54 protein-coding genes and 1 other RNA gene are annotated in these 56,981 nt (G+C 71.0%); 40 read left to right on the top strand and 15 right to left on the bottom strand.

What is annotated here, in order from left to right:
- Nucleotides 1–113 precede the first annotated feature (113 nt).
- Nucleotides 114–809: a bifunctional DNA primase/polymerase gene (locus tag BJ971_RS30950; RefSeq protein ID WP_184996683.1), complete on the bottom strand. Its 696-nt coding sequence runs from the start codon at nt 807–809 to the stop codon at nt 114–116.
- Nucleotides 810–1,055: 246 nt separating this feature from the next.
- Here BJ971_RS30950 and BJ971_RS30945 point away from each other — a divergent pair, with 246 nt between their 5' ends.
- From BJ971_RS30945 to mctP, 8 genes are all read left to right on the top strand, one after another.
- Nucleotides 1,056–2,285, top strand: a complete 1,230-nt coding sequence (locus tag BJ971_RS30945; RefSeq protein WP_184996682.1) for a helix-turn-helix domain-containing protein — start codon at nt 1,056–1,058, stop codon at nt 2,283–2,285.
- A 16-nt stretch (nt 2,286–2,301) separates the two neighbouring features.
- Nucleotides 2,302–2,886 (top strand): flavoprotein, encoded by a 585-nt coding sequence (locus tag BJ971_RS30940; protein ID WP_184996681.1) that lies wholly within the window; start codon nt 2,302–2,304, stop codon nt 2,884–2,886.
- 21 nt (nt 2,887–2,907) lie between these two features.
- The gene (locus BJ971_RS30935) at nt 2,908–3,768 is read left to right on the top strand and encodes a Nif3-like dinuclear metal center hexameric protein (RefSeq protein WP_184996680.1); all 861 of its coding nucleotides are present in this window, start codon (nt 2,908–2,910) and stop codon (nt 3,766–3,768) included.
- A complete protein-coding gene (locus BJ971_RS30930) occupies nt 3,765–4,499 on the top strand; it encodes a zinc ribbon domain-containing protein (protein WP_184996679.1) in 735 nt (244 codons plus the stop codon). The genes BJ971_RS30935 and BJ971_RS30930 overlap by 4 nt, the downstream gene beginning before the upstream one ends.
- Before the next feature lie 41 nt (nt 4,500–4,540).
- Nucleotides 4,541–5,650: a bifunctional RNase H/acid phosphatase gene (locus BJ971_RS30925; protein WP_239087873.1), complete on the top strand. Its 1,110-nt coding sequence runs from the start codon at nt 4,541–4,543 to the stop codon at nt 5,648–5,650.
- Nucleotides 5,651–5,746: 96 nt separating this feature from the next.
- Nucleotides 5,747–7,045 (top strand): glycoside hydrolase family 18 protein, encoded by a 1,299-nt coding sequence (locus BJ971_RS30920; RefSeq protein WP_184996677.1) that lies wholly within the window; start codon nt 5,747–5,749, stop codon nt 7,043–7,045.
- A 162-nt stretch (nt 7,046–7,207) separates the two neighbouring features.
- Entirely contained in the window at nt 7,208–7,471 is a 264-nt protein-coding gene (locus BJ971_RS30915; protein WP_184996676.1) for a DUF3311 domain-containing protein, read from the top strand.
- Complete coding sequence (mctP, locus tag BJ971_RS30910) at nt 7,464–9,110, top strand: monocarboxylate uptake permease MctP (RefSeq protein WP_184996675.1); 1,647 nt, start codon at nt 7,464–7,466, stop codon at nt 9,108–9,110. The genes BJ971_RS30915 and mctP overlap by 8 nt, the downstream gene beginning before the upstream one ends.
- A 160-nt stretch (nt 9,111–9,270) precedes the next feature.
- On the opposite strand, the gene BJ971_RS30905 is transcribed toward mctP, so the two are convergent.
- On the bottom strand, nt 9,271–9,732 hold the full coding sequence (locus tag BJ971_RS30905; protein WP_184996674.1) for a MarR family winged helix-turn-helix transcriptional regulator: 462 nt from the start codon (nt 9,730–9,732) through the stop codon (nt 9,271–9,273).
- A 70-nt stretch (nt 9,733–9,802) separates the two neighbouring features.
- A complete protein-coding gene (locus BJ971_RS30900) occupies nt 9,803–10,555 on the bottom strand; it encodes a sulfite exporter TauE/SafE family protein (protein WP_184996673.1) in 753 nt (250 codons plus the stop codon).
- A gap of 85 nt (nt 10,556–10,640) precedes the next feature.
- Here BJ971_RS30900 and rnpB point away from each other — a divergent pair.
- The 3 genes from rnpB (at nt 10,641) to BJ971_RS30885 (ending at nt 12,262) form a co-directional block, all read left to right on the top strand.
- Nucleotides 10,641–11,041, top strand: an RNA gene (gene rnpB / locus BJ971_RS30895) — RNase P RNA component class A.
- A 202-nt stretch (nt 11,042–11,243) separates the two neighbouring features.
- Nucleotides 11,244–11,573 carry a PadR family transcriptional regulator gene (locus BJ971_RS30890; RefSeq protein ID WP_307837430.1) on the top strand — a complete coding sequence of 110 codons (330 nt, stop codon included), beginning with the start codon at nt 11,244–11,246 and terminating at the stop codon, nt 11,571–11,573.
- Nucleotides 11,570–12,262 carry a hypothetical protein gene (locus tag BJ971_RS30885; RefSeq protein ID WP_184996671.1) on the top strand — a complete coding sequence of 231 codons (693 nt, stop codon included), beginning with the start codon at nt 11,570–11,572 and terminating at the stop codon, nt 12,260–12,262. Before BJ971_RS30890 ends, BJ971_RS30885 begins: the two co-directional genes overlap by 4 nt.
- A 1,232-nt stretch (nt 12,263–13,494) precedes the next feature.
- Here the strand turns inward: BJ971_RS30885 and BJ971_RS30880 are convergent.
- Entirely contained in the window at nt 13,495–13,890 is a 396-nt protein-coding gene (locus BJ971_RS30880) for a hypothetical protein (RefSeq protein WP_184996670.1), read from the bottom strand.
- A gap of 785 nt (nt 13,891–14,675) precedes the next feature.
- Here BJ971_RS30880 and BJ971_RS30875 point away from each other — a divergent pair.
- From BJ971_RS30875 to BJ971_RS30850, 6 genes are all read left to right on the top strand, one after another.
- Nucleotides 14,676–15,035 carry a GNAT family N-acetyltransferase gene (locus BJ971_RS30875; protein ID WP_184999200.1) on the top strand — a complete coding sequence of 120 codons (360 nt, stop codon included), beginning with the start codon at nt 14,676–14,678 and terminating at the stop codon, nt 15,033–15,035.
- Between the two features lie 31 nt (nt 15,036–15,066).
- Entirely contained in the window at nt 15,067–15,714 is a 648-nt protein-coding gene (locus BJ971_RS30870) for a glycine-rich domain-containing protein (protein WP_184996669.1), read from the top strand.
- A gap of 693 nt (nt 15,715–16,407) precedes the next feature.
- A complete protein-coding gene (locus BJ971_RS30865; RefSeq protein ID WP_275411417.1) occupies nt 16,408–17,460 on the top strand; it encodes a type I glyceraldehyde-3-phosphate dehydrogenase in 1,053 nt (350 codons plus the stop codon).
- A 10-nt stretch (nt 17,461–17,470) separates the two neighbouring features.
- Entirely contained in the window at nt 17,471–18,385 is a 915-nt protein-coding gene (locus BJ971_RS30860; protein WP_184996668.1) for a serine/threonine dehydratase, read from the top strand.
- A gap of 238 nt (nt 18,386–18,623) precedes the next feature.
- A complete protein-coding gene (locus BJ971_RS30855) occupies nt 18,624–19,238 on the top strand; it encodes a GTP cyclohydrolase II (RefSeq protein ID WP_184996667.1) in 615 nt (204 codons plus the stop codon).
- Between the two features lie 75 nt (nt 19,239–19,313).
- Nucleotides 19,314–19,928, top strand: a complete 615-nt coding sequence (locus BJ971_RS30850; RefSeq protein ID WP_184996666.1) for a M15 family metallopeptidase — start codon at nt 19,314–19,316, stop codon at nt 19,926–19,928.
- An 8-nt stretch (nt 19,929–19,936) separates the two neighbouring features.
- On the opposite strand, the gene BJ971_RS30845 is transcribed toward BJ971_RS30850, so the two are convergent.
- Nucleotides 19,937–20,728, bottom strand: coding sequence for a class I SAM-dependent methyltransferase (locus BJ971_RS30845; protein WP_203709758.1), 792 nt, complete (start codon nt 20,726–20,728; stop codon nt 19,937–19,939).
- A 142-nt stretch (nt 20,729–20,870) separates the two neighbouring features.
- Between BJ971_RS30845 and BJ971_RS30840 the strand changes: the two genes are divergently transcribed.
- Both BJ971_RS30840 and BJ971_RS30835 read left to right on the top strand, forming a co-directional pair.
- Nucleotides 20,871–21,893 carry an aspartate-semialdehyde dehydrogenase gene (locus tag BJ971_RS30840; protein ID WP_184996664.1) on the top strand — a complete coding sequence of 341 codons (1,023 nt, stop codon included), beginning with the start codon at nt 20,871–20,873 and terminating at the stop codon, nt 21,891–21,893.
- A 147-nt stretch (nt 21,894–22,040) separates the two neighbouring features.
- The gene (locus BJ971_RS30835; RefSeq protein ID WP_184996663.1) at nt 22,041–22,244 is read left to right on the top strand and encodes a hypothetical protein; all 204 of its coding nucleotides are present in this window, start codon (nt 22,041–22,043) and stop codon (nt 22,242–22,244) included.
- Here the strand turns inward: BJ971_RS30835 and BJ971_RS30830 are convergent.
- A complete protein-coding gene (locus tag BJ971_RS30830; protein WP_184996662.1) occupies nt 22,241–23,836 on the bottom strand; it encodes a hypothetical protein in 1,596 nt (531 codons plus the stop codon). The two genes, BJ971_RS30835 and BJ971_RS30830, sit on opposite strands and share 4 nt — an antisense overlap.
- Between BJ971_RS30830 and BJ971_RS30825 the strand changes: the two genes are divergently transcribed.
- Together BJ971_RS30825 and BJ971_RS30820 are read left to right on the top strand one after the other, a co-directional pair.
- On the top strand, nt 23,823–24,071 hold the full coding sequence (locus BJ971_RS30825) for a hypothetical protein (protein WP_184996661.1): 249 nt from the start codon (nt 23,823–23,825) through the stop codon (nt 24,069–24,071). The two genes, BJ971_RS30830 and BJ971_RS30825, sit on opposite strands and share 14 nt — an antisense overlap.
- A 78-nt stretch (nt 24,072–24,149) precedes the next feature.
- On the top strand, nt 24,150–25,619 hold the full coding sequence (locus BJ971_RS30820) for an RNB domain-containing ribonuclease (RefSeq protein WP_184996660.1): 1,470 nt from the start codon (nt 24,150–24,152) through the stop codon (nt 25,617–25,619).
- A gap of 15 nt (nt 25,620–25,634) precedes the next feature.
- Here the strand turns inward: BJ971_RS30820 and BJ971_RS30815 are convergent, their stop codons facing one another.
- From BJ971_RS30815 to BJ971_RS30805, 3 genes are all read right to left on the bottom strand, one after another.
- The gene (locus tag BJ971_RS30815) at nt 25,635–26,084 is read right to left on the bottom strand and encodes a VOC family protein (protein ID WP_184996659.1); all 450 of its coding nucleotides are present in this window, start codon (nt 26,082–26,084) and stop codon (nt 25,635–25,637) included.
- 47 nt (nt 26,085–26,131) lie between these two features.
- Complete coding sequence (panB, locus tag BJ971_RS30810) at nt 26,132–26,962, bottom strand: 3-methyl-2-oxobutanoate hydroxymethyltransferase (protein WP_184996658.1); 831 nt, start codon at nt 26,960–26,962, stop codon at nt 26,132–26,134.
- Between the two features lie 99 nt (nt 26,963–27,061).
- On the bottom strand, nt 27,062–28,831 hold the full coding sequence (locus tag BJ971_RS30805) for an NAD+ synthase (RefSeq protein WP_184996657.1): 1,770 nt from the start codon (nt 28,829–28,831) through the stop codon (nt 27,062–27,064).
- A 165-nt stretch (nt 28,832–28,996) separates the two neighbouring features.
- On the opposite strand from BJ971_RS30805, the gene BJ971_RS30800 reads away from it, so the two are divergent.
- From BJ971_RS30800 to BJ971_RS30760, 9 genes are all read left to right on the top strand, one after another.
- Nucleotides 28,997–30,349 (top strand): glutamine synthetase family protein, encoded by a 1,353-nt coding sequence (locus BJ971_RS30800; RefSeq protein ID WP_184996656.1) that lies wholly within the window; start codon nt 28,997–28,999, stop codon nt 30,347–30,349.
- A gap of 78 nt (nt 30,350–30,427) precedes the next feature.
- Nucleotides 30,428–30,853, top strand: a complete 426-nt coding sequence (locus tag BJ971_RS30795) for a DUF350 domain-containing protein (RefSeq protein ID WP_184996655.1) — start codon at nt 30,428–30,430, stop codon at nt 30,851–30,853.
- Nucleotides 30,854–30,880: 27 nt separating this feature from the next.
- Entirely contained in the window at nt 30,881–31,318 is a 438-nt protein-coding gene (locus BJ971_RS30790) for a GNAT family N-acetyltransferase (protein ID WP_184996654.1), read from the top strand.
- 48 nt (nt 31,319–31,366) lie between these two features.
- Nucleotides 31,367–32,152, top strand: a complete 786-nt coding sequence (locus BJ971_RS30785) for a type 1 glutamine amidotransferase (RefSeq protein ID WP_184996653.1) — start codon at nt 31,367–31,369, stop codon at nt 32,150–32,152.
- Nucleotides 32,153–35,188 carry a bifunctional [glutamine synthetase] adenylyltransferase/[glutamine synthetase]-adenylyl-L-tyrosine phosphorylase gene (locus tag BJ971_RS30780; RefSeq protein WP_184996652.1) on the top strand — a complete coding sequence of 1,012 codons (3,036 nt, stop codon included), beginning with the start codon at nt 32,153–32,155 and terminating at the stop codon, nt 35,186–35,188.
- Entirely contained in the window at nt 35,181–36,599 is a 1,419-nt protein-coding gene (locus BJ971_RS30775; RefSeq protein WP_184996651.1) for a glycosyltransferase family protein, read from the top strand. The genes BJ971_RS30780 and BJ971_RS30775 overlap by 8 nt, the downstream gene beginning before the upstream one ends.
- Complete coding sequence (gene mptB / locus BJ971_RS30770; protein WP_184996650.1) at nt 36,599–38,071, top strand: polyprenol phosphomannose-dependent alpha 1,6 mannosyltransferase MptB; 1,473 nt, start codon at nt 36,599–36,601, stop codon at nt 38,069–38,071. Before BJ971_RS30775 ends, mptB (BJ971_RS30770) begins: the two co-directional genes overlap by 1 nt.
- Nucleotides 38,068–39,531 (top strand): polyprenol phosphomannose-dependent alpha 1,6 mannosyltransferase MptB, encoded by a 1,464-nt coding sequence (gene mptB / locus BJ971_RS30765; RefSeq protein WP_184996649.1) that lies wholly within the window; start codon nt 38,068–38,070, stop codon nt 39,529–39,531. Before mptB (BJ971_RS30770) ends, mptB (BJ971_RS30765) begins: the two co-directional genes overlap by 4 nt.
- Entirely contained in the window at nt 39,528–40,727 is a 1,200-nt protein-coding gene (locus BJ971_RS30760) for a glycosyltransferase 87 family protein (RefSeq protein WP_239087390.1), read from the top strand. Before mptB (BJ971_RS30765) ends, BJ971_RS30760 begins: the two co-directional genes overlap by 4 nt.
- On the opposite strand, the gene BJ971_RS30755 is transcribed toward BJ971_RS30760, so the two are convergent.
- Nucleotides 40,710–43,796 (bottom strand): ATP-binding protein, encoded by a 3,087-nt coding sequence (locus tag BJ971_RS30755; protein ID WP_184996648.1) that lies wholly within the window; start codon nt 43,794–43,796, stop codon nt 40,710–40,712. The genes BJ971_RS30760 and BJ971_RS30755 overlap by 18 nt on opposite strands.
- Nucleotides 43,797–43,837: 41 nt before the next feature.
- The gene (locus tag BJ971_RS30750; RefSeq protein WP_184999197.1) at nt 43,838–44,206 is read right to left on the bottom strand and encodes an RDD family protein; all 369 of its coding nucleotides are present in this window, start codon (nt 44,204–44,206) and stop codon (nt 43,838–43,840) included.
- A 280-nt stretch (nt 44,207–44,486) separates the two neighbouring features.
- Here BJ971_RS30750 and glnA point away from each other — a divergent pair, with 280 nt between their 5' ends.
- The 4 genes from glnA to BJ971_RS30730 all read left to right on the top strand — a co-directional run bounded on the left by glnA (nt 44,487) and on the right by BJ971_RS30730 (nt 47,867).
- On the top strand, nt 44,487–45,911 hold the full coding sequence (glnA, locus tag BJ971_RS30745; protein WP_184996647.1) for a type I glutamate--ammonia ligase: 1,425 nt from the start codon (nt 44,487–44,489) through the stop codon (nt 45,909–45,911).
- 264 nt (nt 45,912–46,175) lie between these two features.
- A complete protein-coding gene (locus BJ971_RS30740) occupies nt 46,176–46,901 on the top strand; it encodes a hypothetical protein (RefSeq protein ID WP_184996646.1) in 726 nt (241 codons plus the stop codon).
- 209 nt (nt 46,902–47,110) lie between these two features.
- Nucleotides 47,111–47,263: a hypothetical protein gene (locus BJ971_RS30735; protein WP_184996645.1), complete on the top strand. Its 153-nt coding sequence runs from the start codon at nt 47,111–47,113 to the stop codon at nt 47,261–47,263.
- Nucleotides 47,199–47,867 carry a Nif3-like dinuclear metal center hexameric protein gene (locus BJ971_RS30730; protein ID WP_260415185.1) on the top strand — a complete coding sequence of 223 codons (669 nt, stop codon included), beginning with the start codon at nt 47,199–47,201 and terminating at the stop codon, nt 47,865–47,867. The genes BJ971_RS30735 and BJ971_RS30730 overlap by 65 nt, the downstream gene beginning before the upstream one ends.
- 50 nt (nt 47,868–47,917) lie before the next feature.
- On the opposite strand, the gene BJ971_RS30725 is transcribed toward BJ971_RS30730, so the two are convergent.
- A complete protein-coding gene (locus BJ971_RS30725; protein ID WP_203709249.1) occupies nt 47,918–48,106 on the bottom strand; it encodes a hypothetical protein in 189 nt (62 codons plus the stop codon).
- Between the two features lie 287 nt (nt 48,107–48,393).
- Here BJ971_RS30725 and BJ971_RS30720 point away from each other — a divergent pair, with 287 nt between their 5' ends.
- The 4 genes from BJ971_RS30720 (at nt 48,394) to BJ971_RS30705 (ending at nt 51,039) form a co-directional block, all read left to right on the top strand.
- Nucleotides 48,394–48,858 carry a hypothetical protein gene (locus BJ971_RS30720; RefSeq protein ID WP_184996643.1) on the top strand — a complete coding sequence of 155 codons (465 nt, stop codon included), beginning with the start codon at nt 48,394–48,396 and terminating at the stop codon, nt 48,856–48,858.
- A gap of 267 nt (nt 48,859–49,125) precedes the next feature.
- Nucleotides 49,126–49,704 (top strand): hypothetical protein, encoded by a 579-nt coding sequence (locus BJ971_RS30715; protein ID WP_221478871.1) that lies wholly within the window; start codon nt 49,126–49,128, stop codon nt 49,702–49,704.
- Nucleotides 49,705–49,753: 49 nt separating this feature from the next.
- On the top strand, nt 49,754–49,999 hold the full coding sequence (locus BJ971_RS30710) for a hypothetical protein (protein ID WP_203709250.1): 246 nt from the start codon (nt 49,754–49,756) through the stop codon (nt 49,997–49,999).
- 104 nt (nt 50,000–50,103) lie between these two features.
- Nucleotides 50,104–51,039, top strand: coding sequence for a prealbumin-like fold domain-containing protein (locus BJ971_RS30705; RefSeq protein ID WP_184996641.1), 936 nt, complete (start codon nt 50,104–50,106; stop codon nt 51,037–51,039).
- A gap of 47 nt (nt 51,040–51,086) precedes the next feature.
- On the opposite strand, the gene BJ971_RS30700 is transcribed toward BJ971_RS30705, so the two are convergent.
- Together BJ971_RS30700 and BJ971_RS30695 are read right to left on the bottom strand one after the other, a co-directional pair.
- Complete coding sequence (locus BJ971_RS30700; RefSeq protein ID WP_184996640.1) at nt 51,087–52,058, bottom strand: hypothetical protein; 972 nt, start codon at nt 52,056–52,058, stop codon at nt 51,087–51,089.
- A gap of 81 nt (nt 52,059–52,139) precedes the next feature.
- Nucleotides 52,140–52,829 carry a DUF4191 domain-containing protein gene (locus tag BJ971_RS30695; protein ID WP_184996639.1) on the bottom strand — a complete coding sequence of 230 codons (690 nt, stop codon included), beginning with the start codon at nt 52,827–52,829 and terminating at the stop codon, nt 52,140–52,142.
- Nucleotides 52,830–52,985: 156 nt separating this feature from the next.
- Here BJ971_RS30695 and BJ971_RS30690 point away from each other — a divergent pair, with 156 nt between their 5' ends.
- The gene (locus BJ971_RS30690) at nt 52,986–53,171 is read left to right on the top strand and encodes a hypothetical protein (protein ID WP_184996638.1); all 186 of its coding nucleotides are present in this window, start codon (nt 52,986–52,988) and stop codon (nt 53,169–53,171) included.
- 53 nt (nt 53,172–53,224) lie between these two features.
- Nucleotides 53,225–56,083 carry a helix-turn-helix transcriptional regulator gene (locus BJ971_RS30685; protein WP_239087392.1) on the top strand — a complete coding sequence of 953 codons (2,859 nt, stop codon included), beginning with the start codon at nt 53,225–53,227 and terminating at the stop codon, nt 56,081–56,083.
- Nucleotides 56,084–56,159: 76 nt separating this feature from the next.
- Here the strand turns inward: BJ971_RS30685 and BJ971_RS30680 are convergent, their stop codons facing one another.
- The gene (locus tag BJ971_RS30680; RefSeq protein ID WP_184996637.1) at nt 56,160–56,819 is read right to left on the bottom strand and encodes a suppressor of fused domain protein; all 660 of its coding nucleotides are present in this window, start codon (nt 56,817–56,819) and stop codon (nt 56,160–56,162) included.
- Between the last annotated feature and the right edge of the window lie 162 nt (nt 56,820–56,981).

Here is a 56,981-nt window from a genome sequence, read left to right as displayed (position 1 = left end):
CAAGGTAGGCAAATACGTTGTCACCTGACATGTGCGCCGCCGAGCATGCCCGAACGCAGCACGCCAGCCGGGTCAGCGACCCGGCGGGCGATGGCCGCACGGCGCACGCAGGTTCAGGCGGCGCGGCGGGCGGTCGACATCTGCCGGGGCACGCTCACCGTGAAGGTGCGCTGTGGACGGCCGCCGACGGCGTCAAGGGCGTCGAGCAGCACCGCCTGAACGGCCGCCGACCCGGGCAGATGCCAGCCGGTCTGTTCCGGCGTGACGGCCCAGCGGACCGGGCCGTCGGGCATCCGGCTGGGTGCGGCCGGCACCCACGAGCCGCGCCCGTGCCGCAGCACGTCCAGGCAGGCGCCGAGCTCGGGCCGGAGCTCCTCGCCGGGCTGGACCAGGAACATCCAGCGCCCGGCCGGCGTCACCGCGACCGGGCCGCGGGCGTCGCCGCGCTCCGGGCCCAGCACGCCCGTCTGGAGGCGGATCGCGCCCAGCGCGCGCAGGCCGACCGCCGCCGGCACCTCCAGCACATCGAACCGCCAGCCGGTGGCCAGCAGCACCGTGTACGGCCGGCGCCGCCACCACCGCGCCACCCGGCGGGCGTCCGTGCTGGAGTTGTCCTCCCAGGACTCGATCGCGGGGTGGCACCCCGTGATCGGGCAGCCGGCCCGACCGCAGTGGAAACGGTGCCCGGACAGGTACGCACCCGGAGTCACGGCCCAGCCGCGCGCGGCGTAGCGCAGCGCCGCCCGGCGCAGACGTATCCGATCTATGTACTCCCATGGGCCGATCGGCCGTCGGTTGGTCCACTGCATGGTCGTAAAACCCCCGATTCGGGATCTGTAGCCGCAATACCAGGCACGGCCGCCGTCACCAAGCTCGACACGCTTCGTTTGTTCGGGCAGATCACGTCTTGCAACTTGCATCAGAAACTATCGAGCATCGGTGGGCAGACGATCACACAGCCTGTGCGACCTGCGCGGACGAGTGAGGTCCACACTGCAGCTGACACACCGGAATGCTCACCGGCGCTGACCGCCGGCTGAGTGGGGGAGGCACCCGTGGACGAGCTGCCGATCGGCCGCCGAGTCGCCTATTGGCGCGGCCGTCGCAAGATGTCCCAACAGGTCTTCGCGGACCGGCTGGGCAAATCCAAGAGCTGGGTCGACAAGGTGGAGCGGGGGGTCCGCCGACTCGACAAGTTCTCCGTCGTCTATGAGATCGCCGACGTGTTGCAGATCGACGTCCAGCTGCTGCTGGGCAAGGATGTCGAGCGGCGGCCCGAGACGCAGAACTGCATCGACCAGGTCGAGGTCGAGGAGATCCGCGCGGCGCTCGAGCGGTACGACCAGATGAGCGCGTTCTTCCACCCGGTGCCGCAGGCGCCGCCGCTGATGGAGATGCGCAAGGCGGTCAGCCACGCCTGGCTGACCTACCAGCACGCGAAGTACGGCGTCCTGGCCCGCAAGCTGCCGCAACTGCTGCGTGACGCGCAGGCCGCGGACAGCGCACACGCGAGCGGCGAGGAGGCCCGCGACGCGGCCCACCTGCTCGGGCAGGTGTACCAGATCGCCTCCTCGGCCCTGCGCAAGGTCGGCGAGCACGAGCTGTCCTGGCTCGCCGCCGACCGCTCGATCGCGGTCTCGCAGCGCGCCGGCGACCAGTTGCTGGCGGGGATGGCCAGCCACCGGGTCGGGCTGGCGCTGCTCTCGCTGGGCCGGATCCGCTCGGCGCTCGAGGTCAACGTCAACATCGCCAACCGGCTCGCGCCGATGACGCCGGAGGCGGCCACGCCGGAGCGGCTCTCCGTCTACGGCCTGCTGCTGCTCACCGGCGCGATGGCGGCCGCCCGGATCGGCGACAGCGCCACGGTGCGCGACCTGGTCGGCGGCGCCGAGCAGGCGGCCGGCGCGCTGGGCGGCGACTATAACTACTACTGGACCTCGTTCGGGCCGACCAACGTGGAGCTGCACCGGGCCGCGGCCGCGATCGAGCTCGGCGACGGCGGCAAGGCGATCGAGACGCACAGCAAGATCGACCCGGAGAGTTTCGCGGCGATGCTGCCGGAGCGGCGCGCGCATCACTACCTGGACATCGCCCGGGGTTACACGCAGATCGGCGACGTGGAGAAGGCCAGCGAGATGCTGCTGGAGGGCGACCGGCTCGCCCCCTCGGAGATTCGTTGCCGGCCGCTCGCCCATGAGGTCATCTCCGACGTGCTGCGACGCACGCGGGGCACACCGCCGGCACCCATCGCGGAGCTGGCTGAGCAGATGGGAGTCGGCGTATGAGGTGGGTTTTCGGGTGATGAGTGTCAACATCTCGCCCGGCGTGCTGTACGTGCTGGTGTGTGGCTCGCCGATCGCCCGCGACGTCGGGGTGCTCGTCGACCTGGCACAGCGCGACGGCTGGGAGGTCTGCGTGATCACCACGCCGGACGGGCGCAAGTTCGTCGACGCGGCCGCGTTGCAGGCACAGACCGGGCACGCGGTGCGCAGCTACTACAAGAATCCCGGCGACGACGACCTGCTGCCCCCGGCCGACGCGATGATCGTGGCTCCCGCGACGGTGAACACGATCAACAAATGGTCGGCCGGGATCACCGACACCCTCGTGCTCGGCCTGCTGGTCGAGGCGTACGGGTTTGGGGTGCCGACCGTGGTCGTGCCGTACACGAACAAGGTGATGGCCCGGCACCCGGCGCTGCACGAGAGCATGGCCAAACTCCGCAACTGGGGTGTTCAGGTGCTTTACGGCGATGACGTCGTCATTCTCGGTGGACCCGGACAGAACGACCGGTTCCGGAGCCAGTTCCCGTGGCGGCGCGCGCTTCAGGCCCTGCACAGCAGATTCGAGACCGACAACCGAGTCGAGCCCGGGGCCCGATCCTGAGCCTGGGTAGAGTTGGCGGCCGTGACCGACACCGCCGTTGCCCCACCCACCGTCCGTGACGTGGTGGCCGCCCTCGACGCGCGCTATCCGAGGGCCTGGGCCGAGCAGTGGGACAGGGTGGGCCTCGTCCTGGGGGAGTTCGACACCCCCGTCACCCGGGTGCTGTGCGTGGTCGACTGCGTGCCCGAGACCGTCGAGGAGGCGGTCTCCGAGGGCGCGAACCTGATCGTGGCTCACCACCCGCTGCTGCTCAAGGGCGTCTCCTCGGTCGCGCCGGACACCTACAAGGGCCGCATCGTGCACCGGCTGATCAAGGCCGACGTCGCGCTCTACGTCGCGCACACCAACGCCGACGTCGCGAACCCTGGCGTCTCCGACGCCCTCGCCGCCCGGCTCGACCTGGCCGACCTGCGGCCGCTGGTCCCCGCCGCACCCGGCAGCCCGGCCGCCGGCGACGGCCGGGGCGCCGGCCGGGTCGGCGAGCTGGCCACGCCGATGCCGCTGGCCGAGCTGGCCCGGTTCGCCGCCGACCGGCTGCCGCAGACCGCGGCCGGCGTGCGCGCCGCCGGCGACCCCGCACGGCTGATCCGTACGCTCGCCGTCTGCGGGGGAGCGGGCGACTCATTCCTGCGCGACGCGGCCCGGGCGGGTGCCGATGCGTACCTCTGCGCCGACCTGCGGCATCATCCCGCTAGCGAGCACCTCGCCGCCGACGGTCCGGCGCTGCTCGACGTCGCCCACTGGGCGAGCGAACGGCCGTGGCTCGACGAGGTGGCGGGCTGGCTGCGCGCCCAGTTCCCGGTCACGGCCCTCGTGTCCGATCTCGACACCGACCCCTGGACCGTGCACGCGGTCAGTGGAAATAAGGAGTACCTGACGTGAAGGCCGCCCCGGAAGCCCAGCGCCGTCTGCTCGACCTGCAGGCCATCGACACCTCCCTCGCCCAGCTCGCACACCGCCGCAAGTCGCTGCCCGAGCTGGCCGAGATCGACAAGATCTCCCGCGAGCTCTCCGCCATGGAGGACGAGCGGGTCCGCGCCCAGGTGGCCGTCGACGACCTGGACCGCGACATCGCCCGCTTCGAGAAGGACATCGAGCAGGTACGCACCCGCAAGGACCGGGACAAGGCCCGGCTCGAGGCCGGCGGCGCCCTGCGCGAGATCGAGGGCCTCCAGCACGAGCTGGCCACCCTCGACCGGCGCCAGTCGGAGCTGGAGGACGCCGAGCTCGAGCTCATGGAGCAGCGGGAGGGCGCCGAGCAGACCCTCAACGAGGTGAAGAAGCGGCTGGCCGAGGCCGGCGAGCGCCGGCGGACGGCCGAGGCCGGCCGTGACGAGGCGTACGCCGACATCGCCAAGGAGCAGGAGTTCAAGACCCAGTCGCGGGCGCCACTCGCCAGCGACCTGCCGCCGGACCTGCTCGCCCTCTACGACAAGATCCGTACGGACTCGGGCCTCGGCGCGGCGCTGGTCCGCTCCGGGCGCTGCGGCGGCTGCCGCATCGAGCTGTACGGCGCCGACCTGGCCCGGGTGAAGTCCGCGCCCGCCGACGAGGTCGTCCGCTGCGAGGAATGCCGCCGGATCATGGTCCGCACCGCCGAGTCCGGGCTGTAACCGACGTACGAGGGAGTTCGACCATCAATACAGTGACCGGCTTGCGGGTCGTGGTGGAGGCCGACGGCGGCTCGCGGGGTAACCCCGGCCCGGCCGGCTACGGTGCCGTCGTGCTCGAGGAGGCCACCGGAGAGGTGCTGCTCGAGCGGCACGGCTCGCTGGGCACCCAGACGAACAACGTCGCGGAGTACCAGGGCCTGATCGCCGGGCTGCGGGCGGCCGCCGAGCTGGGCGCCGCCCGGGTCGACGTCCGGATGGACTCGAAGCTCGTGATCGAGCAGATGTCCGGCCGCTGGCAGATCAAGAATCCCGGGCTGCGGCCGCTCGCCGCGGAGGCGGCGAAGCTCGTCGACGGCTTCGCGGCCGTGACGTTCGAATGGATACCGCGCGAGCGCAACAAGCTGGCCGACGCCCTGGCCAACCGCGCGATGGACGAGGCGGCCGGCAAGCCGGTGCGTGCCGAGTCGCCGGCCGCCGCGTCTCCGGCCTTCGAGGCGAAGGCCCCGAAGAACTGGGCGCCGCCGTCGCTCGACTCGGCCACCCGGCTCATCCTCGTGCGGCACGGCGAGACCGCGCTGACCGCGCAGGGCCGCTACTCCGGCCGCGGCGACGTCCCGCTCTCCGAGCAGGGCGAGGCGCAGGCCATGGCCGCGGCCGGGCGGGTGGCGGGCATCTCGCGCGACGTCGCGGCCGTCGTCTCGTCACCCCTGCGGAGGTGCGTGCGTACGGCGGAGTTCATCGCGGCCGAGCTGGGCAACGTGACGGTGACCGTGCTGCCGGAGCTGATCGAGTGCGACTTCGGCGACTGGGAGGGCCTGACCTTCGCCGAGGCGCGCGAGCGCTGGCCCGCCGAGCTGGACCGCTGGCTCGACTCGACCGCGGTCGCGCCGCCGAACGGCGAGTCCTTCCAGGCGGTCGCGAAGCGGGTGCGCGGCGCGCTGGAGACGCTGAAGTCGGCGTACCCGTCGGGCACGGTCGTGGTGGTTTCGCACGTCTCGCCGATCAAGTTGATCCTGCGCGACGCGCTCGCCGCCGGCGACGCCTTCCTGCACCGGCTCTTCCTGGACGCGGCCGGCGTCTCCACCGTGGACATGTGGCCGGACGGCGGCGTCGCCGTCCGATCGGTCAATGAAACGGCGCACCTGCGCTGAAGTATTGACCGCCAGGGTGCGGACGTTTAGCTTCCTCGATTAGGAAACTTTCTTCACGATTCCTCGTCGACACTTCCGTCCGCCCCTGGAGGGCTCATGCGCGGATTCTCCCGCCGCCTGCTGGCCGTCGGCGCTGCCGTACTGGTCGCAGTCACGGCCGCACCGGCCACCGCACAGGCACATCAGAGGAAGCAGTACGTCAAGGTCGGGTACTTCACCCAGTGGGGCATCTACGGCCGCGACTTCCAGCTTGCCAAGGTCCAGCAGTCCGGCGCGGCCGCCGGGCTGACCCACATCAACTACGCGTTCGGCCCGGTGACCGCGGCCGGTGTCTGCGACTCGGCCGACTCCTGGGCCGACTGGAGCGTGCCGTTCTCGGACGCGAACAGCGTCGACGGCGTCGGCGATGTCGCCGGCCAGCCGATCGCCGGCAACCTCAACCAGCTCGCCGAGCTCAAGGCGGCGAACCCGAAGCTGCGGGTGCTGATCTCGCTCGGCGGCTGGACCGGATCGGCGTACTTCTCCGACGCGGCCCTGACCGACGCCTCGCGCAAGAAGCTCGTCGGCTCCTGCGTCGACCTGTGGATCAAGGGCAACCTGCCCGGGCTCGCCGCGGGCGTCGCCGCCGGGATCTTCGACGGCATCGACCTCGACTGGGAGTGGCCCGGCTCGGAGGGCAACGCCGGCAACGTGATCCGGCCGCAGGACCGGCAGAACTTCACCCTGCTCGCCGCGGAGTTCCGCCGGCAGCTCGACTCGCTGAGCCGCACCACCAAGCGGCGCTACGAGCTGACCGCGTTCCTGCCGGCGGCCCCCGCCAAGATCGACGCCGGCTTCGAGGCGAAGAAGATCTTCAAGTACCTCGACTTCGGCACCGTGCAGGGCTACGACTTCCACGGCTCGTGGGAGTCGCGGACCAACCAGCAGTCCGCGCTGCGGGTACCGGCCGGCGCGCCCGACAACCCTGACTTCTCCGTCGAGGTCGCGATCGACACCTGGCGCCACCGCGGCGCGCCCGGCGGCAAACTCGTCCTCGGCATCCCGTACTACGGCCAGGGCTGGACCGGCGCGACCGGCGGCGGCAACGGTCTGTTCGCGACGGTCACCGGCGGCGCGCCCGGTAGGTTCGCGGTCGGCACCGAGGACTACAAGACCCTGAAGACGCTGCCGGCGCAGGGCTTCAAGCTGCACCGCGACTGGCGCTCCGGCCACTCGTGGCTCTTCGACGGCACGACCTTCTGGACGTACGACGACCCGGCGCAGGTCCTCCAGAAGACGGCGTACATCCGGGGCGAGGGCCTCGGCGGCGCGATGATGTGGTCGCTCGACGGCGACGACGAGCGCGCCTCTCTCACCCGTACGATCTCGGCGGGTCTCTGGACCCCCGGACGCTAACCGTTCGATCATGGGTGGTGCGCCGTTCGGCGCACCACCCTGGCCGTTCGGCGCAAGGTGATCTCAACCGGGCGCATCCGGCGCGAAACCTCTCGGTAACCTGCGGCCGATGGCCGTGACCACGGTCACCACCTCGTCTGCGCTCCGATGAGGAGGTACGGCATGCCCACACCACGCAGTGATCGCAGCCCATGGAACTGGCTGCTGCTGGTCCCGATCGTGATTCCGCTGCTCACGCCGCTGTACAACTTCGACTCACCGCGGCTGTTCGGGTTCCCGGCGTTCTACTGGATCCAGCTCTCGTTCATCCTCCTCGGCGTCGCCACGACCTCGGTCGTCTACCAGATGACCAGGCGCCCGGCCGCTTCCGTCTCGGAGCCGTCGGCTCCGTCCGCTTCGGAGTCCTCGGAGGCGTCGGATGAGTGAGCACATCACCGAGATCGTCATCTTCACGGTGCTGTTCCTGCTGGTCAGCGGCATGGGATTCGTGGCGGCCCGATGGCGCGCCCCCAAGGACATGGCGCACCTGGACGAGTGGGGCCTCGGCGGACGCAGCTTCGGCGGCTGGATCACCTGGTTCCTGATCGGCGGCGACCTCTACACGGCGTACACGTTCGTCGCCGTGCCGGCGCTGATGTTCGGCGCCGGGGCGGCCGGCTTCTTCGCCGTGCCGTACACCATCGTGATCTACCCGCTGTTCTTCCTGGTCCTGATCCGGCTCTGGTCGGTGTCGCACCGGCACGGCTTCGTCACCCCCGCCGACTTCGTCCGGACCCGCTTCGACTCGCCGACGCTGGCGCTGCTTATCGCCATCACCGGCATCGTCGCGACAATGCCGTACATCGCGCTCCAACTGGTCGGCATCGAGGCCGTGCTCAAGACGATGGGCGTGACCGGCGACAGCCCGCTGGCCCGGCACGCGCCGATCATCATCGCGTTCGCGATCCTGGCCGCGTACACCTATCAGTCCGGGCTGCGCGCGCCGGCGCTCATCGCGTTCGTCAAGGACACGCTGATCTACATCGTCATCATCGTGGCGATCCTCTACCTGCCCTACAAGCTGGGCGGCTGGGGCTCGATCTTCGACGCCGCGGACGCGAAGTTCCAGGCGTCACCCTCGCCGAACGACGGCATCATCCTCAACGCCAACAACCAGCTGCAATACATCACCCTGGCACTGGGCTCGGCGTTCGCCCTCTTCCTGTACCCGCACAGCATCACCGGCGTGCTGGCCAGCAAGAACCGCAACGTGATCAAGCGGAACATGTCGGCGCTGCCCGCGTACAGTCTGCTGCTCGGCCTGATCGCCCTGCTCGGCTTCATGGCGATCTCGGCCGGGGTGAAGCCGCTGCCCGGCGCCAAGGAGGGCACGGTCGACAGCAACACGGTCGTGCCGCTGCTGTTCGACCAGCAGTTCCCGTCCTGGTTCGCGGGCATCGCGTTCGCGGCCATCGGCATCGGCGCGCTGGTGCCGGCGGCGATCATGTCGATCGCGGCGGCGAACCTGTTCACCCGCAACATCTACAAGGAGTACCTCCGCAAGGACGCCACCCCGGCGCAGGAGGCCGGCGTCGCGAAGATCACGTCGCTGGTCGTGAAGATCGGCGCGGTCGCGTTCATCATCTTCCTGGACCCGCAGTTCTCCATCGACCTGCAACTCATCGGCGGCGTCATCATCCTGCAAACGGCGCCGGCCGTGGCGCTCGGCCTGTACACCCGGTGGCTGCACCGGGGCGGGCTGGTCGCCGGCTGGATCGCCGGCATGAGCATGGGCCTGTGGATGCTCTACCAGGTCCCGAACGCGGCGACGGGGCGGGCGCACTTCGGCGGCTCCGCGTTCCCGCTCAGCAAGTTCGGCTTCGACACCCCGAAGACGATCTACGTCGGCTTCATCGCGGTCGCGGTCAACCTGCTGGTCGTCGTGATCGTCACCCTGATCCTGCGGGCGGCCAAGACACCCGAGGGCGTCGACGGCACGGAGCCGGACGACTACCTCGCCGACGAGGGCGACCCGCGCCTGGAGAAGTCCCGCACCAGCCCGGACGCCATCGCCTCATCCACCTGACCCGCTACCGCGCGCACTGACCCGCTCCCGCGCGCCGGACCGCGGCCCCGGATGTCTCCGGGGCCGCGGTCTTCGGCTTTATCCGGGGCCGCGGATGTTTCCGGTCGCGGCTTTTGGTTTTATCCGGGGCCGCGGATGTTTCCGGTCGCGGTCTTTGGTGCTATCCGGGGCCGCGGCTTTTCAGGTACGCGTCCATGTCGCGGGTGAGCCGCTCGAGGGTGATGGCGAGGTCGCGGCGCTCGTCCGAGCTCCAGCCCTTCAGCACGACGTCGTACAGCTCGCGTCGGGCCACGCTGACCGCGTCGACCTGGAACAGGCCCTTGGCGGTGGCCGCGATGACGGTGCCGCGGCCGTCGTCGGGATCGGCGCTGCGCGCGACCAGCCCGTCCCGGTGCAGGGCACCGACCTGCCGGGTCACGGTGGAGCCGTCGAGGTTGAGCCGGTCGGCGACGGCGGAGACGTTCTGCGGGCCGGTCTCCTGCAACAGCCGCAGGATGACGTAGGCGGCCCGGTCCAGCGCCCGGTGCGGGCGGGGCGAGGAACGGCGAGTGGCCTCACCGAGCCGCATCAGCATGGCCACCTGGGTCTCGATAGTCCCCAGCGCCGCATCGTCGTCGGCCATGTTCCCTTCCCGGGTCGCTATGCTTTGCTGCATTTTGCCTGCCGATCCTGAAGGTTTGCTGAAAGGCGCGCTACCTGAATGCCCGCCACATCAGGATGAGCCCGACCGCCGTCCCAAACGTGACGATCAGCGCTTTCAGCACCCGGGCCGGCAGCCGCCGCGCCAGCCGCGCACCGGCGTACCCCCCGACGATCGTGGCCGGCGCCAGCGTGAGCACCGCGCTCCAGTGCACCGGCGCGAAGATCGCGAAAACCACCACGGTGACCAGCCCGACGCAGGCGGAGAGCACATTCTTGAGCGCGTTGATCCGGTTGAGGGTCTCGTCGAGCACCAGCGCGAGCGCGGCCACGTACATGACCCCGAGCGCGGCCCCGAAATACCCGCCGTAGATCGCGCCGACGAAGACGACGACCTGGAGCGTGCCCCGCTTCTCGGAGGTCGACCGCCCGACCAGCGCCTTGAGCCGATCCTGGAAGAAGAGCGTGGCGGCCGCGCCGAGCACGAGGAACGGCACGACGACCTCGAAGGCCCGCTCGGGCGTGCCGAGCAGCAACGCACACCCCAGCGCGGACCCGACCAGGCTCGCGGGGATGACCGCCCGCAGCCGCCGCCCCTGCCCGGCAAGATCGGCCCGGCTCCCGGCGACGCTGGAGACATACCCGGGAAAGACCGCGACTGAGTTCGTGACGTTGGCGTCGACCACCGGCAACCCGACCGCGATCAGGCTCGGAAACGTGATCAGCGACCCGCCGCCGGCGATCGCATTGACCACCCCGGCGGCCAGGCCGGCGGCGACGAGCAGCAGGATGTGCGCAAAATCCATGATGCCGAAGAATCTACGGGGACCGAGATCCCCCCGCCGCCCGCCGGTCCGACCCGGCACGCAAGTAAGATGACCACGCGACGGACGAGTCGACCGGGCGGTCGCGTCGGCGCTCTCACGAGCGTCACCGAGGAACGTCCGGACTCCACAGAGCAGGGTGGTTGCTAACGGCAACCCGGGGTGACCCGCGGGAAAGTGCCACAGAGAAGAGACCGCCGGCTTCGTGCCGGTAAGGGTGAAACGGTGGGGTAAGAGCCCACCAGCACCCCGGGTGACCGGGGTGGCTCGGTAAACCCCACCCGGAGCAAGGCCAAGCAAGGCCCCCGCCGCGAGGCGGTGGCCGGCGCAGGCATTCGAGGGCTGCTCGCCCGAGTCTGCGGGTAGGCCGCAAGAGCATGCCGGCAACGGCACGCCGAGATGGATGACCGCCACCGGCGACCGAGAGGCCGCCGCGTACAGAATCCGGCGTACAGGTCGACTCGTCCGTCGCCCTCAAGGTCACGACCTCACTGGCGGTCCTGGCCTGGTCTTATAGCTAGGCGTCATTGGTCAACGTTGGTGAATCTTGGGCGACCTTTAGCGCCCTGGGGACGCCCTGACGCCCTGGAGACGCCCTGCGGGCACCCGTGAAGGCTCGACCATGGCATCAGTGGAGGAGATGACAATCCTATCTCTAGGTATGTAGAGTATGGCTATGTCTAGTGGTCCACGTATGACGATGGCGACTCAGGCCGTCCTGAGGACACTGCTTGAAGACCCAACGAGACCCCGATACGGCTTCGACATCGCCGGCGAGGCTGGGATTGCGACCGGTTCGCTGTATCCGATTCTTGCCCGGCTCGAACATCTGACCTGGCTGGATTCGTATTGGGAGGACGTCGCAGACGTCCATGATGGTCGTCCCCGGCGCCGCTACTACCGACTCAGCGATACAGGCGCGGTGGCTGCGCGTGATGCCCTTGATCGAGCTAGCCGACGAGTTCCAAAGTCCTGGCGTCCGGCTGCGGGGCTGGCATGAGCATTCTGATCATGAGCAGCATCATTGGCGCGTTTTTCGGGGCAGTAGCCGCAGAGTTTCTGGATATCAGTGCCTGGTTGGCACCTCGTATCGTCCGCCGCGCAGCACGCAACTTCTCTTCGCCCGAACTCTCCGCTCGTTACGAGGAAGAGTGGCTGTCGGAGTTGGCGCACTACGACGGCCTTAAGATGATCAAGCTCGTTAAATCAATCGCTCTTTTGGCCGGAAGTTATCGGACTGCCGCGATCTATCGAGGGGAATATTTCATTGGCATCGGAATCTATACCTCACGCCTACGCGCGTTGGTTCCCATGCTTATCCGGTACGTGTGGCGTGGGGAAGGGCCGCTCTCTGCAACAATCATTCTTGAATTCGCGTTCACTCGCCTGATCGACGAGAATCCCGAATTAACGGTGTCGAGATTGATGGACGGCAGCGGTGTGGGACATATACATGTGAGTACCGACTACAGTTGGGCTGTAGCAGCACTGCACCGCGTCATCAAAAGATGCCTGAAACCGCCGCTCAATGCTGTGCACAACCTGCGTTCGAGAGGAAAAGATCCGCTGGCGTCGTCCGGAGTGCCGCGATCAGAAATTTCGATCGAGTGGCTTATCGATAACTGCAAAGCAATCAACCTTCCTCCCGATCTTGTGGAAGAAGTTAAAAGGCGGCGCAAGAAGATGTAGCCCCTGCCATCCCAGAGCGCCCGAGCGCCCCGCCGGAGGCATCATGTCACCGCGTAGTTGGAAGCCCCCCGATTGCCGGCTACTTCGGCGGGCCCGGGGGGCTTCTTTGTATGTCGCGCCTGCCGCCGGGCTGGAACCGCCGGCGCCGGGCCGAAGGTTTAGGCGCCGGGGGCGGGCCTCCGGCCCGGCCCCGCTGGGCGGCGCGACGGCCCGCGAAGCGGGCCGCTTGAACCCGTAAAGAAACTCATCACAAGGTCGACATCATCGACATCATCGGCAACCCGTCTTGTGTCTGACCTCAGGGCCGTTCGAACCAGTCGGGCACGGCTGCTGTCCTGGATAGTGCGGGCATCGATACCTTGATTTTCTTGCGGGCTAGTACGGTCAGCCGGAGGCGTACCTCGTGTGGCGCGCCTCCGGCCGCGATCAGCCCTAGATGCAGCTGTTGCTGCCGCTGCAGTTGCCGCAACCGCCAGAGGCACGACAGCCGCCACAGCCGCGACAACCCCGGCAGCCCCGACAACCCCGGCAGCCCCGGCAACCGCCGCAGCCGCCACATCCGCCGCTACCCAGCAGCGATGCGCTGACGACGGTCGGTAACTCCTCGGCGGTCAGATCATCTTCGAGCCAGAGGTCCAGTTCCTCGAAGACCTCAGGCTCGGATAGTTCACTCTGCATGCGCCCCACCTCCTCGATGTCGTGTACATGCAGACTCCGGTCGGCCGTTATGCGGCCGACCGGGGTCCGTCGCGTCGCGGACCCAGGCCGGACTCCCATGCTGTGCTGCCAGCCCGCGTCGGGGTCCGCCGCTGAACGCAACGCCCACCACTCTGTACCGACAGTTGCCAGGTCCGCTGGGGATATGTAGGAATTCGCACCTGACCGGCGTCGGTTTCGGCGACCAGGACAGGAGCGCTACGGGCCACCGGCCGCCCGGCTCGGCCGCCATCTGCGGTACAACGCGGCTGACGTGCGGGCCTGGGTCAAGCGCCAGGTGGCGTAGCGGTGGGCCATGTCGAGGACCGGTGGTACAAGGCGGTCAAGGGCGCGGATGGCAAGCCTCGGCGCGTGAAGTCCGCGCGCTACGGCCGGGGCATGCGCTACCGGGCACGATGTGAGGGCCCGGACGGCCGGGAGCGCTCCGAGTTCTGGGGGTGGTCGATAGTCATTGTTGGTCGTCTCTGGTTCACCTCAGACGCCCTGGCGACGCCCTGACACCCTGGAGGGCCTGATCAGACAACAGTCGGCGGGTCGTGGACCGGCGCGTTGAGCAGCGGCCGCAACGTCTCGTCGTACTGGTCGGCATCGAACGTGAATGGGCCGAGTTCTCCAAGGTTGCGTACCTGGCGGCCGATATCGGTCCAGTGCACCCGGCTGCCGTCCCGGATGAGCCGGGCAGACAGTACGCCGCAACCGCCGTTGGCGCAGTGCGGGCACATGAGTAGGGCGACATGATCGGGTGGGTCATCGCGGTGGAGGTCTGATGGCCCTTCGCCGAGCAGGGCCCGCGCGTGGATCCGGACGAGCCGACTGCCGACCCATAGTGGGGAGCGCAGCGAGAAGGTGGGCAGCCGCGCAAAGACCATGTCCATGAACGATGTCCCGTCGATGATCAGATCGAGCACCACGAGTTCAGGGACCGGTCGATCCTTCGGCCACCGGGAGGCGACTCGCGGTGACCGAAGGTCGTGCGCGCGTGACGCCAGGGTCAGTACGGAGACCGACTCCTCCACAGCAGCAGTCTCGCATCTGATCGAGGGCGGCGTACGGCCGAGCGGGGATTGAACCCATACACCTCTGAGCCCCGCAGAACACCCGTGATCTTGGTACGGGCGCAAGCGACGGAAACTCCCGGTGTCCGCCGCCCGATCGCCCGTCTGTGCAGCACCGGGATTGCAGCCGTCTACGACGGTAGGGCGCAGCGGGTCGGTCGCGCGTCGCCGGTTCGGCTTCCCTGGTGTCGCCCAAGTCGCTAAGCCGAGCATCGCCGTGAGGTGGCGGATGCTGCGCTTCGACCGGAGGGCAGCCTTGAAGACGTATAGAAGTTCCTGGTCCCATGACGTTGGCGACGGATCTGTCTCGGGACGTGGACGACACGTCCGGTTAGACGACCTTGTTGCTGGTGGGGTTAGCGGGCGGGGCCTGGGCTTGCCGGTGCTCTGGTGGAGTGGTTCTCACGCCGACCTGGCAGCGGTAGCAGTGGTAGAGGTTCTCGGCACTCTTGTACCACTCGTGGTCGCCGCAGTCGCGGCCGCCTTTGGCTGCGAAGTTCACGCACCAGGCGGGCAGGATTGAGCGGAGTTTGGTCCGCCATCGATATTTGCCCATGGTGCTTCTCCTGGAACTTGGGGAGGTGACAACTCCGGGCTAGAGCTGACCCGGTGATCCGAGCGGGTGGCTCACCCCGCCGGGGCTGCTGCGGGCGTGGGTCGCTGAGTGCCCTCCTGGCACCATCGCCGGTCACGTCGCGGTTCAGACCGTTCCCGATGCCCCGGACGGCCCTTACGCCGAGCTGTGCCGGCTCTATGTCATCCCGGCGGCTCGCCGCCGGGCCGTCGCCGGTGCTCTGGTACGCCGGGCGCGCTCATGGGCGGCCGAACACGGCTACCGGCTGACCCTGGCCGTCACGGACGAGCACCGCTCGGCCGCCGTCGCCTTCTACGAGGCCACCGGCTGGCAGTATTCGCGAACCACGAAGGCCGGCTGGACCACAGTCGACGGAAGGGCCGTGCGGCTGCTCCACTACCGGGACGACGGTACGCAAGCTCGTTGACGTTGCGGAGTGGAGCTCGCAGGCTGTTGTCATGGCTCTCTTCCGAACGCGCCGGGGTGAACAGCGGGTCGCCGCCGTCGACGCGTATCAGTTTCCGAGCAGCGTTCGGCATCGGCTCGCCACCAACTACCGGGATCTGACCGCCGACGACATCCAGACCGTCGAGGCGGGTGCGCGGCAGTGGTTCCGGCTCGCCGCCCGGCACCCGCGGGCCAAGCTCTCCATGCCCTCCGTCGTCGTCGACGATCTCTGGCATGAGCTCGTGCTGCACACGCGCGATTATGCGGCGTTCTGTGATGTCGCGTTCGGGCGATTCCTGCATCATGTGCCCGAGTCGGCGATGAGCGCGGACGGCGCCGCGGCGAACCAGTCGACCGCGCTGCGGGAGACCTTCCGCATGGCGCAGCAGGACGAGGGCTGTGAACCGGCGCAGCTGCCGCTGCTGTTCCGCGTCGACCGGGAGCTCGCCGTCGCGGGCGGCCGGCACTATCTGGCCGACTGCGGCGGCCGGGGGGTCTGTCACGAACTGAAGGGCGCCACCTGCCTTCAGCACGTCGCCGGGCCGGGCCGGCGGCCCGGTGGGAAATGGGATTTCTCGCGTAGATCGGGCGGGGACGGCATGGTGCAGGGCGACGCCGGTTGCGGCGGTGGTTGTGGCGGTGGTTGCGGCGGCAGCTGACACCCCGGGCGCGGCGATGACGATTCGACGGCGATCGTGGAGTTGTCGGGGCAATCCGTCCGATCACGGTTCCGGATGACGTTCGGTCCGGCCGCCGGTCCTGCATGTATGACTCGACGTGAACTACCCGTTGTGGGTGTTGACAACGGAGGCCTGGATCGTTTGTCGGCATATGTTTCGAACGGCTGAATGAATGGTCGGCGAGGCAGTGGACCATCGAAATCGCGGATGATCGGAATCGGGCCTGGGGTACTCGACTTCATGCGAGAGGCCCGGGCGCCGCCGCCGGGGCGGTGTGCCATCTTCGCAGGCCCGGCCGCGCGGGCACCGTCCGGTTCGGACGCGCGGAGCGCACGCGATGCCGGCGATGCCGGAGTGTCCCGGCCGGGCGGCGCCGAGACTACTCAGCGGTGCCACGTCAGCCCGGCCTGGGATTCTCTCGGGGTGGTGATATTCGCAGGTCGGCAGGCGTGTCCAGAAGGGAGTATCCGATTGAGTACACTGCGTGGCCGACCTGCCGTCGCCGGGGGGCAAACTGTGAGTATCCGCTCCGAGCTGTTCGGTTGACGTGCAAGTTGCACACTCATAGTGTCTGAAGAGTGACGGCTAGTGTTTACTGGGCGCGATGCCACCACGCTCGCGTCACGGTACGTCTGTCGACCATCCGGCCATAGGGAGATCTTGGTGAGTGTCGTGATCGGCATCAACGGTTTCGGTCGGATCGGGCGAAGTGTTATGCGCATCCTGGGCGCCGATTCGGATGTCGGAATCACGGTTGCCGCCATTAACGACATTGCTCCGGTGGACAGATTGGCGTACGCGCTGAAACGCGACAGTCTGCGTGGTCGATTCAGTGGAACGGTCGCCGCGGGTGCCGGTCAGTTGATTGTTAACAGCCGTCCGATATGGGCGTTCAACGAGTCGCAACCGGGTCGCATTCCATGGGCGGACGCGGGCGTCGACGTGGTCATCGAGGCCACCGGCCGGTTCCGCGACGGCGGCAGTGCGCGCGGCCACATCACCGGTGGCGGCGCCCGCAAGGTCGTCATCAGCGCCTCGGCGGACAACCCCGACGCCGTGCTGGTCTACGGCGCCAACCACGAGCGGTACGACCCGCTCCTGCATCACGTCATATCGCCGGCCTCCTGCGGGGTGAACGCGCTGTCGGTCCTGGCGAAGGTACTGCTCGAACGGTTCGGCCTGCGCTCGGTGCACACGTCGGTGGTGCTGGCGGTCCAGGGCTGGCAGAAGGCGCAGGACGCGATGATCGGCTCGTCGCGCGAGGATCCCCGGCTGGGCCGGGCCACCGCCGAGAGCATCATCCCGCACAATCACGTCGCCGGTGACCTGCTCAGCGTCGCGTTACCGGAGCTCGGGAAGGTGCGCTACAGCTACTACTGCGTGCCGACGCCGATCGGCTCGCTCGCCGAGCTGACAGGTTTCACCGACCGCGCGGTCAGCCGCGAGGAGGTCAACCGGGCGATGGCCGAGGCCGCGGCCGGCCGCCTCGCCGGGGTCCTCGACTACGACCCGGATCCCACGGTCTCGATAGACGTCCGCGACAACCCGGCGTCCTGCCTGTTCGACCCGTCCGGCACCCAGACCAGCGCCGACGGCGGCGTGCAGGTGCGCGGTTGGTTCGACAACGAGTGGGGGTTCTCGCACCGCCTGCTGGATCTGGCGCGTCTGGTGGGGGAACGTGAGGCCGTACCGGTGGGAGCCCCGTACCGGTTCGGCGTCGTGTAGAACGGAACGGGTGACACCCACCAGCGAAGTCGAGGCGGCGGCGCGACGGATCGCCGGCCGGGTCCGGCGCACACCGTTGCTCCGGGACTCGCCGACCCTCCTGAAGCTTGAGTTCCTGCAACACGCGGGCTCCTTCAAGACCCGCGGCATGTTCAACAAGATCCTCGTCGCGGCGGAGCGGGGCCTGCCGGCCGCGGGAGTGATCGCCGCGTCCGGCGGCAACGCCGGCCTCGCGGCGGCCTACGCCGCCCGGGAACTGAGCGTGCCGGCCGAGATCTACGTGCCGGTCACGGCCCCGTCGGTCAAGGTCGCGAAGCTGGGCAAGCTCGGCGCGCGGGTCGTCCAGGTCGGCGACGAGTACGCGGAGGCGTACGCGGCCGCGGTCGTGCAGGCGGAGGTCACCGGCGCGCTGTTCTGCCACGCGTACGACGATCCGGACATGGTCGCGGGCAACGGCACCCTGGGGCTGGAGCTGCTGGAGCAGGCGCCGGACGGTTTCGACACCGTGCTGGTCGCGGTCGGCGGCGGCGGCCTGATCGCCGGCCTCGCGGCCGCCCTGCGCGGGCGGGCCCGCGTCGTCGCGGTCGAGCCGTACGCCTCGTCGGCGCTGCATGCGGCGCTGGCGGCGGGCGGGCCCGTGGACGTCGGGGTCTCGGGCGTCGCGGCCGATTCGCTCGGTGCGCGGCGGGTGGGGACGATCGCGTACGAGACGGTGGTCGCCGAGCGGATCCAGTCCGTGCTCGTGGACGACCGGGCGATCGTCGAGGCTCGTCGTCAGCTGTGGGAGGAGTACCGGGTCGCCGTCGAGCACGGCACCGCCGCCGCGCAGGCCGCGCTGAACTCGGGCGCCTACGTGCCGGATGAGGGTGAGCGGGTCGTCGTGCTGCTCTGCGGTGCGAACACGGATCCCACCGATCTGGCTTGAGCGGCCGGCCCGGTCGGCCGGGTCCGCCGGTCCGGACGGCCGTTCGTGCTGGTCGCGGGCCTGTTCCGGCCCGCGCCGCCCGGGCCCGCGAGGCCGGCCCGGGCCCCGGCGGCGCCAACCGTCACGATCTTTGTCGGCTGTTCCTTGATCCGTTGTGACGTTTGGCTCGTGGTTCCTTTAACAAGGGCGGCGTATGGTGGATCACGCGCTTGAAGCGTCAAGTGCTTAGGGAGCTCTCATGTCTTTGGGTATTCGCAGCCGGGTCACCGTGCCGCTGAAGTTCGCGGACGGATACCGCACGACCGCCGAGGTCATCACCTTCGACGGCCTCACGGACGGCAAGGAGCACCTGGCGCTCGCCCTGGGTGACGCGTTCGGTGCCGAGGTGCCGCTGGTGCGCCCGCACTCCGAGTGCCTCACCGGGGACGTGCTCGGCTCCGAGCGCTGCGACTGCGGCCCTCAGCTGCGCGAGGCAGTCGAGCGGATCGCCGCCACCGGCGGCTTCCTGCTCTACCTGCGCCAGGAGGGCCGGGGGATCGGGCTCTACGCCAAGCTCGACGCGTACGCGCTCCAGGACCTCGGCATGGACACGTACGAGGCGAACCGGGCACTCGGGCACGCCGACGACGAACGGGACTACACCGCGGCCGCCCAGATGCTGGCCGCCCTCGGCGTCGGCACCGTCGACCTGCTCACCAACAACCCGGACAAGCCGGCGCAGCTGCGCGACTCCGGCGTCGACGTGCGGACCGTGGTGCCGACCAAGGTGCACGCCTCGGACGCCAACGTGCGCTACCTGCAGGCCAAGGTGTCGCACACCGCGCACACCATCGACCTGCCGTTGGCCGTCTGACTCCGGTTTCCGCTCAGTCATCTCCGCACCGGGCCGATCGGTACTTCGACAAGCCGTCGAGTACGGAGGTTGTGCGTGGGGATCGAGGCCGTCAACAGCCGGATCGCTCAGATTCAGACCCGGATCATCTCGCTTCAGACCCAGCAGGTCACAGCGCCCCGGCAGGCGTCGCCGACCACCTCCACGTCCGGCACGTCCGGCTCGGGCAGCGCCTTCGCGACGGCGCTCGCGGACGCAATGGGTACCCAGTCGTCCGCGGGCGTCGCGAAGGCGTACTCGCTGAACAGCAAGGGGATCCCGAACGAGCTCGCCGGGTACGGCAACGGCAAGATCCCGGCGAACGCCCTGGAGAAGGTCGGCAACACCGGCCACAAGCTCTGGGCGCCGGCGGCCGAGTCGCTGAACCGGATGATCACCGACGCCAAGGCTCAGGGAGTGACGATCGGGATCACCGACTCGTACCGCTCCTACGACGAGCAGGTCGACGTCGCCCGGCGCAAGGGCCTCTACTCGCAGGGCGGGCTGGCGGCCAAGCCCGGCACCAGCGAGCACGGCTGGGGCATGGCCACCGACCTGGACCTCAACAACAAGGCCCAGGCCTGGATGCGGGCCAACGGCGAGAAGTACGGCTTCGTGGAGAACACCCCGCGCGAGCCGTGGCACTGGGCCTTCAAGCCGAAGTCGCTCTAGGGTCTCGCCTACACCCGGCAGATCAGCTCGCCGTGCAGCAGGGACATCCAGCCGTCGTCCTCCTCGGCCCAGTCCCGCCAGGCCCGGGAGATCCGTTCCAGATCCTGCCTCGTCGCGGCGTTCGTCCCGAGCGCGGTGCGGGCCATGTCGGATTCGAGGATGCGCTCCGCCCACATGCCGCCCCACCATCGCCGGTCCGCAGGCGTCGCGAAGCACCAGGTGCTCGACGTGGCGGTCACGCCGGTCAGGCCGGCCGCGTGTGCCCAGGCCAGCAGGCGCCGGCCGGCGTCGGGCTCGCCGCCGTTGCCGCGCGCGACCCGCTGGTACAGGTCCAGCCACTCGTCCAGTTCCGGCCGCGGCGGGAACCAGGTGAAGGCCGCGTAGTCGCTGTCGCGTACCGCGATCAGGCCGCCGGGCCTCGTCACGCGGCGCATCTCGCGCAGCGCGGCGACCGGATCGCCGACATGTTGCAGCACCTGATGGGCGTGCACCACGTCGAAGGTGTCGTCCGGGAAGTCGAGCGTGTGCACGTCGCCGACGACGAAGTCGACGTTGCCCAGCCCGCGGCGCTCGATCTCCGCGCGGGCCAGGTCTAGGGCCGCCGCGGTGACCTCCAGCGCGGTGACGCGCCCGGGTGTGACGAGAGTCGCCAGATCCGCCGTGATGGTGCCGGGGCCGCAGCCGACGTCCAGGAGGGTGTCGCCGGATTTCAGCCGCGGCAGCAGATGCGCCGCCGAATTTTCTGCGGTCCGCCAGCGGTGTGAGCGCAGGACCGATTCGTGATGCCCGTGGGTGTACACAGCAGCCATGTCCCGACGCTACGCCCGCCTCCCGAATATCGGGAGAGAAATCTCGTTATATAAGACGCTGGGCTATCGGTGCTGGTCCGAGCCTTGGGATACCGAGTTTGTCGACTGGAAGTCAGGCCGTAGTTTTATCCGCATGAGGATCGGCATCGTAGGCGCGACGGGACAGGTCGGCGGCGTCATGCGCCGGATCCTGGCCGAGCGCCGGTTTCCCCTTGACCAGCTCCGGCTCTTCGCCTCCGCCCGTTCCGCGGGCCGCACCCTCCCCTGGGGGGACGGCGAGGTGACCGTCGAGGACGCCGCAACGGCCGACTACCGCGGACTGGACATCGTCCTGTTCTCGGCGGGCGGGGCCAGCTCCAAGGAGTACGCGCCAAGGGTCGCCGAGGCCGGCGCCGTCGTCATCGACAACTCGTCGGCGTTCCGGATGGACCCGGACGTCCCGCTGGTCGTGGCGGAGGTGAACCCGGATGCCATAGCGCGGCGCCCCAAGGGCATCATCGCCAACCCGAACTGCACGACGATGGCCGCGATGCCGGTGCTGCGCCCGCTGCACGACGAGGCCGGACTCGTCGCGCTCGTCGCCACCACCTACCAGGCGGTCTCCGGTGCCGGGCTGGCCGGCGTCGCCGAACTCGACGAGCAGGTGAAGAAGGTCGCCGACCGCGCCACCGAGCTCGTGCACGATGGCGCCGCCGTGGAGTTCCCCGCGCCGCGCTCGTTCGCCCGCACCATCGCGTTCAACGTCCTGCCGCTGGCCGGCTCGATCGTCGACGACGGGCTCGGCGAGACCGACGAGGAGCAGAAGCTGCGCAACGAGAGCCGGAAGATCCTCGGCATCCCGGGCCTCAAGGTCTCCGGCACCTGCGTGCGCGTGCCGGTCTTCACCGGTCACTCGCTCCAGGTGAACGCGCGCTTCGCCCGGGCGATCACGCCGGACCGCGCGCGGGAGTTGCTGGCGTCCGCGCCCGGCGTCGAGCTCTCCGACATCCCGACCCCGTTGCAGGCGGCCGGCCGCGACCCGACGTTCGTCGGCCGGATCCGCGCCGACGAGACCGTGGACAACGGGCTCGCGCTCTTCCTCTCCAACGACAATCTGCGCAAGGGCGCGGCCCTCAACGCGGTCCAGGTGGCGGAACTGGTCGCCGCGGCGCTCTGACGCGAGGTTCGATGACCCGCTCCACCCCGATGGGGGGAGCGGGTTTGTCGTTCCTTCGGGGGGTATTTCCGACACTCCACTATGGAAAAAAGGGGCTTTTTGCCTGAATCGGTAGCGCATGGTCGATTTCAGGTGCACAGTGATTGCATGAACGACAGTGGGCCCGGCGGCGGCTACTTCTGGTGCCTCCGCCACAAGCGGGTCGAGTCCGGGGACGACGTGTGTCCCGCGCAGTTCCGGCTCGGACCGTACGCCTCCGCTGACGACGCCACGCGGGCGCTCGAGACCGTCGAGAAGCGCAACGCGGCGTGGGAAGCCGAGGATGTCCGCTGGACCGGGGAGGTCAGCTAGCTAGGCCGGCTCGACCCCTGTGTCCAAGCCGGAATCCTGCAGTCTCCAGGCGGAGACGACCCGCAGTCATTCGCAAGGAGGAACTTCCCCATGGCCGTGACCAAGAAGGCCCCGACCCGGGCAGCCGCGACTCGCGCAACATCCGCGCGGGCCGTCGCGTCCCCGGCCGTCGCCGAGCCGGCCCTCGCGTCCCCGGCGGCCGCGTCCCCGGCCGTCGCCGAGCCGGAGGCCGACCGGATGCCGGCCACCACCAGGACCGTCGCGGCGGCTTCGCCGAACCCGGTCGCCATCCTGCAGGCGATCGTCCAGCCCTTCGAGAGCGTGCCGACGGACACCGGGCCCGCCGACATCGAGCCCGCCGCCCCGGCTGCTCCCGTTGCTCCCGCCGCTCCGGTGGCCAAGCGCACCGCGGCCGCGTCGTCGACCGCGATCAAGTCGGTGACGGCGCGGCCGGCCGCCAAGAAGACGCCGGCCCGGTCCGGTGCGGCCGGGAAGGCGCCCGCGACCAAGATGGCGACCCGGTCGACGTCCGCGCGATCCGCCGCCGCGAAGTCGACGGCTGCCAAGTCGACGGCCGCCAAGTCGACCGCCGCCAAGTCGACCGCGAAGTCGACGGCCGCGGCGAAGGCCGCGGTCGCCAAGGCCGGCACCGCGAAGCGCGCGGTGGCGAAGCCGGCGTCCGCGGTGAAGAGCGCGGCCGCGAAGGCCAGGTCGGCGACCGCCGCCCGTTCCACCGCCACGAAGACGGCGGCGGCCAAGACCGCCGCGGTGAAGAAGGCGGCTGCGGCCAAGGTGGCAGCGGCGAAGAAGGCTGCTGCCGCGAAGACGGCCGCGGCGAAGAAGGCGACCGTCGCCAAGGCCACCACGGCGAAGAAGGCGACCGCGGCGAAGACGACCGCCGCGAGGACGGCCGCGGCGAAGAAGGCGACCGCCGCGAAGACAGCCGCCGCGAAGAAGGCGACCGCGGCGAGGAAGGCCACGGCCACCAAGGCGACCGCCGCGAGGAAGGCCACGGCCACCAAGGCGACCGCCGCACGCAAGGCGACCGCCACCAAGACGGCCGCGGCGAAGAAGGCGACCGCCGCGAAGACAGCCGCCGCGAAGAAGGCGACCGCGGCGAAGAAGGCCACGGCCACCAAGGCGACCGCCGCCAAGGCGACCGCCGCGCGAAAGGCGACCGCTGCCAAGTCGACCGCGGTGAAGTCGACCGCGGCAAGGAAGGCGACCGCGGCGAAGAAGGCCACCGCCACCAAGGCGACCGCCGCAAGGAAGGCCACCGCGGCGAAGAAGGCCACGGCCACCAAGGCGACCGCCGCACGAAAGACGACCGCCGCGCGAAAGGCGACCGCCGCCAAGTCGACCGCGGCGAAGAGGGCGACGGTCGCGAGGAAGGCCACGGCCGCGAAGAAGGCGACCGCGGCCAGGCCGGTGGCACGCAAGACGACGGCCAGGAGCACCACCGCGAGGTCGACGACCGCGAGGTCGACGGCCACGCGGGCCAAGGCCGCGAAGTCCACCACCGCGAGGTCCACGGCCGCGAAGTCGGCCGCGGCGGCGGTCGCGGCCCGGGCCGCGGCCGTGACGGCGGCCAAGATCGCGGCCGCCAAGAAGGCCACGGCCCGCAGCGCCGCCAACGTGGCCAAGGCCAGGGCGGCCGGCGCCGGCAAGACCACCAACGCCCGGCCGGCCGCGATGACCAAGACCTCCGCCACCAACGCGGGCCGGGTCAGGAAGGCGGCGACGCCCGCCGCGGCCCGGAAGGCCGCCGCCGGCAACAGCCGCACCGCCGGGGCCGCCCCGGCGCGCAAGGCGGCCGCGAAACGCTGATCCGCACCACCGCACCGGCAAGGGCCGCGCCGACCTCGGCGCGGCCCTTTGCGTGCCGGCGCCTGGTAGGAATGAGCCGTGCCGATCAACAGGGTGTTGGCTCCGAGCATCGACTTCTCCGTGCTGCGACGAGAACTCGAGCTACCCGGCGAGTTTCCGTCCGACGCGATGCGGGAGGCGCGGGAGGCCGCGTCCGCCACCGCGCTGCCGCCGACGGATCGCACCGATATCCCGTTCGTCACCGTCGACCCGGCCACCTCCCGCGACCTCGACCAGGCGATGGCCCTGAGCCGGACCGCCGCCGGCGGTTACCGGGTGCGCTACGCCATCGCCGACGTGGCGTCCTATGTGCGGCCGGGCGGCCCGCTCGAGGCGGAGACCTGGGCGCGCGGGCAGACGATCTACCTGCCGGACGGGAAGATCCCGCTGCACCCGCCGCTGCTCAGCGAGGACGCCGTCAGCCTGCTGCCCGGCGTCGACCGCGCCGCCGTGCTCTGGACCATCGACGTGGACTCGGACGGCGCGATCACCGGGATCGCCCTGGAACGGGCGCGGGTGCGCAGCCGGGCCAAGCTCGACTACGCCGGGCTACAGGCCACCGTCGACGCCGGCACCGCTCCCGAGTCGATCGCGCTGCTGCCCGAGCTCGGTTCGCTGCTGGCGCGCCGGGCGGCGGACCGGGGCGCCGTCAGCCTGCCGCTGCCCGAGCAGGATGTCGAGCCGGACGGCGACGGCTGGCGGCTCGTGCTGCGTGCGCCGTTCGACGTCGAGGAGCACAACGCCCAGATCTCGCTGCTCACCGGCATGGCCGCGGCCCAGCTCATGATCGAGGGCGGGATCGGCCTGCTGCGGACCATGCCCGCGCCCAGGCCCGAGGCGGTCGTCAGGCTGCGCGCCGCGGCCGGGTCGCTCGGCGTCGCCTGGCCGGAGGGCGACTCCGTCGGCGCGGTTGTGGCGTCGGTCGACCCGGCGAGCCCGCGCGGGGCCGCGTTCCTCAACCAGGCCGCGGACCTGCTCCGCGGCGCGGCGTACACCGCGTTCGACGGTGAGCGGCCGGCGGAGACGGGCCACGGCGGCGTCGGCGCGCCCTACGCACACGTCACCGCGCCGCTGCGCCGCCTCGCGGACCGGTACGCGGCCGAGGTCTGCCTGGCCCTGCACGAGGAGCGGCCGGTGCCGCAGTGGGCCCGCGAGGCGCTGCCCCGCCTGCCGAGGAGCATGGCCACCACCGACCGGCTCGCCTCGGCGGCCGACCGGGCGGCTGTCGCGCTGGCCGAGGCGGTGCTGCTCGCCCACCGGGTCGGCGAGACCTTCGAGGCCGGCGTGCTGGACATCGACGCACCGCCGAAACCCGCCGCACAGCCCGAGACCGCACAGCCCGAGGCCGGTGAGCGGCAGAACCGCAGACCCCGTGGCGGCACGGTGGCGATCGACGACCCGGCGGTGCAGGCACGCTGCCTCGGCGAGCTGCCGCTCGGCGAGCGCATCCGGGTACGCCTGACCGAGGCCGACCCGATCACCCGCAGCGTCCTCTTCGAGCGGGTCTGACCGTTACCGGCGCCGTCAGGGCAGGCGCGGGACGCCCGCCTCGTCCAGCGGCCAGCCCGGGTTGTAGGTGATCTCCCAGAGGTGCCCGTCCGGGTCGGTGAAGTAGCCGAGATAGCCGCCCCACTCGGCGCCGCCGCCCGTCTTCACCAGGGTCGCGCCCGCCTGCACCACGGCGCGCAGCGCCTCGTCGACCGCCGCCGGGCTCTCCACGTTGATCGCCAGCATGGTCCCGCGGAAGTCCGCGGCCGGGTTCGGCGGCGTGGGGCGTGTGGGCAGGCCGGCGTCGGCCGCGATGTCGTCGGTGGCCACCAGCGACAGCAGGCCGCCGGCGGTGTGGAAGAAGCTGACGAGTCCGGGGACCGAGGCGGGGGAGAGGCGCCAGCCCAGGGACTCGTAGAACTCGGTCGCGCGGGCCACGTCGGTCACGCCGAGGGTCGCCAGGCTGACTCGGGCAGGAACGGACATAGACGAAGTGTGCCACTGATCCGATCTTGCCCGAGCCGGACCCTACCTCAGAACGTGTGTTCCTCCGCCGGGAACTCGCCGCCGCGGACCTCGTCCGCGAACGCCTTCGTCGCCTCGGTGAGCACCCCGGACAGGTCGGCGTAGCGCTTCACGAAGCGCGGCGCCTTTCCGGTACGCAGGCCCGCCATGTCCTGCCAGACGAGCACCTGTGCGTCCGTGTCCGGACCCGCGCCGATGCCGACCGTCGGGATGACGAGCTCCTTGGTGACCTGCTTGGCCACGTCGCCCGGCACCATCTCCAGCACCACCGAGAACGCGCCCGCGTCCTCGACGGCACGGGCGTCGGCGATGACCTCCTCCGCGCCGGTGCCGCGGCCCTGCACCCGGTAGCCGCCGAGGGTGTGCTCGCTCTGCGGCGTGAAGCCGATGTGCGCCATCACCGGGATGCCCGCACCGGTGATCGCCTTGATCTGCTCGGCGACGCGGCGGCCGCCCTCGAGCTTGATCGCGTGCGCGCCGCCCTCCTTCATGAACCGGACGGCCGTGCGCAGCGCCTGTGTCGGGCCCTCCTCGTACGAGCCGAACGGGAGGTCGGCGACGACCAGCGCGGTCTTGGTCGCGCGCACCACCGCGCGTACCAGGGAGAGCATCTCCTCGACGGTGACCGGGAGGGTCGTCTCGTAGCCGAAGACGTTGTTGGCCGCGGAGTCGCCCACCAGCAGGACCGGGATGCCGGCCTGGTCGAAGATCGCCGCCGTGTACTGGTCGTAGGAGGTCAGCATCGGCCAGCGGTCGCCGCGCTCCTTGGCCGCGATCAGGTCGCGGGTGCGGACGCGGCGGGTGGCGGGGCCCCCGTAGAGCGTGGGGATCTCGGACATCTTTGTCTCCTTCCCTCGAGGCCGCGGCGCGCGGTCCCCGGGTGTCCCATGAATCGTCGCACCCGGGATGCGGTGCGGGTGAGAGTTGAGTGGAGCCCGTCACACCCCCGTCGGCAGGCCCTCGCGGAAGCGGTTGGTGATCGGCAGGCGGCGGTCGCGGCCGAACGCCTTGATCGAGATCTTGGTGCCCGGCGCGGACTGCCGGCGCTTGTACTCGGCGAGGTCGACAAGGCGCAGCACCCGGTCGACGAGCGCGACGTCGTGGCCCGCCGCGATGAGGTCGTCGCGGCCCTGGTCGCCGTCGACGTAGCCGGCCAGGATCGCGTCAAGCAGGTCGTAGTCCGGCAGCGAGTCGCTGTCGACCTGGCCCGGGCGCAGCTCCGCGCTCGGCGGCTTGACGATCGAGTTCTCCGGGATCGGCGGCTCACCGCCGCGGTGCGCGGCGTCGGCGTTGCGCCACTTCGCCAGGCGCCACACCAGCGTCTTCGGCACGTCCTTGAGCGGGTTGAAGCCGCCGACCGAGTCGCCGTAGAGCGTCGAGTAGCCGACCGCGAGCTCGCTCTTGTTGCCGGTGGTCAGCACCAGGTGGCCCTCCTGGTTCGACAGCGCCATCAGGATGACGCCGCGGACCCGGGCTTGCAGGTTCTCCACCGCGAGGCCGGACAGCGACATGTTCGCCAGGAACGCGTCGACCATCGGCTGGATCGGCTCGCTGCGGTAGTCCAGGCCGGTCCGCTTGGCCAGGTCGGCGGCGTCGTCCCTGGAGTGTTCGGACGAGTAGCCGCTGGGCATCGAGACGCCGACGACGCGCCGCGGGCCGAGGGCGTCCACCGCGATCGCGGCCACCACGGCCGAGTCGATGCCGCCGGAGAGGCCGAGCACGACCGAGCGGAAGCCGTTCTTCTCCACGTAGTCGTGCAGGCCGAGGGTGAGCGCCGACCAGATCTCGGCCTCGTCGGTGACCCGGTCGGCGATGCCGCCGACCGCGGGGTCGCCGGCGAGCGGCCGCAGCGCGGTGCCGGCGGTGATCCGCTCGATGCCCATGCCGTCGTCGGCCCGCCGCTGGCCCGGCGGTGTGTCGCAGGGGTTGGGCGTGTGGTGCGCGGCCGGCAGGTCGAGGTCGTGAATCAGCAGCTCGGAGGTGAACTGCCCGGCCCGGGCGACCAGCTCGCCCGCGGCGGTCACGATCATCGAGTCGCCGTCGAACACCAGCTCGTCCTGGCCGCCGACCATGTTCACGTACGCGACCGTCGCCCCGGCCTCGGCGGCACGGCGCTTGACCAGAGGAAGCCGGACATCGTCCTTGTTCAGCTCGTACGGGGAGGCGTTGATGTTGATCACCAGCCCGACCCCCGCCCGGCCGGCGGCGGCGAACGGCCCGCCTGCCTGCCACACGTCCTCGCAGACGGTGAGCGCGACGTCGACGCCGCCGAGCCGGACCACCGTGAGGGAGTCGCCGGGCTCGAAGTAGCGGTTCTCGTCGAAGACGCCGTAGTTGGGCAGGTGGTGCTTGAAGTAGGTGGCGACGACGTCGCCGCCGAGCAGCAGCGCCGAGGCGTCGCGCAGCCGGGTCTGCGGCGCGGTGCCGTCGTCGTCGACGTAGCCCACGATCACGGCGACGTCGCCCAGGCCGTCGGCGGCCAGGTCGGCCGCGAGGGTGCGCAGGGCGGCCTGCGAGGACGCGACGAACGAGCGCCGGAAGACCAGGTCCTCGATGGGGTAGCCGGTGATCATCATCTCGGGGAACGCGATGAGTTGCGCGCCGGCCGCGGCGGCCCTGCGGGACCATTGCCGCACGGCGGCGGCGTTGCCGGGGATGTCCCCGACGGTGGAGTTCACCTGGGCGAGAGCGACACGCAGCGAAGGCATGGCTTCATTCTTCCCCAGCGCCGGCGCCGTGTGCGGCCCGTACCCGGTCGGGCTGTGTGATCCACATCAGGGCTCACCCGGGCGACCTGCCGGGGCCTAGTCAGCGTAATCTCGGCGTAATGGGACCGGGAGACACTGATCGCCGGGCAAGCACGAGGGGTTGACGTGGACCGACAGCAGGAGTTCGTGCTTCGTACGCTCGAAGAGCGCGACATCCGTTTTGTCCGGCTTTGGTTCACGGACGTGCTGGGCACGCTCAAGAGTGTCTCGGTCGCACCCGCCGAGCTCGAGTCCGCCTTCGAGGAGGGCGTCGGCATCGACGGCTCGGCGATCGAGGGCTTCGCCCGGGTCTCCGAGTCCGACATGGTCGCGATGCCGGACCCGACAACGTTCCAGGTCTTCCCGTTCGAGGGCGGCGTCAGCGGCGAGAGCGCCCGGATCTTCTGCGACATCCTGCTCCCCGACGGCAGCGCCGCCTGGGCCGACCCGCGGCACGTGCTGCGCCGCATGCTGGCCAAGGCGGCGGAGAAGGGCTTCACCTTCTACACCCACCCCGAGGTCGAGTTCTTCCTGGTGCAGGACGGCCCGCTGGACGGAAGCGTGCCGGTCCCGGTCGACGGCGGCGGCTACTTCGACCACACCACCCACTCGATCGCCCGCGACTTCCGCCGCCAGGCCGTGCTCGCCCTCGAGCGGATCGGCATCTCGGTGGAGTTCAGCCACCACGAGGTCGCGCCCGGCCAGCAGGAGATCGACCTGCGCTACGCCGACGCGCTGACCACGGCGGACAACATCATGACGTTCCGGCACGTGGTCAAGGAGGTGGCGCTGACACAGGGCGTGCGCGCCACGTTCATGCCCAAGCCGTTCACCGACCAGCCCGGCAGCGGCATGCACACCCACCTGTCGCTGTTCGAGGGCGAGCGCAACGCCTTCTACGACGGCGACGACCCGCAGAAGCTGTCCAAGACGGCGCGCGCGTTCATCGCCGGCCTGCTTGTGCACGCCCGGGAGTACACCGCGGTCACCAACCAGTGGGTCAACTCGTACAAGCGGCTGTTCCCGATGCAGCTTCCGGACCGGATCACCGAGTCGCCCGCGTTCGTCAGCTGGGGCCACCTCAACCGCTCCGCGCTGGTCCGGGTGCCCGCGTTCGGCAAGCCGAACTCGGCGCGGGTCGAGGTCCGCTCGATCGACTCGGCGACCAACCCGTACCTGGCCTTCGCGGTCATGCTCGGTGCCGGCCTCAAGGGCATCGAGGAGGGCTACGAGCTGCCGCCGGGCGCCGAGGACGACGTCTGGTCGCTCTCGCCGAACGAGCGCAAGGCGATGGGCTACGACGCCCTGCCGGAGAACCTCGCCGAGGCGATCGACGTGATGGCCAAGTCCGAGCTGATCCCCGAGGTGCTCGGCGAGCACGTCTTCGACTTCTTCCTGCGCAACAAGCGCCAGGAGTGGGAGCAGTACCGGCGCGAGGTCACCCCGTACGAGCGGCAGCGTTACCTCGGCGCGCTCTGACCTTTCATCCGGCCGGTGGATCACGCGCGTGCGCAGGTCCGATACGGTGCCCTCTGACGTCGTCAAGAGGGAGTTGCCGTGCTACAGGATTTGCTTGAGGGTGCCGGGCGCAGCGTCGTCTTCGGCGGTGTCGGTATCGGGCTCATGGCGCTCGGCTACCTGCTGGTCGACCTCCTGACCCCGGGCAAGCTGCGCGACCTGATCTGGGTGGAGAAGAACCAGAACGCGTCCCTGCTGCTGGCCGCCAACCAGATCGGCATCGCGCTGATCGTCTTCACCGCGATCTTCACCAGCTACTCGAACTTCGTCGAGGGCCTGGCGTCGACGGTCATCTTCGGCCTCATCGGCATCGCGGTCATGGGCACGGCGTTCCTGGTCCTCGACTGGATGACGCCGGGCAAGCTGGGCGAGGTCATCTGCACGCCGGAGAAGCACCCGGGCGCGCTTGTCAGCGCGGCGTCGCACCTCGGCGCGGCCCTGATCGTCTGCGCCTGCATCTCCTGACCCCGCCCGAGGCGGCATGATGCCTGGATGATCATCAGCCTGGAGCCCGTGACCAAGGACAACTGGCGGGCCTGCGCGGCGCTGGCCGTGCGGCCCGACCAGCGGGACTTCGTCAACGACGTCTCCTACTACCTCTGCCTGTGCCACTACGGCGACCTCTGGCGGCCGCTCGCCGTCGTGCACGACGGCGAGGTCGTCGGCTTCTGCATGTGGGCCGTCGACGACGACCGGAGCCGGTGGATCGGCGGGGTCGTCGTCGACGCCGCCCGTCAGCGCGCCGGCATCGGCCGCGCGCTGGTGACCGCGCTGCGTGAACGGCTCGCCGCCGAGCCGGACTGCCCGAACGTCGCCCTGAGCTACGCGCCGGAGAACGGCGCCGCCCGGGCGCTCTACGCCTCGCTCGGCTTCGTCGAGACCGGCGAGGTGGACGACGGCGAGGTCGTCGCCCGGTGGACCGCACCATGAACGGGTAGGCGGGGTGGGATGTCGGTGGCACCCGATAGCCTCGAACCCGTGGGAACAGCGCTGGTAATCGAGAACGACCCGTCCGACGACCTCCGCAGGCTCGGCGACTGGTTCGCCGAGGCGGGTCTCGAGCTGACCGTGCTGCGCCCGCATACGGGCGATCCGCTGCCCGAGACGCTCGACGACCACCTGGCCCTGATCGTGCTCGGCGGCGACCAGAGCGCCTACCCGGGTGCCGCCGGCGAGCCGGGCGCGCCCTGGTTCCCGGCGCTCGAAGCTCTGCTGCGCAAGGCCGTGCGCTACCGCGTGCCGACGCTCGGCGTCTGCCTCGGCGCTCAGCTGCTCGCCTCGGCGCACGGCGGCCTCGTGGAGCGCAGCACCTCGGGGCCCGAGATCGGCCCGGGGCTGGTCGCGCGCCGGGACGCGTCCGACAACGACCCCCTGTTCAAGTGGGTGCCGCTGTTGCCCGACGTGGTGCAGTGGCACAACGACGAGATCACCGAGCTGCCGATCGGTGCGGTGCTGCTCGCCGCCTCGTCGCGCTATCCGCACCAGGCGTTCCGGCTCGGCGACCGGGCCTGGGGCCTGCAATTCCACATCGAGTGCGACGCCGAGATGATCGCCGGCTGGGCCCGCTCCGACGTCGCGGTCCTCGACGAGCTCGGCTACGACGGCGAGGCGGTCGTGGCGGCCACCGCCGACGTGCTCGCCGATGTCGAGGAGGCCTGGCAGCCGCTCGCGGCACGGTTCGCGGCGCTGGCCCTCGGCACCCTGCCGGACGCGGACATCCCCAACCCCGGCACCGCCCGCACCCTCCCGCTGCTGGGCCAGTAGGTGACCAGGCCCAGCCGGCTGGCCCGGTACGGCTTCGCCGACAACGGCACCCGCGCGGCCGACCTGCTCGGCCCGGGCGGGCTGCGGCTGTGGGACGCCGAGGCGCAGGGCCCGGTCGGCACCGACGCCGGCGAGCTCATCCACGCGCTGTCGCTCGCCGCCGACCCCAACCTGGCGCTGCGCCAGCTGCACCGGCTGATCGACGCGGTCGCCCGCGCCGCCCGGCGCGCCGACGGCGGCCCGGTGACCGGACCCGGCGAGGAGATCGCCGAGAGCCCGGCGGCCGACGCGGTCCTGGCCTCGCTCTACGGCGATCCCGGCCTGCGCCGCCGCCTGATCGCGGTGCTCGGCGCGTCGTCGGCGCTCGGCGACCACCTGGTGGCCAACCACGACGAGTGGCGGGTGCTCGCCACCGGCAAGACCGGCCTGCCGCCGAACGCCGAGGGCCACCTGGAGTTCGGCGAGTCGACGGGTTCGGGCCCGCCGACCGTCCCGGAGCTGCGGACGGCATACCGGATCTCCCTGCTGCGGATCGTGGCCGCCGACCTGACCGGCGGCCGCGGCCTGGAGCCGACGATGGCCGCGCTCTCCCGGCTGGCCGACGAGACCCTGGCGGCGGCCTACGCGATCGCCGTCGCCGGCCTGCCGCCCGGCACGCCCGAGCCGCGGCTCGCGGTCGTCGCGATGGGCAAGTGCGGCGGCTACGAGCTCAACTACGTGTCCGACGTGGACGTCATCTTCGTGGCCGCCGGCGACGAGGACCTCAGCGCCGGCACCACCGTCGCCGCCCGGCTCATCGAGGTGTGCGGCCACGTCGCCTGGCCGGTCGACGCGGCGCTGCGCCCGGAGGGCAACCGTGGCCCGCTGGTGCGCACGCTCGCCAGCCACCAGGCCTACTACCGCCGCTGGGCGCGCACCTGGGAGTTCCAGGCGCTGCTCAAGGCGCGGCCGGCCGCCGGCGACCTGGCCCTCGCGGCCGAGTGGATCGACGATCTGGCGCCGCTGGTGTGGCACGCGGCCGAGCGTCCCGAGGCGGTCGCCGACGTACGCGACATGCGTCGGAAGATCATCGACAACGTCCCGCCGCGGGAGTTGGAACGCGAGATCAAGCGGGGCCCGGGCGGGCTGCGCGACATCGAGTTCGCGGTGCAGCTGTTGCAGCTCGTGCACGGCCGGATCGACGAGTCGCTGCGCGAGCCCGGCACGCTGCCCGCGCTGCGCGCCCTGGTGGCGGGCGGCTACGTGGGGCGCGACGACGGCGAGACGCTGCTGCGGGGCTACCGGTTCCTGCGCGGTGTCGAGCACCGCCTCCAGATGCAGAGCCTGCGGCGCACACACACCGTGCCCGACGACCCGAAGGCGCTGCGCTGGCTCGCCGCGGCCCTCGGCTACCGGGCGCTGCCCGGCCGCGACGCGGTCGAGGCGTTCCGCTCCGACTGGGTCGGCCACGCCTCGCACGTGCGCCGCCTGCACGTCAAGCTGCTCTACCAGCCGCTGCTCGAGGCCGTGGCGCGGGTGCCCGCGGAGGCACTGCGGATGACGCCCGAGTCGGCCGGTCGCCGGCTCGAGATCCTCGGCTTCGCCGACCCGGCCGGCGCGCTGCGGCACCTCCAGGCGCTCACCGGCGGGGTCAGCCGCACGGCGGCGATCCAGCGCACGCTGCTGCCGATGCTGCTCCAGGAGTTCGCGGACGCGCCCGAGCCGGACCGCGGCCTGCTCAACTACCGGCACGTCTCGGACAAGCTGGGCAGCACCCCGTGGTACCTGCGGCTGCTGCGCGACGGCGGCCCGGTCGCCCGCCGGCTGGCCCGCGTGCTCAGCCTCTCCCGGTACGCGACGGACCTGCTCACCCGCGACCCGGAGGCGCTGCGGCTGCTCGCCGACGACGCCGAGCTTCAGCCGCGGCCGCGTGAGGTGCTGCGCGACGGCTTCATCGCGGCCGCCGACCGCTATCTGCGCGACGGCGTCACCGACCCGGCCCAGGCCATCGCCGCGGTCCGCGCGGTGCGCCGCCGCGAGCTGTTCCGGCTCGCCTGCGCCGACATCCTCAGCCAGGCCGGCGACCTCGCCCCGGCGCAGCCGCTCGACGTGCACGCCGTCGGCGTCGCGCTCTCCGACGTCACCGACGCGACGCTGGGCGCGGCGTTGCACGCCGCCCGGCGGGTGCGCCCCGGCCCGGAGGGGCTGCGCTTCGCGGTCATCGGCATGGGCCGCCTCGGCGGCTACGAGATGAGCTATCCGTCCGACGCCGACGTGCTCTTCGTCTACTCGCCGCCGGAGGGCATGTCCGACGGCGAGGCCAGCTCGGCGGCGCACGCGATCGCCGAGGAGCTGCGCCGCACGCTGAGCGCGCCGGCACCGGACCCGCCGCTGGGCGTCGACGCCGACCTGCGCCCGGAGGGCCGGCAGGGCCCGCTCGTGCGCAGCCTGAACGCGTACGCGCAGTACTACGCGCGCTGGTCGAAGGTCTGGGAGTCGCAGGCGTTGCTGCGGGCCCGATTCGTCTGCGGCGACGAGGAGCTGGGCCGCGAGTTCGAGGCCCTCGCCGACGGGATGCGCTATCCGAGCGGCGGCCTCACCCGCGAGCAGGTCACCGAGATCCGCCGGATCAAGGCCCGGGTGGAGACCGAGCGCCTGCCCCGCGGTGCCGACCCGAACACGCACACCAAGCTGGGCCGCGGCGGGCTGGCCGACGTGGAGTGGGCGGTGCAGCTGGTCCAGCTGCGCCACGGATACGCCCTGCCCGCGCTGCGGATGACCTGCACGCTCGAGGCGCTGGCCGCGGAGTTGCAGGCCAAGCTCGTCGGCCGGGTCGACGCGGCGGCGATGACGGCGGGCTGGACCCTGGCGGCCCAGGTGCGCAACGCGCTGACCCTGGTGCGCGGGCGCCCGACCGACCAGCTGCCGCGGCACGGCGTCGAGCTGGCCGGTGTCGTGCGCCTGCTCGGCGGCGGCGACCCGGGCGAGTTCGTCGACCGCTACCTGCGCATCACCCGGCGCTCCCGCGCGGCGATGGAGCGGGTGCTGGATGCTTGATGCCGCTCGCCGGCCGATCCTGGCTGCGGCGGTGCTGGCCGTGCTGCTGCGCCTGCCGTTCCTGTTCACCGGGCTGTCGACCGACGAGGGCGGCTACGCCTACGTGGCGCAGCAATGGTCGCGGGGCGCCCGCCTCTACGACACCGCCTGGCTGGACCGGCCGCAGGGCCTGCTGCTGACCTACCGGGCGCTGCTGGCGATCGACGACTCGGGCTGGGCGATCCGGCTCGGCATGGTCCTGGCCGGGGCGATCATCACGGTGGCGCTCGGCGCGATCGGCTGGCTGCTGGCGGGCCGCGCGGTCGGCAACGCGGCGGCGTGGATCTACGCGGTGGTGGGCATCGCGCCGCACCTCGAGGGCATCACGCTCAACGGCGAGCTGCTGGCGGCGGTGCCGTCGACGGTGGCGATCGCGCTCGCGGTCTTCTGGTGGCGCCGGGACGCCTCGCTGTGGTGGCTGGCCGGCGCGGGCCTGCTGGCCGGCACCGCGCTGACGATGAAGCAGTCGGGCATCGACGGCATCGTCGTCGGCGTCGTGATCGTGCTGCTCGCCCGGCGCGGCACCGGCCTGCTCGCCGCGGCCGGGGTGTTCGCCGCCGGCGTCGCGGCGCCGCTGGTGGCCTCCGCGCTGCACGGTCTCGCCGTCGGCTGGTCCTACTACTGGACCGCGCTGATCGGCTACCAGCTGTCCGCGATGGGCGGCTCGGGGTCGAACACCGGCACGCGGCTGACCGACCTCGGCCGGCACGCCGGCGACATCGCGCTGGACCTGACGGTGCTCGTCGTCGTCTCGCTCTTCGGCTGGCGGACGTTCGACCGGGGCGGCCGGTGGCTGCTCGGCGCCTGGCTGTTCGCCGGGTTCGCCGGCATCAACCTCGGCGGCTCCTACTGGCCGCACTACTTCGTTCAGCCGCTGCCCGCCCTCGTGCTGCTGGTGGCGGCCGCGGTCGTCGCGGTCCCCTCGGTGCGGTGGCGGCGGGCGCTGGCCGCGGTGGTCGTGCTGCCCACGCTCGGGTGGCTGGTCGCGCTGGCCGTGATGTCGCCGTCCCGGCGGGCCGACACCGTCCCGTACGATGCGCTGGCCGCCCGCGACGACCGGATAGCGGCCGTGATCAGGGACTCCACGACGCCGGACGACCGGATCTACGTCCTGGAGTCCGAGGCGTACCTGTACTTCGCGGCGCAGCGTCAGGCGTCGTATCCATATCTTTGGGGCAAACCGATCGACAAGATCCCGGACGCGCTGCCGCGCCTGCGTGCGATGCTCAACTCGCCGCAGCGCCCGGCCCTCGTCGTCCTCGACACGCCGCCCGACGCGGTCGACCCGAGCGGCGGGATCGCGGCCGACCTGGCCGCGAACTACCACCTCGAGACGGTCGTCGAGGGCGTGCCGATCCTGAGGGCCAACTGATGGCCGCGGTGGTGCTCGCCGGGCGGCGAGCCGTCGCGGGGTGGCTGTCCCGGCCCGCGGTGCTGCGCTGGCTGGGGCTGTTCGGCGCGGTCTGCTGCGCGGTCGACGGCGTCCTGTTCGGCGCGCCGACCTGGATCCGCCGGGGCGTGTCCGTGATGAGCATCCTGCGCGGCCCGAACGGCCCGCTGATCATGCTGCTCTGGATCGCCGGGCTGACCGCGCTCTGCACCGCGTGGTGGTGTGGCCGCAGGCTCGTCGCCGACGGCCTGCTGAGCCGGCGGTGGATCGTCGTCACCGGGCTGCTCTGGTTGCTGCCGATGCTCGTGATCCCGCCGCTGGCCAGCCGCGACATGTACGCGTACGCCTGCCAGGGTTCCCTGTTCGACGCGGGCTTCAACCCGTCCGTCGTCGGGATCTCCGCGCAGCCGTGCCCCTGGCTCGACTCGGTCTCGCTGGTGTGGCGGGACACGCCGACGCCGTACGGGCCGCTCTGGATCATGCTCACCGGCCTGGCCGCCGCGTTCGGGTCGCAGGCCGTCGCGCTCGCGGTCTTCCGGGTCTACGCGGTGCTCGCGGTGCTCGCGCTGGCCGCCGTCGTGCCGGTGCTGGCCCGCCTGCGGGGCGCGCAGCCGGAGCGGGCGCTGTGGCTCGTGCTGTGCTGCCCGGTCGTCGCCGTGCACGTCGTCGGCGGCGGGCACAACGACGCGCTGACCATGGCGCTGCTGCTCGCCGGGCTCGCGCTGATCGCCGGCCGGGCCCGCTCGATCGCCCTGCTGGTCGCGGGCGGCGCCGTCGTCGGTGCCGCGATCGCGGTCAAGACGACCGTCGGGGTGGTGCTGCCGTTCGCGGCGCTGCTCGCCTCCGGCGGCCTGCGGCCGGGCCGCGACGGGTGGCTGCGCTTCCTGCGCCGCGGCGGCGCGGTCGTCGGCGGCGCGATCGCCGGGCTGCTGCTGCTCTCGGCCGTCTCCGGGCTCGGGCTGGGCTGGGCCACCGCGCTGTCCGGCGCCGGCGAGTCCCGCAGCTGGACCTCGCCGTCGACGGCCGTCGGCATCGCGATCAACGCGGCCGCGAAGTGGTTCGGCCTCCAGATCGACACGGTGCCCGCGACCCGGTTGATCGCGCTGGTCCTGATGCTGATCGGGCTCGTGGTGCTCTGGTGGCGCTTCCGGCGCGGCGACCCGCTGCACGGCGCAGCCCTGGCCTGCCTCGTCGTCATCTTCTGCGCGCCGATCACCCAGCCCTGGTACCTGTACTGGGCGCTGGCGCTGTTCGCCGTCACCACGGTCCGCTTCCGGTGGCTGGAGATCGCGGTCATCGCCGGGATGTTCCTGATCCTGCCCAACGGGGACGGCGCCTGGAAGCCGCTCCAGGTGCCGTTCGCGTTCCTGATGACCGGGCTGGTCGTGTGGGTCGGCCGGCGCGCGGTCCGGTGGCTGCGCGAGCCCGCCCCGGCCGAGGCGACCGTCAGTTGACGCCGGCGGTCATCCGGTGGGGCGGCCTCGCCGGCAGCGTCGCGACCGCGGCGAGCGCGTACCTCGGCGGCTCCGGGTTCGAGCGGGTGCCCAGCGTCAACCCGCTCACGCTGCTCAGCGGGCAGCGCGGCGTCCTGCTGCCGATCTGCTGGGTCGTCGGCACCGCGGTCCTGATCGGTGCCTGGTGGTGGGGCCGGCACGTGGTGCCCTCAACCCGGTGGGCGCTGGTCACCGCCGGGCTGTGGCTGCTGCCGGTGCTGCCGTTCCTGCCGCTGGGCAGCGCGGACGTCTACTCGTACGCCTGCCAGGGTTATGTGCAGCACGCCGGCGGCGACCCGTACGCGATGGGGGTGCAGGAATTCGGCTGCCCCTGGCTGGATTCGGTGGCGACCTCCTGGCGCGACTCGCCGGCGCCGTACGGCCCGCTGTTCCTCATCCTGGCCGGCTGGGCCGTCGGGCTCGCCGGCGGCTCCCTCGCCGTGGTCATCGCCGGGCTGCGGGTCATCGCCCTTGCCGGGCTGGCGCTGACCGCGGTGGCCCTGCCGGTGCTGGCCCGGCGCGCGGGCCGGGAGCCCTCGCGGGCCGTCTGGCTGGTGCTGGCCTGCCCGCTCGTGCTGGTGCACCTGGTGTCCGGCGCGCACAACGACGCGCTGATGATCGGGCTCATCGTCTCCGGCCTGGCCCTGGCCGCGACCGCGGCACCGTCGCCGACCGTCGCCGGGCGGCCGGCGCTTCCGGCGGCCGCGCTGCCGGTCGCCGCCGGCCTGCTGCTCGGGCTAGCGGTCGCGGTCAAGGCGACGGCCGTCGTGGTGCTGCCGTTCGCGGTCCTCGCCGTTGCGCCGCCCGGCCGTCGCGGCTCGCCGGTGCCGCTGAGGGATCTGTGGCGCCCGGCGCTGGGCATCGGCGCCGGAGCACTGTTCGCCACGGCGGCGTTGTCGCTGGCCTCGGGGCGCGGCTTCGGCTGGGTGGCCGGCCTCGCGCGCAGCGGCGACAGCGTCACCTGGGGCTCGCCGTCCACCGCGGCCGGGCTGTCCGTCGACTTCGTCGTGCGGCTACTCGGCGGCGAGACCGACGCCGTGCCGGTGACCCGAGCCCTGGGCATCGCGCTGCTCGCGGTGATCCTGGTGGTGCTCTGGTGGCGGGCCCGGTCGGGCGGCGCGTTGCCCGGCGCCGGGCTGGCGCTGGCGGCGACGGTGCTCTGCGCCCCGGTCTTCCACCCCTGGTACGCCACGTGGCCGCTCGCGGTCCTGGCCGCCACCGGCACCCGGCTGGACGGCGCCGAGCGCGAGGACCGGTGGCTGATCGGCCTCTGCGCGTTCGCCGCCACCCTCACCCTGCCGGCCGGCTACAACTGGGCGCTGTACACCCGCATACCCGGGGCGCTCGTCGTCACCGCCGTGCTGATCGCGCTGGCGGTCGTGCGGGTGCGCCGGCGCCGGGATCGTAAGGTGTTCGCGTGACGCGCCGGGCCTCGATCATCGCCGCCCTGGTGGCACTCACCGCCGCGGTCCTCGCCTGGTCCAGCTTCTACCACCGCTTCTTCGACTCGCGGGTGTACTCCGGCGCCGTCCGGTACTGGTTCCGCGAGGACGGCATGGTCTACGACTGGCTCCAGCCGGGCACGCCGTACGGATTCACCTATCCGCCCTTCGCCGGGATCGTCATGTCCCCGATGGCGTACCTGCCGTACCCGCTCATCCTGGTGATCGCCAGCCTGGCGACGGTCGCCAGCACCGCGCTGGTGACCTGGTGGCTGGTCCGGGGAATGGTGCACCGGGCGGGCTGGACGCCGTGGTTCGCCGGCACCGTCGCCGTGGCCCTCGCCCTCTGTTTCGAGCCGGTCCGCGAGACGTTCAGCTTCGGCCAGGTCAACACGCTGCTGCTCGCCCTGGTCGTCGGCGACGTGCTCTTCGGGGTCGCGCGCGGCCGCCGGTGGGCCGGCGTGGGCATCGGCCTGGCCACCGCGATCAAGCTGACCCCGGCCGTGTTCATCCTCTACCTGCTCGTCACCCGGCAGTGGCGGGCCGCCGGCACCGCCATCGGTACGGCCGCCGCCGCGACACTGGTGGCGGCGGGCCTCTTCCCGGCGGCGTCCCGGGAGTTCTGGACCGCCGCGCTGTGGGACACCAACCGGGTCGGCAACCTCGAGTACCTCTCCAACCAGTCGCTGCGCGGGATGCTGGCGCGGCTGCCGGTGGACACCGTCGAGGCGCGGCTCTGGGTCGCGTGCGTGCTTGTCGCGCTCGGCCTCTGGTTCGTCCGGGTGCGCGCCGCCGCCCGGCTCGGCGATCACCTGGGCGGGCTCGCGCTCACCGGCGTCGTCGGCTGCCTGATCAGCCCGGTCTCCTGGGTGCACCACTGCGTCTGGCTGCTTCCGGCGATCGTCCGCTGCGTCGACGCCGGGCTGTCGTCCGGCCGGGACCGCAGGCAGCTGTGGCTGGGCGGCGCGGCGTACCTGGTGCTGTCCTCGCGGCTCACCTGGCTGTGGGAGAACGGGCCCCGGCCGCCGCTCGCGGTCGTCGGCAGCAACCTCTACGTCTGGTTCGGCATCGCGCTGCTGATCTGGATGCCGCTGGGCGAGCCGACGGGTACGCCGAGGATCAGGCGTGCGGCGGCGGAGCCGGCCCTCGGTTCCGGCTCAGGTCCGCCGCAGTAGCCCGGTCGCCGCCAGCACGGTCTCCGGCGTAACCGCGTCGCCCGAGCGGTACGCCCGCTCGTAGCCCTCCTCGCCCAGCTCGGCGCGGGCCGCGGCCTGGATCCGGTCGGTGTCCGGAACCGAGCGGTCCACCGACCCGCGCACCGCGTCGGCGGCGCCCAGCAGCATCGCCGCCCGCGCCGGCTCCCCGGCGCGCAGCGCGTAGTCGGCGACCCCGACCAGGACGTACCCGATCACCGGCGAGTCCATCGAGTCCACGGCGACCTCGACCGCGCTCAGGTGCAGGTCGTGCGCCGCGGCCAGATCGCCGCCCGCGCCCTCGATCAGCGCCAGCGCCGAACGGGTCAGCGCCCGGAACTGCGGCGCGTGGCCGGACATCTCGGTCGCCTGCTCGGCCCGGGCGATCCGCCCCCGCGCCTCGTCGAGCGAGCCCTCCTGGCGGGCGATCGTCGCGTAGCCGTACTCCACCGCGGCCAGCACCTCGGGCAGGCCGATGTCGACCGCCGTCTCGTGTGCCTGCTTGAGCAGGCGGTGCGCCTCGGCGTGGTCGCCGGCCAGCCACAGCTGATGCGCCAGCTTCGTCTCGAGCTGCGGCAGGTCCTCGCGGATGCCGACCTCGCGGACCAGCGCGATCGCCTCCCGCTGCCAGGTCACCGCGTCCTGGAAGTCGCCGCGCGACGCGGCCATGTCGCCGAGCGCGCTGAGCGAGAAGCCGATGCCCCAGCGCTCCCCGGTGGCCCGGAACCCGTCCAGCGCCTCGCGCAGCTCGGCCCGGGCGAGGTCCGCGCTCTGCCCGAAGTTGAGCCGCACGTGCGCCACGATCATCTTGGCGATCGCCCGCAGCCACGGGTCCGGATCCTCGAAGAGCGGCTCGATCTCCGCGAAGACGGGCGGACGCCCCGCCGACTGGAACAGGGTCGCCATCGGGCGCAGCAGCCGCAGCACCGGATGCCGGGAGTCCGGCCCGGCGCCCGCGCGCTCGGCCGCCAGGAACCACTCCTGCACCTCGTCGAAGGGCGCCGCGCCCTCGAGCCCGTTCAGCGCCGCGGACGCGTACGTCAGCGCGCGGTCCTCGGGGTCGGTGTCGCCGGTCATGGCCACGACGTCGCGGGCCAGCGCGCAGCCCTCGGCGCGATGCCCGCGCAGCCACCAGTACCAGCCCAGCCGGGCGGTCAGCGCCGTCGCGGTGCGCGTGTCGCCGGCCTCGATCGCCGCGCGTACGGCCGCGTGCAGGTTGTCGTGTTCGGCGCCGAGGCGGCGCAGCCAGGTGAGCTGGTCCGCCCGGCGCAGCTCGGGCTCGGCGGTGCCGGCCAGCTCCAGCAGGTAGCGGGCGTGCGCGACGCGCATCCGCTCGGCCTCGCCGGCCTCGGCGAGGCGCTCCAGGCCGTACTCCCGGATGGTCTCCAGCATCCGGTAGCGGTCGCCCGCGAGGACCAGCAGGGACTTGTCGACGAGCGCGCCGACGAGGTCGAGCTCCACGCCGCAGACCTGCTCGACCGCGGTCACGTCGGCGCCGCCGTGGAACACCGAGAACCGCCGCCACAGCGCCCGCTCGTCGTCGCTGAGCAGGTCCCAGCTCCAGTCGACGACCGCACGCAGCGTCTGATGCCGGGGGAGCGCGGTGCGGCTGCCGCTGGTGAGCAGCCGGAACCGGTCGGTGAGCCGGTCGGCCAGCACGTCGACGGGCAGCGTACGCAGCCGGGCCGCGGCAAGCTCGATGGCGAGCGGCATCCCGTCCAGGGCGCGACAGATCCGGACCACCGGGCCGGTCGTGTGCGGATCAAGCCGGAACCCCGGCCGCGCGGCCGCCGCCCGGTCCAGCAGCAGCCGTACGGCGGGGTAGCCGGCGGCCTGCGACTCCGACGGCGCGACGGCGAGCGGCTCGACGGGCCAGAGCCGCTCGCCGGGTATGCCGAGCGGCTCTCGGCTGGTCGCCAGCAGCCGCAGGCCCGGCGCGGCCCGGAGCATGGCGTCGGCGACCGCGGCCGCGGCGTCGATGAGATGCTCGCAGTTGTCGAGGATGAGCAGCAGTTCCTTGCCGGCGAGCGCCTCGGTCAGCCGGGTCAGCGGGTCCACCGACTCGCTGACCACCGTGCCGAGCCCCGGCCGGGCGACCAGCACCTGGCCGCGCAGATTCAGCGCGGTCAGGATCGTGTGCGGCACCTCGGCGGGGTCGGTGACCGGCGCCAGCTCGACCTGCCAGACGCCGTCCGGGCGGCTGTCGGCCAGCGCCTGCCCGGCCTCCACCGACAGCCGGGTCTTGCCGCTGCCGCCCGGCCCGATGAGGGTCACCAGCCGGTGCGCGTCGATCAGCTCGCTGACCGCACGCAGGTCGTCCTCGCGGCCGATGAAGCTGCTCACGTCCGCGGGCAGGTTGCCCCGGGACCGCCGCTGGCGCCCGCGCAGCGTCGCCACGTGCAGCGCGGACAGCTCGGGCGAGGGGTCGGCACCGAGGGTGTCGGCCAGCTCGGCGCGGATCCCCTCGAAGACGGTGAGCGCGCGCCCGGGATGCCCGGCCGCGACCAGGGCCCGCATGAGCAGGCCGGCCAGCGGCTCGTGCAGCGGATGCGCCGCGACGAGCGCCTCCAGCTCTGGCACCAGCTCGGCGCCGCCGCCGGCCCGCAGCCGCGCCTCGATCCGGTCCTGCCGGGCGGCCAGCCGCAGCTCGTCGAGGCGCACCGCCTCGGCCCGCGCCACGTCGGGGAACTCGGTCGGGCCGCGCCAGAGCGCCAGTGCCTCCTCGCACCGGCCCTCCGCGACCAGCCGGGTGAAGCGGTGCGCGTCCACCCGGTCGCGGTCAAGGTCGAGCCGGTATCCGGCGGGCGTCGCCGCCACCGCCAGGCCCGGCGCGGCGCGGCGCAGCCGGGACACCAGCGCTTGCAGCGCGTTACCGGCGCTGGCCGGCTGATCATCACCCCAGACCCCGTCGGCCAGCCGGCCGGTGGAGACGGCGCGGCCCGCGTCGAGGGCGAGCAGGATCAGGAGGGTACGCAGACGCGCGCCCGCGACCGGCACCGGCTCGCCGGTGTCGGCACGCAGCTCGACCGGGCCGAGCATCGCGATGTCCACAGGTCGATTCTGCTCTCTCCCCGCTCGGCGCCCGGGACGCCCTACCTGCCGCGGGGCGGCAGGCCGACGACTATCGATCCGGCGGCGCGGTCGTGCAGGCCGCGGCGGTCCTCGTCCATGATGACCGCCGGCACCAGCAGCGCCAGCAGCACGCCGCGCAACAGCCCCTTGAGTACGCCGATGCCGCCGCCATCGGCCGCCGACACGCAGCGGATCCGGGCCAGCGACATGCCCGGCGTCTGTCCGAAGGGGCCGATGAAGAGGGCGTTGAACAGAATCAGCACGACCACCGGCGGCCAGGCGACGACCCGCGGATCGGCGTAGAAACTGGCGATCACCAGGCACAAAGCCCAGTCGATCAGCAGCGCGGCGAACCGGCGGCCGAAATGGGCCGGCCCCAGCCGGGTCAGGTCGAGTGCGGCCGCTCGTTCGGGCGGGTTCGGAGAGCCGTTCGCGGGTGTCGCCACGGGATGCGAGAGTAATGGCGACCGGCTGAGACGAAGCTGTGGGGGCGTTTCGGCGCGAAAAGTGTGACATGTGGCGGTAGGGTCCGGGTGTCGCGGGGCTCCGTAACACGCCGGTAACAATAGGGATACGCCTGGGCAACCGCGGACCCATAGCGTCGCGACCAGCCTAGCCACGTGGCGGCTCACGCCGCCCGGTTCGACAAATCCTGTGCCAGGAGGACGTGTGTTCGCCAATCCCGAGGAACTCCTGCGATACCTCAAGGACGAGGACGTCAAATTCGTCGACGTGCGGTTCTGTGACCTGCCCGGTGTGATGCAGCACTTCAACATGCCGGTCGAGTCGTTCGACGACAGTGTGGTCACCGACGGTCTCGCCTTCGACGGATCCTCGATCCGCGGGTTCCAGGCCATCCACGAGTCCGACATGATGCTGCTGCCGGACGTCACGACCGCCTTCGTCGACCCGTTCCGGATCCAGAAGACGCTCGCGCTGAACTTCTTCATCCACGACCCGTTCACCCGCGAGGCCTACTCCCGCGACCCGCGCAACGTGGCCAAGAAGGCCGAGACCTACCTCGCGTCGAGCGGCATCGCCGACACGGCGTACTTCGGCGCCGAGGCCGAGTTCTACATCTTCGACTCGATCCGCCACGAGACCTCGGCACACCAGGCGTTCTACTACATCGACTCGATCGAGGGCGCCTGGAACACCGGCAAGGACGAGGAGGGTGGCAACCGGGGCTACAAGACCGCGTACAAGGGCGGCTACTTCCCCGTCTCGCCGCTCGACCACTACTCCGACCTGCGCGACTCGATGGTGCGCCGCCTGATCGACGTCGGCTTCACCGTCGAGCGCTCGCACCACGAGGTCGGCACCGCGGGCCAGGCCGAGATCAACTACAAGTTCTCGACGCTGCTGCACGCCGGCGACCAGATGCAGATGTTCAAGTACATCATCAAGAACACCGCCTGGGAGCACGGCAAGACCGCCACCTTCATGCCGAAGCCGCTCTTCGGCGACAACGGCTCCGGCATGCACACCCACCAGAGCCTCTGGCTGGGCGGCGAGCCGCTGTTCTACGACGAGACCGGCTACGCCGGCCTGTCGGACACGGCCCGCTGGTACATCGGCGGCCTGCTGCACCACGCGCCGTCGCTGCTCGCGTTCACCAACCCGACCGTCAACTCGTACCGGCGCCTGGTGCCCGGCTACGAGGCACCGGTCAACCTGGTCTACTCGCAGCGCAACCGCTCCGCCTGCACCCGCATCCCGGTGACGGGCAGCAACCCGAAGGCGAAGCGCGTCGAGTTCCGCGTGCCGGACCCGTCGAGCAACCCGTACCTGTCCTTCTCGGCCCAGATGATGGCCGGCCTGGACGGCATCAAGAACAAGATCGAGCCCCCGGCCCCGATCGACAAGGACCTGTACGACCTGCCGCCGGAGGAGTGGGGCAACGTCAAGCAGGTGCCGGGCTCCCTGGACGCGGTCCTCGAGTCCCTCGAGAACGACCACGAGTTCCTGACCGCAGGCGGCGTCTTCACCGACGACCTGATCTCGACCTGGATCGACTACAAGCGCACCAACGAAATCGACCCGGTCCGGCTCCGCCCGACCCCGCACGAGTTCGAGATGTACTACAACGTCTAGCCGATTTTGAGCCCCTGACCAGGGTGTTTGCGAACGACCTTGGTCGCGGGCAAAAGTCCGGCACAAGCGTAGAAGCGGCGGTCACGAACGGCTCCCAGCCGGAGTGGCCGCCGTTTCGCGTGTCCCGAGCGCACCGTCGACCAACGAGCGCGTGCGTTTGGTGACAGCGGGTGACGGGAGCTGGGAGGTGGGTGGCGGCGCCCGAGCGGGTCGAGTCCTGATGTCAGCCGTTGGCGAGTCGGTTTGCAAAGCTAGGCTGCCGCGGTGCTCGATGATCTGAGGCTGGAACCGCTGCTGTTTCCTTCCCGGTTCACGTCGCACCGTATGCGGATCCTCGTCAACGGCCTGGACGTGGTTGCGGCGGCGTATCCGCCGGACGGCTTTCACGGGCAGCCGGTGGCCGGATTCATGCCGTCGTTCTTGCTCGGGCCGAATGGGCTCGCTGCCTCAGCGGAAGCCCGAGAGGTCGCGGTAGGCGGATCCGACATGTCCGAGGACCGACTTACCGTCCGCATTCATCAAGCCGGCCTCGAGGTGATCTGGGACTGCTGGCGTCTGATCGACATCCGCACGGTGCTCAAGGAGGGAGCGGAGCTCGGGCTGGGTACCTTCCGGTTCGACCCGCTGACTTACGCCCAGGAGATTGCCCAAGCGACCGAGCGGGCCAACCGGATGTGGCCGGCACGATCGGTTGCCGAGAATTTCCAGGCCATGTTGCTCCCCGGGAGCTACCAGCAGGGCCAGGACTACGGATCCTGGATACGCGGTTACCCAACGATCCGCGCGCCGCGGGACCGCCCGGACGTGGTCGAGATCGGCTACTACGCCCGGGACCCGACCGGGCAGCGATACACCATGCCGGGCCGATACCACATCACCTTTCCTGTCGACGGTACTGATCCGGCTGTTCAGGCCCAGGCCATCGCAGACCGACTGTGCCATGAGGACCTGAAACCGTTATCCGTCCACCAGCCCCGTCGACGACGCTGACGACACTCGTCAGCCACACGCGAAGCGCTCCACCGTGTAAGCATCAGCCGGGACAGATCTTAGATCCGGGAATGGTGCAACTCGGCAGCCGAGGTGGTTGCCTTGGGCAATCGGGCATGTGTCATGTGGTCGCTCAAGGTCTGCCACCACAGCCCGCTCCCGGCACATTCCGGATGACTCGCGGGTCGGTAAACCCCTACAGTGCGTCGATGCGGATGAAGCTCGATCACGTTACTGACGCCCTGGACGTGCTTTTCGAACTCGACACGGCGGCCCCGGATGCCGCAATGAGCAGACATGTGCCGCAGGTGTACGACGAGGTGGGAGTTGATTGGCGGCGACATACGCAACGGATCACCTGAGCACGACACCTGGGCCGAAGGTTTCGTTCCGATCGCGACAGCACATCTGCAGGCCATCACCGCCCGGCAGCTGTCAATGTATGCCTGTCATGCCCCGATGGACATCTCGGTGAAGGTCGGTACTGCTGCGGCCATTGTCGAGGCGCTGGACGGCACCCTCGTGGATCACTTCTGGCCCTACGGAGACGGCTACGCCGGACACATCGCTGACGTTGCACCCACGACGAGTGACATGCTCGTGGACCAGGTGCGGGGCCTGTTCGGGGTGGACATCGTCGAGGTGGAGGGCACATTGCGCGAGGATGTAACCCGCATTGCGGTTGTCGGCGGCATCGGTGACCACGTCGATGAGATGGCTGCTGCGGAAAAGCTCGGTGCGCAGGTCTACCTGACCGGCGAACTGCACGTACGCATCGAGGGCGACTACGGCCGCCGCAAGTTCGCAGAGGTGGAGAGTTTCGCAGCCGCCACACGCATGACGCTCGTCGGGGTGTCGCATGCGGCCAGCGAACATCTTGTCATGGAGACACAGCTGGCTCGATGGTTCGCGGAGACGTTCGACATCACGCTGCGCCCAATCCGCGAAACCGACTGGTGGCGGTAGACAGCTACCAGGCTGCGTACTCTCATCGGCCAGTTCCGCGTGTTGAGTGATCACGTGCCGGATGCCATATAGGCGGCGAGGATGTAGTTGGGGTGCCGGTCGAGGTTCTTGCGGGCCCGGTCGTAGCGCATGGTGGTACGCGGGTCGGCGTGGCGGGCGGCGATCTGAACGTCGCGCAGGCTGACTGCGGCGTTGGGCGAGAGCCGGGCGGTGGTGATCAGGGCTTCGAACTGCAGCATTCGGGCCTACCGTCATCAGCACGACGGACGACGGCTCCTCTTGGCCCACGGAGAAGGTGCCTGCTTCGTGGTTCGTTGAGGTCCCGGCTTCGGATTTCGCGCAGCGGGGGTTCGTGAGCGTTGCCCGCACATCTCGATGACTCATATGGCGCATCCTCTGTCGCCATGACGACATTCGCGCCAGACAACACTCCAATGCGGACGATTGCAGTAAAGTGATGTCCGTCGATCGCAATCATGCGGCGACAGAAACGGGGGACAGTATGAAAATAGCGATTGTGCGACTCATGTCAGCGGTGCTGCTGCTGGGTGCCATGCTCACCACCGGGTCCGCAGCGCACGCGGACGTCACAGCAGCGGATCCGAGGCCGGCGTCCGGGGCCGCGGCCCCGCACGTCACCAAGGTTCCGGTATCCGGAGGTGTCGGCACCCTGAGCTATGACGCCGTCTGCTTCGGCTACACCGGCACGTTCAAGGACGGTTCTTACCTCCTGCTTGTCGACTGGGAGGACGCCGGCACGAGCACCGATGAGTGCTTCGGCATTGCCCCCGGCCGGACCATCTGGCACGCCTGGCCGGGATCCGGCGGGTGGAAGCAGATGCCGAACAATGGTCGGGCCGACGATACCTGGACCGCGTACTACTCCAACGACGGCCGGCGCGGCGTAAGCGTCTACGTCGCGGGCTCGAACAGCATCTGGTGCTCGACCCGCAACGCCGGCCCGGGCTGGGGCTCCTGGTTCCGGTGCTGACCGACGGGTAAACCCGACCGCGGCGGGACTGCTGTCCCGCCGCGGTTCCCGCGGCGGCCGGCCATTCTTAGTTCGTTTCCCGGCTGTTCAATGAACACGCCTTTTAGGTAATGACCGCGTGCACTCAATTCGGCAGAAGCGGAAACTCGCACACCAGCGTTAGGCGATCTCTCATGAGTTGGAAGCGGGGCCGGCAGACGTACGGTTCGTGGTAGACCGCACTGGTGAGGACGACGTGATGCACGCGACAGCCTCGGAGGGATAGGGATGCCTGAACCGCGCGCCTTCTGGCTCGACGAGCATTTCGACCGGGAGCACGGCACCGCCGGGCGCGGCCGCTACGAGGCCGAGGTGCTCGCGCGTATCGATGTCTTTGCCGACACCTGGGGCGACATCGCGCCGGTCGGCTTCGCCGCGACAGCGTGGCGATTGGCCACCGAGCTGTCACCGGGCTACGTCCGCTGGCACCGGCGAATCGTCTCGGCGACCTGTACGCGGAACGCGTGGGACGGGGGCATGGCCTGTGCGGTGACGGTGATCTCCCGGTGGCCGGCTGAACTGACCTGGACCAAGCAATGGCAGCGTGACCGAGGTTGGCGAGACTGGCCGCAGCTGTTCGGTCAGTACACGACACCGACGCAACAGGACCTGACGCGGAGCCCGCATCTACGAGCGATGCTGCAAGTGGAAGCGCCGGTCCCCCTTGACGATCTGCCTCCGGCCCCAGACGGTCCGAACAGTTCGGTGGTGCCCGCGGCGCGCAGAGCAGTCGCCGTGCTCGTTCGGGAACTCAACGAACTCCTGACCCCGATGATCGGCCAACTGGAAGCCGGGGTACGAGGCTGACCGGGCGTGTGGTCCGCTCGGGCACGGGCCGATGTGGTCCGATAGCCGGGTGTCGGATGACGTGAGGATTCCCATCGGCGAGGCGCTTCCGGGTTTTGCGCTCCACCCGCTGGAGGCGGGATGGACGCCGCTCGAAGCTTTCGTCCTGATCAAATGCCTGGATGAGGACGGGGGCCACTCTTGGTCATTCAGAACGACGAACCCTCTCAACCTGGAGGAACTCCTGGGTGCGCTCACCGTTCAGGTGGAGGTACTGAGGCAGAAGTTGGTGTCGCAATGGGACGACGAAGAATGACCTCGCACCTCCTGCGAGCCCCCGATGTGGGCCGGTAGCGGTCATCAGTCGTCGCCTATATGCTCCCCGGCGGACTTGACGACCGATCATGGGGAGAAAAAGCGATGGTTCTGCGGAAAGCAGCGAGGGCAGCACTCGCGGTAAGTGCCGGTCTCGGGTTGGTCGCGCTCGGCGCGCCCGCCTACGCGGACGAAGCGAAGTCCGATCTGAGGACGGCGATCGCTTTCAGCACCGACCTCGGCAAGGTCGGCGAGTCCATCACGGTCACCGTCACGGTGACGAACAACGGCACGGCCACCGCCACGGACGCATCCGTCGTCCGGGAATGGGACGACGCTCTCGACTGGACCTCGCCCCCGATCGCGGACAACGCGAAGTTCGACGTGGCGCCGGGCGAGTCGAAGGTCTTCACCCGCACCGGCGTGGTGCCGCAGCGGGCGTTCGACGACGGCTACGTCCAGGTCCTCTACTTCCTCCGCGCCACGAACGAGGGCGGGAACAGCAACGACAACGTCGCGTACCGCAGCATTCGCGTGCCGGGCCGGCTGGGCGATCTGACCGTGTACGCGCGTGACGAGTCCACCGGCGCCGGCGTCGCGGGCGCGAAGATCACCGTCGACGAGAAGACCAGCAGCCCGGGGAACCTCTCCACCGAGCTGACCACGGACGCCAACGGCGTCGCCACGTTGAAGGCGGTCCCGGCGGGCATCTACGCGCTGCGGATCAAGACGCCGCAGGGGTGGACGGCCGAGGTGACGGGCGCGCAGACGAACATCAGCGCGAAGCCGGCGACGGTCACGTTCAAGCTCAAGCGAAACGGCGAGCCCACCGCCGCACCCACGACCCCCAGTGCCAGTGCCAGCGCCACGCCGGTACCGACGGCAACCGCCGCGCCCGCACCGGGAGAGGGCGGTGGCCTGCCGGTCACCGGCTCCAACGCGGCGCTGGTCGTCGGCACGGGCCTCGGCCTGGTGGTCATCGGCGGCGCCGCGTTCCTGACGGCACGGCGGCGGCGCACCCGCTTCGTCAGCTCCAACTGACCGGACGCACCGGCGGCCCACTTCGCTCGGCGAGGTGGGCCGCCTTTTCAATCCCGGCTCGCTCGCCCGGCGCCGCGCCGGAACGTGTTCGCGATGATGAGCAGGCCGGGGACGCTGCCCAGCAGCATGATCACCATGACTGGCCAGTGGATCAGCGTGGCGACCGCGCCGCGGATACGCGGTACCTCGCCGACGGTGTATTCCCCCTGGTCATGGCAGGTCATCGTGTAGGTGCCCGGCCCGGGTACCTCGAAGGTGGCGACCCAGGCGAATGTCGCGGCGTCGCCACCGTAATCACCGGGCGGGATGCTGACCCGCTCGACCGGCCGCCGGGCCTGCCCGCCGTCGAGGACCACGCAGTCCGGCACCTTCGGCGTGGGACCCACGGCCATGATCGCGTAGCGGCCGGCCGCGGGCAGCTCCAGGACCCCCGGCTTGCCGCCGGGCTGAGTCGCGAACTGCCCCGTCCCGCCGTACCCGCCCTCGTCGTACCGGATGGTGCTGTCCTCCGCGCCCAGCCGCACGGTCATCGGGGCCAGCAGCGCGCCCGCCACGGCGACGATCGCGCCGACGGCGTAGCCCCGCCGCGCCGGCGGGTCGGCGCGGGTCGCGTGCTTCAGGCCGATCGGATAGCCGATCACGGCGCCGGCGACCGCCAGCAGCAGTCCGGTCCACCAGAAGTTCGACCAGTCGACGGGAGGCCGGCCGCGCTCGGGCAGGCCGGCCCCGTCGAGCGGGACGATCCACCGGTACCAGGCCATGGTCCCGGCCAGGAACACCGCGGTGATCAACGCGCCGACTGCGGTCGCGGTAAGGAAAGCCGGGACGGACCGGCGCCGGGTCCAGCGCGCGGACACCAAGGCGGCGAGCACCGGCACCGCCGCCAGGGTCCAGCCCAGGGCGTTCGAGGCCGCCTGGTTCTCCTCCCACCGCTGCGTGGCGTCGTAGAACAGCAGCGGGGCGGTCACGGTCACCGCGATCCACGCCGCTACCGCGACCGGGCCGGGAAGCGCCGTCATGGGACTCCACATCGGAACGGAGATGTCGAAGGGCGGGACATCGACGATGTCCCGCCCTTGTCGGCGTGCTGAGGCGCCCGGTCAGCGGGGGCGCTGCTGGCGCATGCCCTTGCCGCCCGGCCGCATGTTCTTGGGGATCGCGCCCTTGGGCATCTGCGGGCGGGCCATCAGGGCGCCCAGGCGCTTGTCCAGCGCGTTGACGTCCTTGCCCGTCAGGTTCCGGGGCAGCTTCATCACCGTCGTGCGGAGCTTGCGGATCGACAGCTCGCCCTCGCCCTGGCCGATCAGGTAGTCGTACATCGGGGCGTTGCCGATGACCTTGGACAGGCGGCGCTTCTCCTGGCCCATCAGGCTGCGGACGCGCTGGGGCTGCCCCTCGCCCAGCAGGATCACGCCGGGGCGGCCGATCACCACGTGCACCATGTCGAACTGGGTGGTCGAGCTCGCCGCCGGGCGGACCCGCCAGTCGCCGCGCATGTTCTCGACGATCGAGGCCGCCGCGCCGGGCTGGCCCTCCGCCGCGTTCATCATCGCCGTGTTCGAGCGCAGGTTGAGCACGATCAGGGCCGCCAGCAGCGCGACCATGACGCCGATCGGGATCCAGATCCAGCCGAGAAGGAGGACAGCCACCACGGTCAGCGCCGCCGGGATCAGGACCGCCGCGATGATCAGCGGGACGAACCATCTGTCCTGCTTCGCGGTGAACGCGAACACCTGGCCGATCTGCTTCAGGCGCTCGACGAACGAGACCTTCTCCTGGGGTTTTGCCATACCCGAAAGTGTAATGGTCACCGAGGTGCCTTACTCGCCCAGGACCCGCACGTAAGGCACCCCCGGCCCGGATATGAGGCACCTTCCCCATGCGGGGGCGCCACCTTCGCGCGAAGAGTCGATGACAGCAAGGACGACCGATCGCGAGGAGTTGCCATGTTCGAGCCCAACGACCCCCAGTACCTGCTCGACCTGTACCACCAGCGCGCCGCCGAGTGGCAGCGTGAGGCGCACGCCGACCACCTCGCGCGGGCGGCGTCCGGCGCCGGCCGGCACCGCCACGCGTGGTGGCACCGGCCCGCACGCAGGCCACGCCCGGTACGGGCGCCCGCGGCGTCGTGACCGTGCTGATCGGGGCAGGCGCGCCATGGCTGTGGCGTGACATGCTCGACGGCGTGACGGCGCGGGCAGGCAGCGAGGTTCTCGTCGGCCGGGAGGCTGACCTCTCCGCGCTGCGCGACGCGCTGAAACGCACCCGCGGTGCCGAGCCGTCGACCGTTCTGGTCGGCGGCGAGGCCGGCGTGGGCAAGACCCGCCTGGTGGAGGAGTTCTCCCGCGCGGCGGCCGAGGACGGCGCCCGGGTACTCACCGGGCAATGCCTGGAGCTCGGCGAGGAGGGCCTGCCGTTCGCGCCGTTCGGGGCCGCGCTGCGCCGGCTCGTGCACGCCGACGGGCCGGCGGTCCTGGACGGGCGCGAGGACGAGTTCGCCCGGCTGCTGCCCGAGCTCGGTCCGCCGCCGATCGACGTCGTCGGGGACGCCCGCCGCGGCGTCCTGTTCGAGCTGGTCGCCGCCCTGTTCGACCGGCTCTCCCGGCAGCAGCCGCTGGTGCTGGTGATCGAGGATCTGCACTGGGCCGACCGGTCGACGCGCGACCTGATCGGCTTCCTGGTCCGCGCGGCGCGCCTGCCGTACGTGCTCCTGCTGGCCACCTACCGGACCGACGAACTGCACCGCGGCCATCCGCTGCGGCCGTTCCTGGCCGAGCTTGACCGCGTACGCGGGGTGCAGCGGGTCGAGCTCGAGCGCCTCGACCGGGACGGCACCGCCGAGATGGTGGCCCACCTGCTCGGCGGCGAGCCGGAGCCGCGGACCGTCGACACGATCCACGAGCGCGCGCAGGGCAACCCGTTCTTCATCGAGCAGTTCGCCGCCTCAGGGGACCCGGGCTGCGCCGACATCCCGCACAGCCTGCGCGACCTCCTGCTGGCCCGGGCCGACCAGCTGCCGGATGCCTCACAGCAGCTGCTGCGGGTGGCCGCGGTCGGCGGCACCCGGTTCGGCCACGAACTGCTGCGCCGCGTGGCCGGCGTCGAGGACGCCGAGCTGGAGCCGGCGCTGCGCGCGGTCGTGGCGGCGCAACTTATCGTCGTCGACGCCGACGACGGGTTCGAGTTCCGGCACGCGCTGGTCCGTGAGGCCGTACACGATGATCTGCTGCCGGGGGAGCACACCCGCCTGCACGCCCGGTACGCCGAGGCCGTCGAGGCCGAGCCGCAGCTCGTCGCGGCGGGCCGCGCCCCGGCGGAGATCGCCCACCACTGGTACGCGGCGCACAACTACGCGCGCGCCCTGACCTCGGCCCGGCTCGCGGCCGACGCGGCCGGCCGCCGCTACGCGTACGCGGAGCAGGCCCGCCTCCTGGAACGGGTCCTCGAGCTCTGGGAGCTGGTGCCGGACGCGGCGAGGCTGCTCGGCGCCAGCCACCTGGACCTGCTGGAGCAGACCGGCCTGGTGGCGATCGACGCCGGCGACCACCAGCGGGCGCTGAAGCTGACAAAGGCCGCGCTGACGGACCTGGACGCCGAGGCCGAACCGGTGCGGGCCGCGAGGCTGCTGGTGCGGCGCAGCAAGCTGCTCTTCAACGCCGGCAAGAGCGACGGCGCGGCCGAGGTCCGCGCGGCGCACGCGCTGCTGCGGTCCGCGGCGCCGTCGCCGGAGCGCGTCATGCTGCTCGCCGACGTCGCCTACGCGCTCCACGGCGCCGACGACGGCGAGGAGGCCGGCCGGGTCGCGGAGGAGGCCATTGCGGCCGCCGCCGAGATCGGCGACGCGAGCACGCAGGTCTCGGCCACCATCACGTTCGGCCAGGTCTGCGGCGGCCGGATGTCGCCCGACGAGGGCCTGCCCTCGATGACGGCCGCGGCGGCGCTCGCCCGCGAGAACGGCGATCTGCCGAACCTGGCCCGCGCCCTGGTCAACGTGTCCGACGCCCTCTTCGAACTCGGCCGCTACGAGGAGTCGGCGGCCGCGGCGGCGGAGGGCATCCCATACGCGGACCGGGTCGGCGTACACCGGACCACCGGGGTGTTCCTGCTGGCCAACCACGCCGAGGCGCTGATCGCACTCGGCCGCTGGGACGAGGCCGACGCGCGGTGCGCGGAGGCGGCCCGGCTGGACCCGCCCGGCACGCTGGCGCTGCCGTGGCTGCGCATGCGGGCCCGCCTGCGCCTGGCCCGGGGGCACGAGGGTGCCGAGCCGACCGCGCACCGGGCGATCGCGTTCCTCAGCCGCCCGTTCCTGCACCGGGAGAACCGGCTGGCCCTGCTGGAGCTGCGCATCCTCGTCGCCCAGCACGCCGACGACGCCACGGAGGCACTGACGGCGGCCCGGCAGGCGGTGACCGAGCCGGCCATCGCCGACCGCCCCCGCTACGGGTGGCCGGTCCTCGCCGCGGCGGCGACGACCGCCGCGGAATCGAGGGACGAGGACCTGACCGCCCGGATCCGGCAGGTCGCGGCGGACCTGCCCCGGCGCTACGGCGCCGACCGCGCCTACGCGGCACAGGTGGACGCGGCGCTGGAGGGCCGGCCGGAGCTGTGGCGCGACGCCGTGACGGCCTGGCGCGCCGACGGCCAGCGCCACCCGCTGGCGGTGGCCCTGCTCGGACTGGCGAACGCCGCGGCCGGCGCCGGCGACCGCGTAGCCGCGGGCGAGGCGCTGGAGGAGGTGGCGGCCATCGCGGCCGCACTCGGCGCCGTTCCCCTCACCACGGCCGCCGACACCCTGGCGCGGCGCATCGGACTGCGCTCGGCGGCCCAACCGGCGCCGGCCGGCACACAGGCGCTGACCGACCGCGAACGCGAGGTGCTGCGGCTGGTGGCCGAGGGACGCAGCAACAGCCGGATCGCACAACAGCTCTACATCTCACCGAAGACGGCGAGCGTGCACGTCTCCCGCATCATCGCGAAACTGGAAGTAGCAAACCGCGGCGAAGCAGCAGCCGTAGCCCACCGCCTAGGCCTAATCGATTAATTCGCCACTTCCCCAAACCCTTCTTCTTTTACGCAGGGCGGCGTCATCAACCGCACCAGCGACGCCCTCGACCTACTCACGGTTCGAACTTCCCCCCGCGCTGCGCGAGGGTCCAGGCCGCATAGGGGTGGCGACCCCAGCGGGTCGACACGCTCTCTGCCGCACTCACGCCGGTCGCGGCGGCGGTGGCGTTGTGTCGGCCCGATTGCGCCGACCAGCCTGGACGGCCCACCGGCTGGGAAGGCCGTGGCGGGTCTTCCGAGCTAAATTCGGCCTCGCCATCGGTGATCGGCACCAACCACGTCAAGACCACTGGCACCGAATCCTCGACGCGGACAAAAGCAGAGGCGTCGGGCAGATACAACGGGCTGATCGCGACCATGGCCGTCATCTGACTGCCCGGAAACAGGGGACCATGCGGGCCGATGACCTGAGCATGCTGCAATGCGGATCCCCGGCGCACCATCTCACCGGCCACCTGGAACAACAGCCCCGCAGCTCTGGCCGGATAGTCGCTCTTTGGAACATGCATCATCAACTCTTGGTGCAAAGCCCCACCATTCGGCATAGCGAGATGACGCCGTGACAGGTCGACGGTGACCGGCGTCGTCACCCCGGGGAACGGCGAGTCAGGGAACCACGCCAACTGCACCCCTTCTGGCGTCGTTTCATCACCTCGGCTGCCGCCAGACATATGCCCAAGAAACGACTCCAGATGCTCGATCACATCAGCCACCCGCCGATCATGGTGGCGGTGATGTGTCGGCGCCGAGTGTGCTGACCAGCCTGGATGGTGACCGGCTGGGAGGTTACGGCGGTCTTTCGGAGGCGTGGAGTCGAAGGCCTGGCGATCGGGGTCGGCGATCCGGAGCTGAGTGGGCGGACCGACGCTCTGCGG

This window comes from Amorphoplanes digitatis, from assembly GCF_014205335.1.
GTDB classification, from domain to species: Bacteria; Actinomycetota; Actinomycetes; order Mycobacteriales; family Micromonosporaceae; genus Actinoplanes; species Actinoplanes digitatus.
This window is presented reverse-complemented; position numbering and strand designations above follow the sequence as displayed.

Coding starts and splice junctions, on each gene's coding strand:
- BJ971_RS30700 (WP_184996640.1), bottom strand. CDS start 52,058: ATGACGGCGCTTCCCGGCCCGGTCGCGGTAGCGGCGTGGATCGCGGTG.
- BJ971_RS30735 (WP_184996645.1), top strand. CDS start 47,111: ATGCGGATGAAGCTCGATCACGTTACTGACGCCCTGGACGTGCTTTTC.
- BJ971_RS30940 (WP_184996681.1), top strand. CDS start 2,302: ATGAGTGTCAACATCTCGCCCGGCGTGCTGTACGTGCTGGTGTGTGGC.
- BJ971_RS30905 (WP_184996674.1), bottom strand. CDS start 9,732: ATGGCCGACGACGATGCGGCGCTGGGGACTATCGAGACCCAGGTGGCC.
- BJ971_RS30885 (WP_184996671.1), top strand. CDS start 11,570: ATGAGCATTCTGATCATGAGCAGCATCATTGGCGCGTTTTTCGGGGCA.
- BJ971_RS30835 (WP_184996663.1), top strand. CDS start 22,041: ATGAACGACAGTGGGCCCGGCGGCGGCTACTTCTGGTGCCTCCGCCAC.
- BJ971_RS30920 (WP_184996677.1), top strand. CDS start 5,747: ATGCGCGGATTCTCCCGCCGCCTGCTGGCCGTCGGCGCTGCCGTACTG.
- BJ971_RS30855 (WP_184996667.1), top strand. CDS start 18,624: ATGTCTTTGGGTATTCGCAGCCGGGTCACCGTGCCGCTGAAGTTCGCG.
- BJ971_RS30840 (WP_184996664.1), top strand. CDS start 20,871: ATGAGGATCGGCATCGTAGGCGCGACGGGACAGGTCGGCGGCGTCATG.
- BJ971_RS30720 (WP_184996643.1), top strand. CDS start 48,394: ATGTCAGCGGTGCTGCTGCTGGGTGCCATGCTCACCACCGGGTCCGCA.
- BJ971_RS30715 (WP_221478871.1), top strand. CDS start 49,126: ATGCCTGAACCGCGCGCCTTCTGGCTCGACGAGCATTTCGACCGGGAG.
- mctP (WP_184996675.1), top strand. CDS start 7,464: ATGAGTGAGCACATCACCGAGATCGTCATCTTCACGGTGCTGTTCCTG.
- mptB (WP_184996650.1), top strand. CDS start 36,599: ATGGCCGCGGTGGTGCTCGCCGGGCGGCGAGCCGTCGCGGGGTGGCTG.
- BJ971_RS30900 (WP_184996673.1), bottom strand. CDS start 10,555: ATGGATTTTGCGCACATCCTGCTGCTCGTCGCCGCCGGCCTGGCCGCC.
- BJ971_RS30805 (WP_184996657.1), bottom strand. CDS start 28,831: ATGCCTTCGCTGCGTGTCGCTCTCGCCCAGGTGAACTCCACCGTCGGG.
- panB (WP_184996658.1), bottom strand. CDS start 26,962: ATGTCCGAGATCCCCACGCTCTACGGGGGCCCCGCCACCCGCCGCGTC.
- BJ971_RS30705 (WP_184996641.1), top strand. CDS start 50,104: ATGGTTCTGCGGAAAGCAGCGAGGGCAGCACTCGCGGTAAGTGCCGGT.
- BJ971_RS30870 (WP_184996669.1), top strand. CDS start 15,067: ATGGCTCTCTTCCGAACGCGCCGGGGTGAACAGCGGGTCGCCGCCGTC.
- BJ971_RS30690 (WP_184996638.1), top strand. CDS start 52,986: ATGTTCGAGCCCAACGACCCCCAGTACCTGCTCGACCTGTACCACCAG.
- BJ971_RS30695 (WP_184996639.1), bottom strand. CDS start 52,829: ATGGCAAAACCCCAGGAGAAGGTCTCGTTCGTCGAGCGCCTGAAGCAG.
- BJ971_RS30725 (WP_203709249.1), bottom strand. CDS start 48,106: ATGCTGCAGTTCGAAGCCCTGATCACCACCGCCCGGCTCTCGCCCAAC.
- BJ971_RS30890 (WP_307837430.1), top strand. CDS start 11,244: ATGGCTATGTCTAGTGGTCCACGTATGACGATGGCGACTCAGGCCGTC.
- BJ971_RS30775 (WP_184996651.1), top strand. CDS start 35,181: ATGCTTGATGCCGCTCGCCGGCCGATCCTGGCTGCGGCGGTGCTGGCC.
- BJ971_RS30950 (WP_184996683.1), bottom strand. CDS start 809: ATGCAGTGGACCAACCGACGGCCGATCGGCCCATGGGAGTACATAGAT.
- BJ971_RS30915 (WP_184996676.1), top strand. CDS start 7,208: ATGCCCACACCACGCAGTGATCGCAGCCCATGGAACTGGCTGCTGCTG.
- BJ971_RS30815 (WP_184996659.1), bottom strand. CDS start 26,084: ATGTCCGTTCCTGCCCGAGTCAGCCTGGCGACCCTCGGCGTGACCGAC.
- BJ971_RS30730 (WP_260415185.1), top strand. CDS start 47,199: ATGTGCCGCAGGTGTACGACGAGGTGGGAGTTGATTGGCGGCGACATA.
- BJ971_RS30790 (WP_184996654.1), top strand. CDS start 30,881: ATGATCATCAGCCTGGAGCCCGTGACCAAGGACAACTGGCGGGCCTGC.